The 53,196-nt window shown below is 66.8% G+C and carries 61 protein-coding genes and 1 pseudogene (2 of these 62 only partly in view); 25 read left to right on the top strand and 37 right to left on the bottom strand.

Features of this window, described 5'->3' with window-relative positions; genetic code table 11:
• The 9 genes from ABD240_RS02295 to ABD240_RS02335 form a co-directional block, all read right to left on the bottom strand.
• Positions 1-278, bottom strand: the start of a protein-coding gene (locus tag ABD240_RS02295) for a M23 family metallopeptidase (RefSeq protein WP_344334776.1). It extends 1,381 nt beyond the left edge of the window; the window shows 278 of its 1,659 coding nt (coding positions 1-278); the start codon lies at positions 276-278; its stop codon lies off the left edge, out of view.
• 15 nt (positions 279-293) lie between these two features.
• On the bottom strand, positions 294-965 hold the full coding sequence (locus ABD240_RS02300; protein WP_344334778.1) for a hypothetical protein: 672 nt from the start codon (positions 963-965) through the stop codon (positions 294-296).
• Between the two features lie 74 nt (positions 966-1,039).
• Complete coding sequence (locus ABD240_RS02305) at positions 1,040-2,056, bottom strand: ParB N-terminal domain-containing protein (RefSeq protein ID WP_344334780.1); 1,017 nt, start codon at positions 2,054-2,056, stop codon at positions 1,040-1,042.
• On the bottom strand, positions 2,053-2,937 hold the full coding sequence (locus ABD240_RS02310; RefSeq protein WP_344334782.1) for a hypothetical protein: 885 nt from the start codon (positions 2,935-2,937) through the stop codon (positions 2,053-2,055). Before ABD240_RS02310 ends, ABD240_RS02305 begins: the two co-directional genes overlap by 4 nt.
• Before the next feature lie 54 nt (positions 2,938-2,991).
• Positions 2,992-3,435 carry a hypothetical protein gene (locus tag ABD240_RS02315; RefSeq protein ID WP_344334784.1) on the bottom strand — a complete coding sequence of 148 codons (444 nt, stop codon included), beginning with the start codon at positions 3,433-3,435 and terminating at the stop codon, positions 2,992-2,994.
• Positions 3,432-4,220: a DUF2637 domain-containing protein gene (locus ABD240_RS02320; protein ID WP_344334786.1), complete on the bottom strand. Its 789-nt coding sequence runs from the start codon at positions 4,218-4,220 to the stop codon at positions 3,432-3,434. The genes ABD240_RS02315 and ABD240_RS02320 overlap by 4 nt, the downstream gene beginning before the upstream one ends.
• Positions 4,220-5,143 carry a bifunctional DNA primase/polymerase gene (locus ABD240_RS02325; RefSeq protein WP_344334787.1) on the bottom strand — a complete coding sequence of 308 codons (924 nt, stop codon included), beginning with the start codon at positions 5,141-5,143 and terminating at the stop codon, positions 4,220-4,222. The genes ABD240_RS02320 and ABD240_RS02325 overlap by 1 nt, the downstream gene beginning before the upstream one ends.
• Positions 5,143-6,228, bottom strand: coding sequence for an ArdC-like ssDNA-binding domain-containing protein (locus ABD240_RS02330; protein ID WP_344334789.1), 1,086 nt, complete (start codon positions 6,226-6,228; stop codon positions 5,143-5,145). The genes ABD240_RS02325 and ABD240_RS02330 overlap by 1 nt, the downstream gene beginning before the upstream one ends.
• A gap of 222 nt (positions 6,229-6,450) precedes the next feature.
• The gene (locus ABD240_RS02335) at positions 6,451-7,341 is read right to left on the bottom strand and encodes a helix-turn-helix domain-containing protein (protein ID WP_344334790.1); all 891 of its coding nucleotides are present in this window, start codon (positions 7,339-7,341) and stop codon (positions 6,451-6,453) included.
• A gap of 602 nt (positions 7,342-7,943) precedes the next feature.
• On the opposite strand from ABD240_RS02335, the gene ABD240_RS02340 reads away from it, so the two are divergent.
• Both ABD240_RS02340 and ABD240_RS02345 read left to right on the top strand, forming a co-directional pair.
• Positions 7,944-8,549, top strand: a complete 606-nt coding sequence (locus ABD240_RS02340) for a LysE family translocator (RefSeq protein WP_344334792.1) — start codon at positions 7,944-7,946, stop codon at positions 8,547-8,549.
• A 115-nt stretch (positions 8,550-8,664) separates the two neighbouring features.
• On the top strand, positions 8,665-9,198 hold the full coding sequence (locus ABD240_RS02345) for a GNAT family N-acetyltransferase (RefSeq protein WP_344334794.1): 534 nt from the start codon (positions 8,665-8,667) through the stop codon (positions 9,196-9,198).
• A gap of 192 nt (positions 9,199-9,390) precedes the next feature.
• Here the strand turns inward: ABD240_RS02345 and ABD240_RS02350 are convergent, their stop codons facing one another.
• Positions 9,391-10,200, bottom strand: a complete 810-nt coding sequence (locus ABD240_RS02350) for a DUF3626 domain-containing protein (protein WP_344334797.1) — start codon at positions 10,198-10,200, stop codon at positions 9,391-9,393.
• A gap of 81 nt (positions 10,201-10,281) precedes the next feature.
• Between ABD240_RS02350 and ABD240_RS02355 the strand changes: the two genes are divergently transcribed.
• Together ABD240_RS02355 and def are read left to right on the top strand one after the other, a co-directional pair.
• Positions 10,282-10,890: a helix-turn-helix domain-containing protein gene (locus ABD240_RS02355; RefSeq protein ID WP_344334799.1), complete on the top strand. Its 609-nt coding sequence runs from the start codon at positions 10,282-10,284 to the stop codon at positions 10,888-10,890.
• Positions 10,891-10,950: 60 nt separating this feature from the next.
• Positions 10,951-11,511: a peptide deformylase gene (gene def, locus ABD240_RS02360; RefSeq protein WP_070638034.1), complete on the top strand. Its 561-nt coding sequence runs from the start codon at positions 10,951-10,953 to the stop codon at positions 11,509-11,511.
• 74 nt (positions 11,512-11,585) lie between these two features.
• Here the strand turns inward: def and ABD240_RS02365 are convergent, their stop codons facing one another.
• Positions 11,586-12,788: an MFS transporter gene (locus tag ABD240_RS02365; RefSeq protein ID WP_344334800.1), complete on the bottom strand. Its 1,203-nt coding sequence runs from the start codon at positions 12,786-12,788 to the stop codon at positions 11,586-11,588.
• A gap of 24 nt (positions 12,789-12,812) precedes the next feature.
• Complete coding sequence (locus ABD240_RS02370) at positions 12,813-13,385, bottom strand: helix-turn-helix domain-containing protein (RefSeq protein ID WP_168165730.1); 573 nt, start codon at positions 13,383-13,385, stop codon at positions 12,813-12,815.
• A 76-nt stretch (positions 13,386-13,461) separates the two neighbouring features.
• Between ABD240_RS02370 and ABD240_RS02375 the strand changes: the two genes are divergently transcribed.
• From ABD240_RS02375 to ABD240_RS02390, 4 genes are read left to right on the top strand one after another with little or no spacing between them, the layout of a single operon-like run.
• Positions 13,462-13,827, top strand: coding sequence for a hypothetical protein (locus ABD240_RS02375; protein ID WP_344334803.1), 366 nt, complete (start codon positions 13,462-13,464; stop codon positions 13,825-13,827).
• Positions 13,824-14,570 carry an ABC transporter ATP-binding protein gene (locus ABD240_RS02380; protein WP_070638026.1) on the top strand — a complete coding sequence of 249 codons (747 nt, stop codon included), beginning with the start codon at positions 13,824-13,826 and terminating at the stop codon, positions 14,568-14,570. The genes ABD240_RS02375 and ABD240_RS02380 overlap by 4 nt, the downstream gene beginning before the upstream one ends.
• Complete coding sequence (locus ABD240_RS02385) at positions 14,567-15,364, top strand: ABC transporter permease subunit (RefSeq protein WP_344334805.1); 798 nt, start codon at positions 14,567-14,569, stop codon at positions 15,362-15,364. The genes ABD240_RS02380 and ABD240_RS02385 overlap by 4 nt, the downstream gene beginning before the upstream one ends.
• 52 nt (positions 15,365-15,416) lie before the next feature.
• Complete coding sequence (locus ABD240_RS02390) at positions 15,417-16,055, top strand: sensor domain-containing protein (RefSeq protein ID WP_344334806.1); 639 nt, start codon at positions 15,417-15,419, stop codon at positions 16,053-16,055.
• On the opposite strand, the gene ABD240_RS02395 is transcribed toward ABD240_RS02390, so the two are convergent.
• From ABD240_RS02395 to ABD240_RS02405, 3 genes are read right to left on the bottom strand one after another with little or no spacing between them, the layout of a single operon-like run.
• Entirely contained in the window at positions 15,995-16,456 is a 462-nt protein-coding gene (locus ABD240_RS02395) for a P-loop nucleotide/nucleoside kinase family protein (protein WP_344334807.1), read from the bottom strand. The two genes, ABD240_RS02390 and ABD240_RS02395, sit on opposite strands and share 61 nt — an antisense overlap.
• Before the next feature lie 12 nt (positions 16,457-16,468).
• A complete protein-coding gene (locus ABD240_RS02400) occupies positions 16,469-16,732 on the bottom strand; it encodes a DUF1905 domain-containing protein (protein ID WP_344334808.1) in 264 nt (87 codons plus the stop codon).
• Positions 16,729-17,424, bottom strand: coding sequence for a DUF998 domain-containing protein (locus ABD240_RS02405; protein ID WP_344334809.1), 696 nt, complete (start codon positions 17,422-17,424; stop codon positions 16,729-16,731). Before ABD240_RS02405 ends, ABD240_RS02400 begins: the two co-directional genes overlap by 4 nt.
• A 49-nt stretch (positions 17,425-17,473) precedes the next feature.
• Here ABD240_RS02405 and ABD240_RS02410 point away from each other — a divergent pair, with 49 nt between their 5' ends.
• A complete protein-coding gene (locus ABD240_RS02410; RefSeq protein WP_344334810.1) occupies positions 17,474-18,133 on the top strand; it encodes a TetR/AcrR family transcriptional regulator in 660 nt (219 codons plus the stop codon).
• 437 nt (positions 18,134-18,570) lie between these two features.
• Here the strand turns inward: ABD240_RS02410 and ABD240_RS02415 are convergent, their stop codons facing one another.
• From ABD240_RS02415 to ABD240_RS02430, 5 genes and pseudogenes are all read right to left on the bottom strand, one after another.
• Positions 18,571-19,218, bottom strand: coding sequence for a GNAT family N-acetyltransferase (locus ABD240_RS02415; RefSeq protein WP_344334811.1), 648 nt, complete (start codon positions 19,216-19,218; stop codon positions 18,571-18,573).
• 891 nt (positions 19,219-20,109) lie between these two features.
• Positions 20,110-20,472, bottom strand: coding sequence for a DNA cytosine methyltransferase (locus tag ABD240_RS02420; RefSeq protein WP_344334813.1), 363 nt, complete (start codon positions 20,470-20,472; stop codon positions 20,110-20,112).
• A 121-nt stretch (positions 20,473-20,593) separates the two neighbouring features.
• Positions 20,594-20,749 (bottom strand): annotated as a pseudogene (locus ABD240_RS17080) (PrgI family protein); the annotation flags it as partial.
• A gap of 242 nt (positions 20,750-20,991) precedes the next feature.
• On the bottom strand, positions 20,992-22,326 hold the full coding sequence (locus ABD240_RS02425; protein ID WP_344334815.1) for an FAD-binding oxidoreductase: 1,335 nt from the start codon (positions 22,324-22,326) through the stop codon (positions 20,992-20,994).
• The gene (locus ABD240_RS02430) at positions 22,323-23,486 is read right to left on the bottom strand and encodes an MFS transporter (protein WP_344334817.1); all 1,164 of its coding nucleotides are present in this window, start codon (positions 23,484-23,486) and stop codon (positions 22,323-22,325) included. Before ABD240_RS02430 ends, ABD240_RS02425 begins: the two co-directional genes overlap by 4 nt.
• A gap of 118 nt (positions 23,487-23,604) precedes the next feature.
• Between ABD240_RS02430 and ABD240_RS02435 the strand changes: the two genes are divergently transcribed.
• The 5 genes from ABD240_RS02435 to ABD240_RS02455 all read left to right on the top strand — a co-directional run bounded on the left by ABD240_RS02435 (position 23,605) and on the right by ABD240_RS02455 (position 27,448).
• On the top strand, positions 23,605-24,486 hold the full coding sequence (locus tag ABD240_RS02435) for a LysR family transcriptional regulator (protein ID WP_344334818.1): 882 nt from the start codon (positions 23,605-23,607) through the stop codon (positions 24,484-24,486).
• 548 nt (positions 24,487-25,034) lie between these two features.
• Positions 25,035-25,514 carry a MarR family winged helix-turn-helix transcriptional regulator gene (locus ABD240_RS02440; RefSeq protein WP_344334819.1) on the top strand — a complete coding sequence of 160 codons (480 nt, stop codon included), beginning with the start codon at positions 25,035-25,037 and terminating at the stop codon, positions 25,512-25,514.
• Positions 25,515-25,575: 61 nt separating this feature from the next.
• On the top strand, positions 25,576-26,217 hold the full coding sequence (locus ABD240_RS02445) for a LysE family translocator (protein WP_344334821.1): 642 nt from the start codon (positions 25,576-25,578) through the stop codon (positions 26,215-26,217).
• A 5-nt stretch (positions 26,218-26,222) separates the two neighbouring features.
• Positions 26,223-26,885, top strand: a complete 663-nt coding sequence (locus ABD240_RS02450) for a hypothetical protein (protein WP_344334823.1) — start codon at positions 26,223-26,225, stop codon at positions 26,883-26,885.
• Positions 26,882-27,448, top strand: a complete 567-nt coding sequence (locus ABD240_RS02455) for a hypothetical protein (protein ID WP_344334825.1) — start codon at positions 26,882-26,884, stop codon at positions 27,446-27,448. Before ABD240_RS02450 ends, ABD240_RS02455 begins: the two co-directional genes overlap by 4 nt.
• A gap of 187 nt (positions 27,449-27,635) precedes the next feature.
• On the opposite strand, the gene ABD240_RS02460 is transcribed toward ABD240_RS02455, so the two are convergent.
• The 4 genes from ABD240_RS02460 to ABD240_RS02475 form a co-directional block, all read right to left on the bottom strand.
• Positions 27,636-28,667: an alpha/beta hydrolase gene (locus ABD240_RS02460; RefSeq protein WP_344334827.1), complete on the bottom strand. Its 1,032-nt coding sequence runs from the start codon at positions 28,665-28,667 to the stop codon at positions 27,636-27,638.
• Between the two features lie 290 nt (positions 28,668-28,957).
• Positions 28,958-30,154: an FAD-dependent oxidoreductase gene (locus ABD240_RS02465; RefSeq protein ID WP_344334829.1), complete on the bottom strand. Its 1,197-nt coding sequence runs from the start codon at positions 30,152-30,154 to the stop codon at positions 28,958-28,960.
• A 362-nt stretch (positions 30,155-30,516) separates the two neighbouring features.
• Positions 30,517-31,629 carry a PA2928 family protein gene (locus ABD240_RS02470; protein WP_344334831.1) on the bottom strand — a complete coding sequence of 371 codons (1,113 nt, stop codon included), beginning with the start codon at positions 31,627-31,629 and terminating at the stop codon, positions 30,517-30,519.
• Between the two features lie 478 nt (positions 31,630-32,107).
• Complete coding sequence (locus tag ABD240_RS02475; RefSeq protein WP_070637992.1) at positions 32,108-32,869, bottom strand: AraC family transcriptional regulator; 762 nt, start codon at positions 32,867-32,869, stop codon at positions 32,108-32,110.
• A gap of 84 nt (positions 32,870-32,953) precedes the next feature.
• On the opposite strand from ABD240_RS02475, the gene ABD240_RS02480 reads away from it, so the two are divergent.
• Together ABD240_RS02480 and ABD240_RS02485 are read left to right on the top strand one after the other, a co-directional pair.
• Positions 32,954-33,763 (top strand): sulfite exporter TauE/SafE family protein, encoded by an 810-nt coding sequence (locus ABD240_RS02480; protein ID WP_210387059.1) that lies wholly within the window; start codon positions 32,954-32,956, stop codon positions 33,761-33,763.
• A gap of 912 nt (positions 33,764-34,675) precedes the next feature.
• Positions 34,676-34,834: a hypothetical protein gene (locus ABD240_RS02485; RefSeq protein WP_344334833.1), complete on the top strand. Its 159-nt coding sequence runs from the start codon at positions 34,676-34,678 to the stop codon at positions 34,832-34,834.
• A gap of 70 nt (positions 34,835-34,904) precedes the next feature.
• Here ABD240_RS02485 and ABD240_RS02490 read toward each other — a convergent pair whose 3' ends face one another.
• Both ABD240_RS02490 and ABD240_RS02495 read right to left on the bottom strand, forming a co-directional pair.
• Positions 34,905-35,090 (bottom strand): hypothetical protein, encoded by a 186-nt coding sequence (locus tag ABD240_RS02490; RefSeq protein ID WP_108871779.1) that lies wholly within the window; start codon positions 35,088-35,090, stop codon positions 34,905-34,907.
• A gap of 53 nt (positions 35,091-35,143) precedes the next feature.
• Entirely contained in the window at positions 35,144-36,088 is a 945-nt protein-coding gene (locus ABD240_RS02495) for a hypothetical protein (protein ID WP_344334836.1), read from the bottom strand.
• Positions 36,089-36,394: 306 nt separating this feature from the next.
• On the opposite strand from ABD240_RS02495, the gene ABD240_RS02500 reads away from it, so the two are divergent.
• Positions 36,395-37,645, top strand: coding sequence for an IS256 family transposase (locus ABD240_RS02500; RefSeq protein WP_344334837.1), 1,251 nt, complete (start codon positions 36,395-36,397; stop codon positions 37,643-37,645).
• Between the two features lie 92 nt (positions 37,646-37,737).
• Positions 37,738-38,565 carry an SGNH/GDSL hydrolase family protein gene (locus ABD240_RS02505; RefSeq protein WP_344334839.1) on the top strand — a complete coding sequence of 276 codons (828 nt, stop codon included), beginning with the start codon at positions 37,738-37,740 and terminating at the stop codon, positions 38,563-38,565.
• Between the two features lie 112 nt (positions 38,566-38,677).
• Here the strand turns inward: ABD240_RS02505 and ABD240_RS02510 are convergent, their stop codons facing one another.
• Genes ABD240_RS02510 through ABD240_RS02525 form a run of 4 tightly spaced genes read right to left on the bottom strand, consistent with a single transcriptional unit; the run spans position 38,678 to position 40,473 of the window.
• Positions 38,678-38,962, bottom strand: coding sequence for a hypothetical protein (locus ABD240_RS02510; RefSeq protein WP_024842403.1), 285 nt, complete (start codon positions 38,960-38,962; stop codon positions 38,678-38,680).
• Positions 38,959-39,444, bottom strand: coding sequence for a membrane protein (locus ABD240_RS02515; RefSeq protein WP_024842404.1), 486 nt, complete (start codon positions 39,442-39,444; stop codon positions 38,959-38,961). The genes ABD240_RS02510 and ABD240_RS02515 overlap by 4 nt, the downstream gene beginning before the upstream one ends.
• Entirely contained in the window at positions 39,441-39,758 is a 318-nt protein-coding gene (locus ABD240_RS02520; RefSeq protein ID WP_344334843.1) for a hypothetical protein, read from the bottom strand. The genes ABD240_RS02515 and ABD240_RS02520 overlap by 4 nt, the downstream gene beginning before the upstream one ends.
• A gap of 37 nt (positions 39,759-39,795) precedes the next feature.
• Positions 39,796-40,473, bottom strand: coding sequence for a DJ-1/PfpI family protein (locus ABD240_RS02525; RefSeq protein WP_344334845.1), 678 nt, complete (start codon positions 40,471-40,473; stop codon positions 39,796-39,798).
• A gap of 162 nt (positions 40,474-40,635) precedes the next feature.
• Here ABD240_RS02525 and ABD240_RS02530 point away from each other — a divergent pair, with 162 nt between their 5' ends.
• The gene (locus ABD240_RS02530; protein ID WP_344334847.1) at positions 40,636-41,607 is read left to right on the top strand and encodes a GlxA family transcriptional regulator; all 972 of its coding nucleotides are present in this window, start codon (positions 40,636-40,638) and stop codon (positions 41,605-41,607) included.
• 34 nt (positions 41,608-41,641) lie between these two features.
• On the opposite strand, the gene ABD240_RS02535 is transcribed toward ABD240_RS02530, so the two are convergent.
• Complete coding sequence (locus ABD240_RS02535; protein ID WP_006902578.1) at positions 41,642-41,938, bottom strand: helix-turn-helix transcriptional regulator; 297 nt, start codon at positions 41,936-41,938, stop codon at positions 41,642-41,644.
• A gap of 68 nt (positions 41,939-42,006) precedes the next feature.
• Here ABD240_RS02535 and map point away from each other — a divergent pair, with 68 nt between their 5' ends.
• Complete coding sequence (gene map, locus ABD240_RS02540; protein ID WP_024842408.1) at positions 42,007-42,783, top strand: type I methionyl aminopeptidase; 777 nt, start codon at positions 42,007-42,009, stop codon at positions 42,781-42,783.
• A gap of 36 nt (positions 42,784-42,819) precedes the next feature.
• Here map and erm read toward each other — a convergent pair whose 3' ends face one another.
• The 3 genes from erm to ABD240_RS02555 form a co-directional block, all read right to left on the bottom strand.
• Positions 42,820-43,590 carry a 23S ribosomal RNA methyltransferase Erm gene (gene erm / locus ABD240_RS02545; protein WP_344334851.1) on the bottom strand — a complete coding sequence of 257 codons (771 nt, stop codon included), beginning with the start codon at positions 43,588-43,590 and terminating at the stop codon, positions 42,820-42,822.
• Between the two features lie 282 nt (positions 43,591-43,872).
• Positions 43,873-43,995: a hypothetical protein gene (locus tag ABD240_RS02550; RefSeq protein WP_344334852.1), complete on the bottom strand. Its 123-nt coding sequence runs from the start codon at positions 43,993-43,995 to the stop codon at positions 43,873-43,875.
• Positions 43,992-44,579: a hypothetical protein gene (locus ABD240_RS02555; RefSeq protein ID WP_344334854.1), complete on the bottom strand. Its 588-nt coding sequence runs from the start codon at positions 44,577-44,579 to the stop codon at positions 43,992-43,994. The genes ABD240_RS02550 and ABD240_RS02555 overlap by 4 nt, the downstream gene beginning before the upstream one ends.
• A 192-nt stretch (positions 44,580-44,771) precedes the next feature.
• Here ABD240_RS02555 and ABD240_RS02560 point away from each other — a divergent pair, with 192 nt between their 5' ends.
• Positions 44,772-45,974: a sensor histidine kinase gene (locus ABD240_RS02560; RefSeq protein WP_344334856.1), complete on the top strand. Its 1,203-nt coding sequence runs from the start codon at positions 44,772-44,774 to the stop codon at positions 45,972-45,974.
• Positions 45,967-46,608 carry a response regulator gene (locus ABD240_RS02565; protein WP_344334858.1) on the top strand — a complete coding sequence of 214 codons (642 nt, stop codon included), beginning with the start codon at positions 45,967-45,969 and terminating at the stop codon, positions 46,606-46,608. Before ABD240_RS02560 ends, ABD240_RS02565 begins: the two co-directional genes overlap by 8 nt.
• Positions 46,609-46,635: 27 nt before the next feature.
• On the opposite strand, the gene ABD240_RS02570 is transcribed toward ABD240_RS02565, so the two are convergent.
• Both ABD240_RS02570 and ABD240_RS02575 read right to left on the bottom strand, forming a co-directional pair.
• A complete protein-coding gene (locus ABD240_RS02570) occupies positions 46,636-47,199 on the bottom strand; it encodes a dihydrofolate reductase family protein (protein ID WP_344334859.1) in 564 nt (187 codons plus the stop codon).
• A 132-nt stretch (positions 47,200-47,331) separates the two neighbouring features.
• The gene (locus ABD240_RS02575) at positions 47,332-47,760 is read right to left on the bottom strand and encodes a Rossmann-fold NAD(P)-binding domain-containing protein (protein ID WP_344334861.1); all 429 of its coding nucleotides are present in this window, start codon (positions 47,758-47,760) and stop codon (positions 47,332-47,334) included.
• Positions 47,761-47,923: 163 nt separating this feature from the next.
• Between ABD240_RS02575 and mobF the strand changes: the two genes are divergently transcribed.
• Positions 47,924-51,475, top strand: coding sequence for a MobF family relaxase (mobF, locus tag ABD240_RS02580; RefSeq protein WP_344335595.1), 3,552 nt, complete (start codon positions 47,924-47,926; stop codon positions 51,473-51,475).
• A gap of 8 nt (positions 51,476-51,483) precedes the next feature.
• On the opposite strand, the gene ABD240_RS02585 is transcribed toward mobF, so the two are convergent.
• Positions 51,484-52,488: a DNA-processing protein DprA gene (locus tag ABD240_RS02585; RefSeq protein WP_344334863.1), complete on the bottom strand. Its 1,005-nt coding sequence runs from the start codon at positions 52,486-52,488 to the stop codon at positions 51,484-51,486.
• A 207-nt stretch (positions 52,489-52,695) separates the two neighbouring features.
• On the opposite strand from ABD240_RS02585, the gene ABD240_RS02590 reads away from it, so the two are divergent.
• Together ABD240_RS02590 and ABD240_RS02595 are read left to right on the top strand one after the other, a co-directional pair.
• The gene (locus ABD240_RS02590; RefSeq protein ID WP_344334865.1) at positions 52,696-53,103 is read left to right on the top strand and encodes a hypothetical protein; all 408 of its coding nucleotides are present in this window, start codon (positions 52,696-52,698) and stop codon (positions 53,101-53,103) included.
• On the top strand, positions 53,100-53,196 hold the 5' portion of the coding sequence (locus ABD240_RS02595; protein WP_344334866.1) for a recombinase family protein. It continues 305 nt past the right edge of the window; the window shows 97 of its 402 coding nt (coding positions 1-97); its start codon is at positions 53,100-53,102; the stop codon falls past the right edge of the window. Before ABD240_RS02590 ends, ABD240_RS02595 begins: the two co-directional genes overlap by 4 nt.

A 53,196-nucleotide genomic window follows, 5' to 3' on the forward strand; every position in this document is an offset into this window, starting at 1 on the left:
AACGCGATCACGATCCCATCCCGGCCGACCCCGTCGGTGGCGTTGCCGGTCTCGATGATCGTGGCGGCGTGGGTGAGCTCGGCCTTGCCGAGGACGATCTGTTCCCCGTCGCGGGTGGTCGAGGTCAGGTCGTCCGGCACGTCGCCGACCTGCACGCTGCCGCCGGGGGCGGCGCAGGAGGCGGCGGAGGGGTTGACGAGCAGCCCGACCGAGACGAGGACGACCATCGGGCCGAGCAGGACGAGGGCAGCGAGCCCCGCGATCGCTTTGCGCAGCATCAGAGTCTCCTCATGTCAGCGCAGGGGCTGGTCGAGGACGGACAGGCGCAGCAGATAGCACGGGTCGCCACCCGGCGGGCAGGTCAGGAAGATCGTGAACGCCACCTCATGCGCACTCGACGTCGCCTCGTCATTCCAGATGCCCTGCCGGTGGCGAACACCCTCGATCGTGTATGCCGTCGTGCCGGGCGCCAGCTGCCCCGGCTGCGCCTGCGATTCGGCCTCCGCCCACGCCTCCGGCACGAACACGTTGGTGATCTCCAGGTGCTGGGTGGTGGAGTATGTGCGCAGCTCGACCCAGGTGTCGCGGTTCGGGAGGTAGCCGGCGATATCCGAGGCAAGACCCGCCTGCTCGATCCCCGAGGGATCGGCAACCTTCAGGAGCACGCTCGTGTAATCCAGCGGCATCAGCCCGCTGGTCGTATCCCACCCGAACAGCGCCTCGGCAACGTGCCGGGCGAACGCCTCCGCGTCGTCGGTCTCGGGGATCGGCGCCAGCTCCCGCGGCCCCCGGTCCGTCGTGCCCGGTGCGGTCGGTGACGGGCGCGCGGGCGGCGGGTCGCTGGTGGTGCGGGGGCCGGAGACCAGGCCGTAGACCCCGACGCCGACCAGCAGCAGCACGACGACCGCGGCCGAGATCAGCACGACCAGCCGGCGGCGGGAACGAGAAGCATCTGTCGAGTTCATGCCCACCAGGTGCGCCCCGACGTACATCCGCCCCGGCACCCACGCAGGGATCCGGGGCGGCGAAACGAGAGAGGTCAGAGGGCGCGAAGATGCCGCACGCCACCCTCACCCTCTTCACGGTCTTCGTCGTTGGTCTTGCGGTCGCGTGCGGCGCGGAGGGCGGTGGCGAAGCGGGCGGTGCCGTCGGCGATCGTCAGGAACATCTCGATCTGCTCCTCGGTGAGCTCGCCGGCGAGCACGGCCGGGTCGTAATGCGTCCACCAGTCGGCCAGTTCGCCCCAGATCACGACGAACGAGCGGGCCGTCCACACCGTGAGGCCCGCCGGCGCGGGAACGGCCGTCTTCTTCGTGCGGCGGGGCCGGTTCTTGGCGCGGGTGACCGCTTCCTGCGCGAGCCGGTCCAGCTCCGCATCCCGGCTCCGGGCGGGATCGTCGATGAGGGCGCGGACCTCCTCGAAGATCGGATGCACCGGCGCCCCCGCCTCGATCCGCGCCAACGCATCCAACACGACCGCGCGGGTGTCGTCGGGTAGGTCGTCACGTTCGGCCGCCTGCTGGATCGCCTCGATCTTGTCCAACGTCCGATACGACGCCGCTCCCGGGATCATCGCCGCCGCCTGCTGACGCGCCTCACCCGCCGGAGCCGGTGACGGTGCCGGAAATTTTCCGCCACCGTGCTCCCCACCCTCGCCGTTCTCGGACGGTTGGTAGTCGCTGCTGAACCGGGATGCTTCCTGACGACGGGCGGCGTCCTCGGCCAACAGCTCCTTGAGCTCCCGGTACAGGCTCGCTGCTTCCAGTGGGGTGAGGTCCTTGTGCAGGAGGTTGTCGTCCTGCTCGGCGAGGAGATGCCCGAGCCGGTCGGAGATCCCTTGCCGCACCCACACGTTCACGGTGCGCCAGCCGAGCTGCTGGATCGCGGCGAGCCGGCGCCTACCGCACACCAGCACCCCGTCCGGGGTGATCGTCGGGGGCTGGAGCAGCCCGTCGCGAGCGATGGACGCGGCCAGGGCATCGATGTCGCCCAGGTCGGTGCGGTGCCGGTTCCCGACCCGGATCGACGACACCGCCCGCTCCAGCTCGATACTCATCGCCGACCCCCGTTCCGGGGTGCCGCCAGTGACACGGTGAGCACGAGGTCGTCGTCGTGCAGCAGCACCGGCAGCGTCTCACCGATCAACAACCTGAGCAGGATGCCCCGCCCCGCCGAGGTCGCGGCGACCCCGGGTGCGGGGTTGCCGAGCAGTGCCCGCAGCAGCGCCGTCCACGACGAGCCGGGCAGGTCCAGCAGGGCACGGGAGTGCTTGTCGCGGCGCAGCACCTCGAACGCAGACTGCCGCGATCCCGCACGGGCGAGGGCGTGGCAGACATGCTCTACCGCAGCGCGGGCCGTCTGGGCCGGCCAGCCGAGGACGGTGACGAACGCGATCGCGTCCTCCACCGCACCAGACGCCGACGTGACCACCCCGGCCGGCTCCACCACCTCCCTCACACTCCCGTTCTCGTCGTGTTCGTCGTCGGGGTGGGGGTCGGTGATGTGGAACGCGGGATGGTAGTCATCCAGCGGGTTCTCCCGGTCGGAGAGACGTTCGGCGTCGTGGAAGACCGAGTAGTGCGGGCGGCGCGCCTGATGCGTCGAGCACAGCAGGCCTTGGGCGCGCTCCTCGGCGATGCAGGTGATCCGCACCGCGTGGGTGACCACGCCCCACGGGTCATCGGCCTCGCGCGCGGAACGGGTGCGCATCACATCGAACGCGGCACCCGCCGCCTCCCACGGATCAAGGCCATGCTTACGCGCCAGAGCGGCATACTTGTCGGCCGCGTAGGCCATCAGCTTCGCGGCGGTCGGATCGGTGCGCCACGCGCCCGGCCCTTCCGCGTGCAGCCGGGCCAGCAGGGCGCGCAGGCCCTCGCCGATCGTGTAGTCCTCGCCGCCTCCCGGGGCGGCAGCCGTCGTTGTATGCGGAATCATCTCGGCACCTCCTGCCAGGCAGGTGCACGCCGACTCCCACGAGCAGCCGGGCGGTCAGGGAAAGAACGTCGGATCGTAGACATGACGGCTCACCCCGGTCAGACCCGGCGCCTCGGGCGCGGGCTCGTCGCGGCCGAATGCCGAGACCGGCGGCAGCCGCCTCGCACCCGCGGCGAGCTGCCGACCTACATACTTGGCGCTGACCGCAATGCCGTGCCAGGTCCCACGAGCGAGCTTGGCGTTCAGGTCGAGGCCTCGCCGCGACACGTAGCCGCTGCCACGGGCGATCAGATCGGAGGCGCGCACCCAGTCCACCCCGCGCGTCGGCTTCTCCACGTCCACGCCCTCCGCGCTTTGCTTCTCGCGGTCGACGTCGGCGGCCTGGATCGCCTCGGGCGCCACCCCCGCCGACGGGTCACGCCGCTCCGGCCCTGCTGCCTCGGATGGTGGCGGCTGCTCGGGCGACTGCTGGTCGTGCGGGTGCTGTTCGGTCTTCATGACGGTTCCTCCTCGGAATGTTCAGGTGGGGTGCCGGCCTCCTGCGGGCCGGACGACTCAGACACCTCGGCCTCGGGCTGTCGGGGAAACCAGCGGCCCACGGTCGAGGGGTGCACAGCGAGTTCGCGGGCGATCTGCTTGTTCGACCAGCCCGCCTCCCGCAGCCGCGCCGCCCGCGCCCGCCGACCAGAACCAGCCACCGTCGGAGCCGACTCGCTGGCCTCGGGCGTCACGCGCGCGGTCGGCTCTACTTCGTCCTCGTCCTCGTGCGGCGGTGAGGGATCGTCGGGCTCCGGCGCCGAGCGCGGGGACGGGTTCTCGGGCGCGGTGCCTGCCGCCGGCAGAGCCGGCGGAGGTACCTCCGTCTGAGGCGGTGTGGTCGTGTCGCGGGTGGAGCGGATGAGCACGACGGTCAGATGGGTGGAGGCCAGCAGCACCAGTGGCGGGACGGCGGCGACGGTCGCGGCGAGCAGGCCCGGCACGGACGCCTCGGCGGTGACCAGGGCGTGAGCGGCGTTAGCGGTCACCGACATCAGCGCACCCGCGATCAGCAGCGCCCACGGATACCAGGCCGCCCGGCGCCCATCGAGAGCGACCACGGCGACGGTTGCGACCACGATCAGCCCATCGACCAGCAGCGGCCAGATCCACGCCTGCCCAGCCCCGATCCCCGAGCGCACGGCGAGGTCGGCCAGTGCCGTGAACGACAGCCAGAACGCGCCGGCACCGATGAGCACAGTGCCCGACGCGGCCGTGACCACCACCCACCCGCGCCGCCGATTCATCACAGCCCCCTCACAGGCGCGAGCCGCTGCTTCGGGGCCGCGTCACGCGCTGGGTTGGGGCGGGACACCCTCGCCTCACCAGCTGTGGGCGGGGTGCCGTGGATGCGCTTGTAGCCGGAGGTGACGGTGCGGGTGATCTCCCGCGGCCCGAAGTCGGGCTGCTCGACCGTGAGCATCGCGTCCAGCGCCTCCCGATACGGCACGCCTTCCTCGGCGAGGACGCAGGAGGCCCAGAACAGCTTCCGGTTCCGGTCGGTGCGCTCTCCGCCCAGCCAGTTCGCAAGCTTCTGCGGATCAGTCCGCCCCTGCCCGTGCGCATGGGTTGGGAATCGGCGCGGCGGGCGGGGCGGTTCGAGGAAGCCCCGTAGCCGGCCTGCGTCCAGTGGGTGTGCGGGGTCGGTGCCGAGCTCGGTGATCCGGTAGGGCACGGTCTCGCCGTCGATCACGCGCAGCGAGGGTGGGGCGACGATGTAGCCGCCGTCGCCGCGGAAGTCGATCCCCGCATCTCCGGCCTGCCACGACCGCTGCTCAATCTCTTCGGCGGCTGGGTAGTAGAGGTGCAGGCCGCCCGTGGGCGAGCGCACCAGAAACTCCCAACCGGTCACGAGGCCGTTCCGGTCTGCACGGTTCAGGGCGTCGTAGCCGTTCGTGCCGTGCACGTCCACATCCACCACAACCAGGCCCGAGACGGCGCCGGTGGGTATCCCGATGTTCGCGTGCGGGGCACGGCGCCACCACGCCTCGACCTGGCGCAGGTTCGTCGTCGCATCCCGGAACCCACGGCCGTTGCGGATCAGCGGCACCTTGTCGCGCGGCGCAACCGGGAACACCGGCACCATCGCGGCAGCGAGAGAGCGGGCCGCGTGCGGGAGTGGCTGCCCGGTGGCGTTGAGGAAGATCGCCGACAGGTCGCGGGCCGTCATCACAGCCCCCGCTCTGGTGTCGCGAGCTCAGGATGAGGCTCCTCGGCCTCCCGCGCCGGCGTCTTACGGCTCCGGTCGCGCTCCGGGGTCTGCCGCTCGGATGTCTCCTGTGTACGGCCGGGCGGGACGCCGTTGCTCGCCTGCTCGGTATCGAGCCGGTCGAGCACATCGAGGGCGGTCTTCCGTATCCGCTCGCCGGCCGCCTGGACGATCTCGACGGGGTTCTTCCCGTCGACGTTCGCGGCCCAGCCCGCGACGTATGGGATCGTGTAGTCCGTGGTGTCCATTCCGTGGGCAGCGCCGATCATCAGCGCCACCGACTCGGCCTCGACCTCGCCGATCCCGCGATGCTGGCGGGCGGCCTCCTGGGCTGGGCCGTGCATGAGGACGTGGGCGAGCTCGTGGGCAAGGGTCTTCACCTGGGCGGCGTCGTCCATGTTCGTGCGGACTGCGACCTGCCGGGTCTCGTAGTTCGTGAGACCGTTGGCGCCGTGGATCATGCCCTCGTGCGACACCCACAGCAGCTCGAACCCCTCCGCATGCACCCGCCGGGCCAGGCCGTCACGAAGCCCGGCCGGTGTCTCGCCTTTGAGGATCTGAGGTTCGGGCCGCTCGGGGATCGGCTCGCCGCTGGTCTGGGAGACATCCCAGACGTAGGTCGGGCGCACCCCGGCCATCTTCGAACGCACCGTCTCGCCTGGCTTCGGCTTCTCGCCACGCTTCAGGCGCCGCCACGATGCGGGATCGGAGGGGCTGGCGGAGGCGAATTTGCCGGTGACCGGGGCGAGAATCTGGTACCCGGTCTGGCCTTTCTCGACCTGGCGGCCGAGCTGCTGCCACTGTTTGTACCCGGCGACATAGGTCGGGAACGGCGAGGGTACCCGGCCCTGCTCGAACGCCGTCTGGTGCTGAGTCCATATCAGCAGGACGTTGTTGAACGATCGAGACCGGAACCGCGCCGCGAACCGCAGCGCCTCCGCCCAGTCGTCGCCCGCGACCAGGTGCTCAACCGCGCCCGTGAGCCTCTCTTGCAGTTCCTCGAGCTTCGCCTGCCGCGCTGCTCTCGCCTCCTCGTTCGTCGCCATGACACACACCTCCTCCCGGCGAGGCCCGCGGCGTGAATCGCAGGCCCTTGCGACCATGAGGTACGCCGGGAAGAACATGAGAACGAGACAGGCGCCGGATGGAGACGGTGACCGTCAAGCTCCGCGATGAACCCGACGAGTCACAACCGGACTACCGGATGAGACGGTCGATCGGGCGGCGTAGGCGCCATCCTGCGGATATCAACCTGAAGGATGCGTAGATCAACCGGCTCGTCGTTTCCCGGCACGCGTCGCAATCGTGGCTCGATACTGGCTCGGGGGCGCCCCGATAGCTCGCCGGAACTGGCGGGCTGCGAAGTCAGCATCCCGCCAACCGACCTCCTTCGCGATGGTCCCGAGCGGTGTGTCCGTGTTCCGCAGGAGGAGCGCCATCCGTTCGACGCGGAGCATCGTGAGGTACGCGATCGGAGACTTTCCGAATGCCGCGGTGAACACGCGCCCGAGCTGCGACGGAGACAAGTGCGCTTGTGCCGAGAGCTCCGCCAGCGTCCACCGATGGGCGATATCGGCTCGCATCAGGGCCGCAGCCCGATGAGCCTCGCGACGCAACGCAGTGTAGGGACGGTGGCGAGGGGCGGCAGGGTGAGATGTTCTGCGCGACGAAGCCGTCTGTACACCGGTCGAGCCCAGGTATGGGACGATCACGTCCAAGATGTCAGACAGCCGCGCTTGAGTCCGATGAAATGTCCCAGGTCCGGGGTTCTCGATGCTGAACCTGCTGAGTTCATCGAGCCAAGGCCCGAGGATCTCGGCGTGTTTCTCCCCAAGCCGGAGAAGCTGCGTCGACTCGGAGCAGCGGGACGCGAAGAGCTGTTTTGCATCGAAGCGATCGCACATGTAGTGCGCGTACTTCCAGAACGTCATGTCAACCAGGTAGTCCTGATCGATATACACGGTGGTCGTTCTGACTGTGCCCGCAGGTTCCATCCCACAGAGCATGTGCGGGGCCAGTACGATCACGTCGCCGATGTTGATGTGATGGCGGCCGAAGTCACCGAACACGACCGCCGATCCATCGCGGACAACGATCAACTGCACGCAATCAAATGCCGCTGGCGACGATGCGGCGCGATCAGAGCGGGTGCGCGCCATGACAGGCACGTACTTTTTGACGGCACATGCTCCAAAGGGCGACTCTCTCCGGTCAACGCGTGCCACCGCAGCTGGGGAACCTTACGAACAACCGGCAGAACCCCGGCATTCGCTGCGCCGTGAACGTGACGACGAGAGTGATCTGCGACGAGCCGACTGTCTCTAAACGGGGCAGCTCTGGTGGAGGGTATCGCGTAACCTCGCGCCCCCTGTTCGACACGACATCTCGTGTACGAAATGGGCAGACTATAGGCGCCATACGTCGCCTAGAACGATTGCATGTGCGGGGACGACGCGGTTCCTCGCCGACGCGACGCGCGAAGCTGAAGCGGCAGGAGCAGTACGCGCTCGCCGAGCCGGGTTGCTGCCGGGTTGCCTCCTCCGCACCATGACCATATTATTATCGAGTATGCAACCAATCGCAAGAGAGAGAAGGATGGTGGTGGTCCGCTCCTATCGTCGCTGCCAGCGGCGATCGCCTCCCGCCGACACTGCCCGCTCCGCGCATGGCCCTGCATCCGGGCGCGGGTCCCGCGTTAGCCCAGGGCTAGACACGAAGGAGTAGTCGGTTGGACCTACAGTCAGTCGCGGGGTTCGCTCTGATGTCGTTCGCGTTGATCGTGATCCCGGGACCGAGCGTGCTGTTCGTAATCGGGCGTTCGTTGGCTCTCGGTAAGCGCGGCGGCTTGCTGAGCGTGCTCGGCAACGAACTTGGAGGGATCCCCCTGGTGCTGCTGGTCGCCGCCGGCGTGGGCAATCTCGTCGCTTACTCGGCTCCGGCGTTCCTCGCCGTCAAGCTGTTGGGCGCCGGGTATCTCGTCTACCTGGGAGTTCAGGCGATCCGTCAAAGGAAGATGGGTCTGACGCTGGGTGCTACCGAGGTCGACCGTCATGTCTCGTCCTGGCGCACTCTGCTGCAGGGGATCGTCGTGGGCGTGACCAACCCCAAGACGATCGTGTTCTTCGTCGCCGTCCTTCCGCAGTTCGTGAATCGGGGCACCGGAGGCGTGCCGATCCAGATGATGATCCTGGGCCTCGTGTTCACTGTGATCGCGTTCTGCTGCGACGCGTGCTGGGTGCTGATCGCCTCGGCGGCTCGGCGCTGGCTCGCCACCTCACCGCGACGTATGGCCACCATGCGCGGCGTCGGCGGCGGTGTGCTCATCGGCATGGGGGCCACACTGGCGCTCACGCCCGCCAAGAGCTGAAGGGGTGCAGATGCGATGCGAACTCCACGTCAGTGCGAGCCGAACGAGCGTCGCCCAGCCTGTCAGCGATAGTCACAACACCTCACGTACCCATATTTGACCTAAGGCAGTTTTCATGCTTGACGCATCGTTACTCCCACTCGAAAGTCAGAGCGTACGACTGCGTGCGATTGAGTCCGATGACGCCATTGCCTTCGCTGAAGGCGCCGCCGATCCAGCCGTGCGCAAGTACGGGCACCTTCCGGAATCGGAATACACGCCCACGTCGGTCAAGAAGATGATCGTACGGGAGGCGGTTCCCGGCCTGACTCGCGGCGATCTGGGAGTTCTTGCAATCGCAGACAGCTTTACTGACGCATTTGCAGGCAGTCTCGTTATCTTTAATGTCACCGAACTGTTGGGGGAAGTCGGCTTTTGGATTCACCCTGCCTACCGTGGGTCAGGGTTGAGCATTGCCGCCCTGAATCTCGCCGTCCGATTCGCCCGAGAAAGTGGACTGCAGGAACTTACCGCTCGAACCGTGCCAGAGAACTCGGCGTCACAACGTGCCCTCGTCAGAGCCGGATTCATCTTCCGAAGGCGAGGGGTTGGAGTTGCACCCTCCGGAAATGCCTCCGAATTTCTGAGCTACTTCCGCGCCCTTGGCTAGTAGGTTGTTGTCCGAGCGCTTACGCGTGATCTTGTCGGTACCCTGCTCGCATGCTGGACCAGCTAAAGAGTGAACTTACTGCCTCCATCTGACGATGAAGTCCGCGCTCACACTCACCAAGAGCTGAAAGTTGCGCTCCAGGGAGAGCGAATTCTAATCCTCGTAGTGCGATCCGAACGAGCGTCAGCGCTCTCAACGTTCACTGCCCTTTCGCCCGAAGCGTGCGAGCAGGTGCCACGCGTACTTCACGGTCTGCGGATCCTGCTTGCCGCTGCGTGCGGCCTCAGCAAGGCGATCGGGCGTCAACGTGCGCGCCAGGCTCTGGGTGAGCCGTACTGGCTCCTCGCCTCGGTAGTCTCGGTCCAACCAAGCGGTGTCGACGCGGAATCCGTGATGGAACTCGATAGGGCAGCCGAGCTGCTCTGCGTACTCGCGAACGACTCCGTCGCGATGGCAGAGGTCGAGTACGAGCGCCTCGACATGCGTGGCGAAGAACACGGGCCTGTGGACGTGGGCTTCGATGTAGTCATCGAGATAGTCCTGACCTCCCTGGTCGGCGAGTTGCACGAGCCGTGGCAGTTCGGCCTCCCCGCCCACTTCGGTGGGGTCGTGGACGCTGTCGGGGAAGCAGAAGGTCGACCAGGCTGCCGTTTCTGGCGTGAGGCGGAAATATGCGGACCCGAACCTCGGCGAACCGCCATAGAGGTCTCCCCTCCTGTTCCAGGCACCGTAGACCGGCCGCGTGTGAGCGGGGAGGCTGTCGTATTGCCCCGCGAAGAGCCGGCTCTCCCACCGGAATCGATCACCACCCGGATGCGCGGTCAACCCACCGTTGCTTGTACCGGTCTCGAACTGCGACCGATACCTGCCATCGTGCACCATCGACTCGATGACCAGACCGTCGCGATACGGCCAGTCGGGATGGAACTGCAACGTCACGCGGGCCACTCGTCGGGCGAGACCGCCCGGGGCGCTGCCAGGATCCGCGTCGGGCGTGGTCATGCATCTTCCTTGCTTCGATTGGGTCGACTCGCTAATATTATCGACTATGCAACTAATCGCTAGTCTGCGAACCGTGGGAACATGATGGCAAACCGCGAAACTCGTGACCCCGTAGCCGGCCAGTCTGGCTCATCTGTCCGTCGTATGGCGGCCCAAGCGTCGACGCTCGAACTGATCCTGCACCCGCTGAGGTTGCGGATTCTGCAAGCGATGACAGGACGGACCATGACCACCGCGGAGCTTGCCGGACTCTTCGAAGATGTCGCTGCTGCAACTGTCTATCGGCATGTCAACACCCTCCTGGATGCCGGGGTGTTGACGATCGTGTCCGAACGACGGGTGCGTGGGGCGGTGGAGCGCACGCTCGCGCTCGTCGAAGATGCGGCACAGATGAACGCCGAGGACGCCGCGCAGATGTCCGAGGAGCAGCATCGGCAGGCGTTCACCGTGTTCCTTGCTCATCAGGCGGCCGAGTTCGACCGTTTCATCGCACGCGACGATGAAGCGGCGATGCCGCTGTTCGGTTACGGGCAAACCATCCTGCACCTGACTGAAGACGATCTCGGCGACGTCCAGGAGCAGCTCAGGACCGTTCTCGAACCCTATCTCCGCTCGCGCGGCGGTCTTGACGAACATAGAGTCAGCCTGGCGACGCTCCTTATCCCGGAAAGTACAAGCCAGGACGACTGACGCACCACGGTTGCCGCCATGAGAATGGCGACTACCCGAGATGAAGAGGAGCCACTCGATATGCCTCTGGAACAGCTCATGTCTCTGGGCTCGGCCCGTCCGATCGTCCGGTGGGGCGAAGACGATGTGCTACATCGGCCGGCCAGACGGGTCACAGACTTCGGCCCCGATCTGTGGAACCTGCTCTGCGACATGTTCGCCACGAACACCGCCGCGGACGGCGCCGGTCTGGCTGCACCGCAGATCGGCGTGGACCTTGCCGTGTTCGTCTACGAATGCCACGACGCCTTTGGCCGTGAGCGCCGGGGCCTCGTCTGCAACCCCACGATCGCGCTCGCCGCAGAGCCGGAAGAAGAAATCCTTGGAGAGGGGTGCCTCTCGCTTCCCGGCGCATACCTGCCGGTCTCTCGCCCCGGTTTTGCCGTATGCCACGGCTATAACCAGTTCGGTGAGCCCATCAAGGTCGCCGGAACCGGAACCCTCGCACGGTGCCTGCAGCACGAGACCGACCACATCAATGGCATCGTGATGGAAGACCATCTCACGCCGGCTGAGCGCCGCGACATCCACCGCCAGCATAAGAAGATCGCCAAGCGATACCCCCGCACCTGGCCCGCGTAGGCCATCTCCTCGTACCCGCTGCGAGGCGCTCGGCAAGCATCGGGTCTCGCCGGGCGTCGTCCATGCGGCAGTCCTTACAGCCGGAAGTCCCGCAGACTCCGATTCGAGGCCACGAGAAGCGATGCTGGGAGCGCGAGCGCACCGAACGCCCCGATGACGGCCCCCATGCCGAAAGCCTCCCCGGCGAATCCGACCAGCGGCGCCACGACGAGCTGCGGAGCTTGCTGTACAAACAGCAGCAGACTCTGAAACCGCGACAACATAGTGGCCGGTGCCAGGAGCAGGTATGTCGGGAACGCGTGAGCAGTGAACAGGACGACGCCCGCGCCGACGAGGACCGTGGACGACACCGCGACCTCCAACCTCGGTGCGATCGCGAGCAGACCGAGGCCCAAGGCGATGATGATCGGGCCGACGAACATGGGCTTCCAGGCGTTGGTCAGCGTTCCCTTCCAACCGAACCACGCCGTGCAGACGAGCCCGCCTGCGATCCACCCGGCCTCGATCAGACCCGCCTCGCCCGCCGACCATCCTCGCTCCCGCGCGGCGAGAGGGATGCCGAGGGCGACGACGGGGATGACCGCACCCGCAATGATCGCCACTGACGCGAGAAGCGCCGGAACGTCCTTTCTCGATCGCACGGCGCTCATCGCATCGAGAATGCCGCGGACGCCGAGTCGAACATCTGACGGCTGAACCCGACGGGGGACGCGGATCAACAGAAGGACGCACAGCATCACCGCTGCACCCGCAGCCCCGATCCAGGCCACTCCGGCAAGCGTCAGCATGCCGATCAGGAATCCGCCGAGCGGCGGGCCTATGGTGCGCGCCAGCTGACCTGCCATTCCCACGCGAGCCATCGCCGTGCCCAGCTCACGGTCAGCGACGAACAGCCGCGCGAACACGGCAGAGGCTGGGCGGAAGAAAGCGGACGCGGTTCCCATCGATGCCGCGATGACGAACAGCAACGCAGGAGACGTTCCGCTGCTCCACGCCACGGCCGCCAGGATCGCGGAAATGGCGACCAGCCCCAGGCTGCTGACGATCATCGTTCTGCGCGGTCCGACTCGATCGGCGAGCAATCCGCCCAGCAGCCCGAGCACCACGGCCGGAGCCACAGTCAGCGTGAGCACCGCGGATGCAGTGTCAGGGCCATAGGCCGACGCCGTCCACGTCATCGCGAACGCGAGAACCGCCAACCCGAGTTCTAGCCCGAAGGATGCGGCGAGCCAGGCTTGCAGGCTTTTCGGATAGCCGTTCGTCATGTCGATGCCCATGGAGGGCTCGGTACTCGTGACTCGTCAGTGTGTTGCAGCATCGGGCGCTTCCATGCGGCTCGCCGGCCCATCGTCCGGTATCAGCACCATTCCCAGAGTCGTTCGTGCCTCTCGCCCGGTTCGCGGTCGAAGGTGAGGTCTCAGAAGCTCACGGAGGCATTCCCGAATGTGCCGAAGGTCCTCATCGGTGACGTACAGCAAGGTCTGGCTGTAACCGAAGTCCGGTGTAACGGACCCCTTCGTGGATTCGATAAGGCGGTCGAACTCGGAGGCTAAACGCGCAAGGAACACCACGAACGCCCGCTGGCTCTCGTGAGTGGGCGAAGGATGGATCGTGTTGATGTCAGGAGGACGCGCGCCGTCCTCCGAGAGAGCGAGTTCGCGTTGGGGTGAACCGTGGCGAGAGCGCTTTGGTATGACCGTGAGCACGCCGCTGGCGATGAGCGTATTCACATGTCGGTACACCGTCGTGGCGGCGACTCCTTCGACGAGAGCCGCCAGCTCTGAGACTGTGACTCTTCGAGAGGCCACTGCCTGCAAGATGCGCAGTCGTACCGGATGGAACAGCGCTTCGAATGAGTTCAACTCACCACTCATCCAACTCCTATCAGTCGCAAACTTGCGAATAGTTGCAATATAGAGAACACTAGAGGGCGAGAACGAGGGAGGCAACATGGCCACGATCGACGTCCAGGCGCAGTACGTCACCATCCGGATGAGCGGATGGGAGGCGATGGCGACACGCCGTCCTGCGCTGACCGTCCAGAGGTCGGCGCTTTTCGCGGTCACGGCCTCCGACGAATGGGTGACCAGGGGTCTGGGGTTGCGTCACGGAGGGGTGGTCGTGTCCGGGACGCTCAAGGTCGGCATCTGGGTGGGCCTCGATGGGACCCGTCGTCTGCTTGCGATGCGCCGAGGCATGCCGACGCTGAGACTGTCGTGCGCTCCCGGCGGCGCTGAGGGGTTCTCCGAGGTGTTGGTGAGCGCGCCCGACGCGCACGAGGTGGCGGCTCTCCTGGCCGTAGGAGCCAGGGCGTGAACGGCGTTGCCGTCGAGGCGGATCGGCTCACGAAGCGCTTCGGCTCGGTGTCTGCCGTGGAGGGGATCTCGCTCACTGTGACCCATGGCCGGGTCACGGGCCTGTTGGGGCCGAACGGTGCCGGGAAGAGCACGACGCTTCGCATGTTGCTGGGACTCATCCGTCCGGACGAGGGCACGGCGGTCATCGGCGGCAGCCGGTACGTGGACTTACCGGACCCGACCGCCCGGGTGGGTGCTGTCATCGACGGTGGCGGCCTGCAGCCCTCACTGACGGCCCGGCAGCACCTCCGAGTCCACGCGGCCCTCGGCGGGCATGACGACGAGCGCGTGGAGACCGTCTCGGCACTCCTGGGGACCGACGCGTTCGCTCGGCGGCGCGTCAGAACGTTCTCCCTCGGTATGCGGCAGCGCCTGTCGGTGGCCACCGCGCTGCTCGGGGACCCAAGCATCCTGATTCTCGATGAACCGGCCAACGGGCTCGACCCCGCGGGAATCGCGTGGCTGCGCGGGTTCTTGCGGGATTTCGCGGATCGGGGAGGGGCCGTGCTGCTGGCCAGTCACGTCCTGTCCGAGGTCGAGCAGATCGTCGACGACGTCATCCTGATCGACCGGGGACGAACCATCAGGCGCGGCTCACTCGGCGATCTGACCGACGGCGGGCAGCGCTCTCTCGAAGACGTCTTCCTGACGCTGACATCGACCGGGAGCCGAACCGGAGGCGAAGGAGAGGTGCGCCGATGAAACGCGTGATCACCGGCGAGTTGCGCCGGCTGTTCGGAACCAGGATCCCCGCATGGGCGGCCGTGATTGCGCTGGCGGCCGGTGCCTTCTTCCCCGCGGTGATCTCGATCGTGGGGCCGGAGAACGCCACTCCTCCCATGCCCGGCCTGGACACGCCAGAAGGGGTGCAGATCGTGCTCGGGATCACCGGGCTGACGCTGTTCCTGCCCGCTCTGCTGGGCGTCTTCGCCGTCGCTGGCGAGTATCAGCACCGGACCATCGTCACCACCTTCATCACCGCCCCCCGACGCGGAACAGTTCTCGTCGCGAAACTGCTCGTCTACGCATTCGCCGGTCTCGGCTACGGCATCCTCCTGGCGGCGTCGACGGGAGCCGTGCTGCTGCTCCATGCCGGCATCAGCGGGACGCCGCTCGGACTCGCACCGGCCGATCTCGCCCGCGATCTCGCCGGTGTCGCCCTCGCCGCCGTCGCTTACACGGCCATCGGCGTCGCGGTCGGAGCCATCACCCGCAACCTCCTGCTCGCTGCCGGGATCGTGCTGGGCTGGTTCTACCTCATCGAGCCGATGATCATGCTCATCCCCGGAATCAACACCGCCTACCCGCTGCTGCCCGGCGGGGCGACAGCGAGCCTGGTCGGTTTCACCTTCCTCACCGACGCCATGAGCGCCCAGCTGCACTTGTCTGGGCCGAGCATCCTCAGCCCGTGGGTCGGCGCGCTCGTGCTCTTCGTGTATGCGGCCGTCGCCGCAGCTATCGCCTTCGTCCTCCCGCTACGGCGAGACATCGCCTGAGCACGGCCGAAAGCCCGACACCTCTCATCTCGAACGAACGGAGAATCATCGAATGAACAGACAGATCGGGGGCTTCGGCCGCCGAAGCGCCTACGCCCTGCTGAACCTGTTCACCGGGCTGGTCAGCCTCGTGTTCCTGCCGGTGCTGCTGCTCTGCGCGCTGCTGTGCCTGCTCGGCATCGGCCTCGTGCTCCTCCCCGCCGCGCTACGCGCACTGCACGCCTGGGCCACATGGCATCAGAGTGCCGCCGCACGGCTGCTGGGACGAGCGGCCCCCGAGCAGCACTCGCCCCACGAAGGCAGTGGCTGGGGTGTACTTCGTCGTCAGGTCCAAGATCCCAGGACCCGGCGGGAACTGGGCTGGCTTGTCATGCAGGCAGTCTTCGGCATCCTCCTGGGCCTGCTGGCCCTCGGCGGTGTCGGCATCGTCCTCGTCACGATCCTCGCCGGCGCGCTGTGGTGGACGCCCATGCTCGCCGACCATGTCCAGTTCCTGGGCGAACCGGTGACCAGTTGGAGCACCGCGGCGGGACTCGGTGGCATCCAGCTCGTGCTCGGCATCATCCTCTGGCTGCTCGCGACCGTCCTCGCTACCGCCCACGGACGGCTGACGCTGAGCGCGCTGCCGGTTCACGAGATGACGGTCAGCGGGCCCTCGTCCGGGGTCGGCGGTTCGAAGTTGTCGAAGTAGGCGGCCACGAGATCGGAGTCGAGCTGATATGCGTCTGCCTCGTCGGTCCGGCGGGCGCCCACTCTCTCCAGCGCGACCTCGCGCGGTGTGGCGAGGTAGATCGTCTCTGGCTCCACGCCGAGCGGCCTGACCAGGCTGCGCCACTTCTCGCGTTCCCGCCGCGACCAGAACGAGAAGTCCAGGACGACATCCGTGCCCGTGGCGACGAGCGCGGTCAAGCGGGCGCGGAGCTCGGCCTCGATCTGCCGATGGAGATCTGTCGGCAATGGCATCGACCGGATGCCGCGATGCCATGCCTCCTGGTCGAAGGACAGCCGCGCCATGCCGCCCTCTTCGAGCTGGCGGGCGACGGTCGACTTCCCCGAACCGGCCGGGCCGCACATGAAGATGACCCTGCTCATGAGCGCGCCCTCCTATCGTTTCGGGTCGACGGTCAGTTCCACTTCGACCTCGTCGCCAGCTCCGCGTCCTGTTCGCTTGCGTGTTTCGGCGTTGAACGAGACGAGGTAGCGCCCTCGCATCACTCCCACTGTGGTGCTGTACGTGTAATCGCCGTCGATCGTCACGCGAACGGGGACACGCTTGCCGCGCTCGAAGGCGAGCACGATGTCCTCCGGGACGACGATGCCGACGTTGTTGCCGCCCGTGGCTTCGAGAACGGTTCGAAAGACAGTCATGACGCCCCCTGAGCTTCATCTCGCTCGGCGATCACAGGATGCGGGACCAGCGCATACAGGCGTGCGGACGCCAGGGCGAGCCAGAGCCAACCGGCGAGCACGCACACCCACAACAGCAGGACCCCGATGGGTGCCCGCGCCAGGGCCGCCCCGCCGATGAAGCCTCCGAGGACGACGATCGCGCACCAGAAGCCGAGTCGCGACTGACGCATCTCGCCGCGTGCCGAAGCCCATCTCGCATAGGCGAACGCGGCCGCTGCGAGACAGACGAAACCGATACCACCGAACAGCAGATGGAGGATACCGGCGGTCGTGCCCTGGTCGCCCGTCTGCCCCGGCGGGAACCCTGCCGACGGGTCCGGGAGGAACACCGCGCTGAGAACGAGGCACAGCCCGTAGGCACCGGTCAGGACACCGATCGCGAGTCCGCGGCCGGAACGGAGCGCGCGAAGGGTGCCGTAGGCAGCGGCGAGGACCATGAGCCCCGTGAGGACCAGGTTGACGCGCTGCATCCATCCGTGCTCTCCGAGCGCCAGCAGACTCAGCGCGTGCCGGGTGAAGTCGAAGCCGGGCCTAGTGAGCCCGAGGACGAGGCCCACCACGACGTAGAACGGGCCGGCGACGACGCCCCAACCGAGAAGGCTCCGAGTGACTGCGGCACTGCGATCGAAGACGGACGGATCTCGTGACATGTCATCATGGTAGATGACACAGAACTAGACTGTCCAGTACCATTCTGACATGAGCGGAGCGAGAGAAGAACACGGCCCGGGGCGCACCGCCGAGAAGCGCCAGGCGATCCTGAGCACCGCTACGGAGCTATTCTTGCGAAACGGGTTCCGCGGCACGAGCATGGACGAGCTGGCCTCGCAGGCGGGCGTGTCGAAGCAGACCGTCTACAAGCAGTTCACCGACAAGGAACGCCTGTTCCGGGAGATCATCGAAGGGGTTACCGCCAATGCCCAGGCGGTGATCTCCGCGCTGACGGCCGCGTTCGGCGACACACCCGCGACGACGCGCGACGAACTCGAGGCACGGCTGTGCACCGTGGCGCGCGTGTATCTCGATGCAGTCCTGAGCACGCAAGTGTTGTCGCTGCGTCGACTCATCATCGCCGAGACCGAGCAGTTCCCCGATCTCGCCCGGCGATACTACGAGCAAGCGCCGGCCGGGGGCATCGACGTTATCAGGGACAGCCTCGAACCGTACGCCGACGCGGGACTTCTCGCTGTGCGTGACCTTCGGGTCGCGGCTGCGCACTTCGCCTACCTCGTGCTTGCCCCCGCCCAGGACCGGGCACTGTTCATCCCCAGCGAATTGCCGTCCGACAACGAGCGGGAACTCTTCGTGGTCACCGCCGTCCAAGCGTTCCTCGATGCGTATAGTGCGACGGGAAAGTAGCCAGGCCCAGTCCACCCACTTCGGGCGCTTGAGCTTGAGAGGTTGTCGTTTGCCGCCAAGCGAGTCCGAACACGATCGCCGACTACTCCGACATGTCTGAGATCGGGGCGGCATGGGCGAGAAGCGTGTGATCGCAGCTCAGTGAGACCACTGCGTCATAACGAGCATCGATCCACTCAGCCCGGATACCGACGACGTCGGTCAGAAGCTCGACCGCCCCCGTGCAGAACCCGCACTCCGAGCCCTCACACACGAGCGGACATCCAATCACCGCGGATGTGAGCTAGCAGTCAGGGATCGACCTTGGTTGAATGACGTCAATACCCGAACTGGCGTGCAGTCCGTACCACCCTCGCCACCGAGGCTCCAGGTCGGAGCACCGGTCTGGTGGATTTCCTGCCCGGAGGTGCTGTAGCAGAGTCGCGGTCGATACTGGCTCACCCCCTGACAGTGAACTCGATCCACGTGTCCGGTCGGAGCTCGGGGCGACCTGGCACTGGACGATGCTCTTTCATAGCGGCGGGGTCGATCGAGTTGCACACGCGCTGCCAGAACGCTGCCGCAGGCTCATTGGTGTCCTGGAAAGCGACGGACCAGCGTCCAGGAAACTCCTCCACAATGCACTTGACGGTGAGCGTTCCAATGCCTCGTCGCCGGGCCCCGTGGACGAGGAAGAAGCTGTTGATGACGTGGGGCGAGTTGTCCAGTGCTCGTAGCACGGCGAAGCCCACAGGTGAACCGCCGAGATGGATCAGTCGGGCGACCCAACCTGTCTCGCCGCCGAGGGCGGCGTCAAGCCTTTCTTGGCGGAACCGCCCGTCGTGGTCGGGTAGCGCGTGGTTGTACTGGGAGAGATCGTGACTGAACATAACCCACAGGCGTTCGAGCACATCCCGGTCCGCATCGCTCGCTACCGTGACATGGAGGCGTGTTTGCACATCTGAGTTCATAACTGAGAGTTTCCACGATGCTCCTGGACGGGGCACTGCGGTCTCTGCTATAAGGTTTCGGCGAGCAGCAGCCGTCTTGTAGGAGCGTCGAAGCGACGTCCCAAACGATGCTCTCGAATCGCTTGGGATGGTCATGAAGAGCGGTTATATAGGTCGTCGCGGCAAAATCCTGAGCGTCAAGCCGGTCCTGCAACTGACCGACGTGCTGCCAGAACACCTGATCATCCGCGAGGGCTCCTCTGCTGCTCGGGCACTCCACGCGGGCGGTTAATAGCGACCTTTACGGTCTCGGCAAGAGATGGCGCCTCGTCGTAAGGGGGACGAGTTCTGCCAGCGCCTGTGCAGTCTGACGGGGAAGGACGCCGTTGCCGAGAGCGGTGAGCTGCTGAGCATGGCTCAGCCCCATACTCGGATCGGTCACCCACCCCTGGTCGAGTCCCATGAGCCATTCCACGAACGCGGGCGCGGCGCGCGGACCGGCATCTTGGTTCAGGATGGCGGGAGCTGGGGCGGATCGGCCGGCCGGTGATTCGTTCCCATCGGGCGATAGCTTCGGCGTAGCGTCCCCAGCGTCGAAGAACTCCTCGATCAGCGCGAACAGTGTCTCCGGGGACGGCTGCCGTCCGCGCCGGGTCACGAGATCGATCACCCGATGACTGAGCGCCATCGTGCCGCGCCGTGCCTTCACCTGGTCCAGAGTCTCGCCGCCCCGTGCTGGGTCGGAGGCGAGTGGGGATCGGAACAGCGCGCCCGGCGAGGATGAAGATGCGGAACCGGGGATGCGGCGCGCCAACGGCGGAAGCGGGTAGGCCGATCCAGCTCGAGTCGTACCGGAGGTCAGCCAGGTCTCCGAGTACGGCGCCAAGTGCCCGTATAGGTCGGGCTGGCTGGTCTCCCAGACTCCACGGGTCGGGTTCCAAACCGCACCTTCGGGGGTTGCGCGCTTGGGGTTGCATCGCTCATCGTCGTCTCCTTCCAGGGGCGTGCGGATCGCGGAGGCAGAGAGCAGCCCGCGGACGTTCTCGATTACCAGGTAGTCGGTTGCAACACCTCGGCCGCTGTCGCCATGTGCGCCCAGAGGCCGGATCGGGTGCCGGGTGCGAGGCCTGCCATCTTCCCGACCGAAAAGACGTCCTGACAGGGGAACCCACCGCACAAGATGTCCACGGGCTCGACGGTGTGCCAGTCGATGGTGGTGATGTCTCCGAGGTTCCGCGCATCGGGCCAGTGGTGGGCAAAGATGCGGGCGACGGGCTCGTTGATCTCGGAGAACCACACGGTGCGCGCGTCGAAGACTTCCTCGACGGCGAGGTCGAGTCCGCCGTAGCCGGAGAACAGCGACCCGACCCGCAACGGACGGTTGACGTTCTCGTCGTTCGGCTCGCGCATGAGGACTTCGGCAGATCGGTGAACCCCGGCCGTCGTCCTGCGACTCCTTGACCGGGCTGGTCACCTGCCAGGTGCTCGGGTCGCCTCCTGCTTCCGACTTCGCCCGAACCGCCCCGGCTCCTGCCGCGTCGTCGTTTTCGGCTCGTCTCAGAGCCACCAGCAGGCGGGTCTCGCAGGAGGCTTGGATCGTGGCCTGCTCCATCGCGGCGACGGCGGTGTCGAGCTCTTCCGGGGTCGGGGCGGTCAGCGCGATCAGCCCGGTGTAGCGCAGTACGCCGACGGCCACATACACCCAGTCGTAACCGCGCCTACCGGCTGTTGGACTCTCGTTGTCTGCACGAAGGGCATCCCGTCCGGGCACGTGCCCTGGCCCTTGCCCCTGCAGCGCGGAGCGTCAGACATACCTCCATGACCTGTACAAGGCGACTGCCAGGCCTTGCCATGGGCAACCGCAGGCCGCCGATGCCGTTTCATGTGGCACCAGCTCCGATTCGACGCATCTTAGAGAAGGGCGTACTTTCAGCGCGCATTGACAGATATGGCACGCCCGAGTCGGATGAGGTTAGCTGGGTCGTAGCGGCGCTTGACGTTGACAAGGCGCTGGTAGGTCTCGGGTTCGTAGCAGGCACTAGTGCTCAGCTCGGCGGTATTGTCTCCGAACAGGAAGTTCAGTGCTCGACTGGTCGCCCCGTGCGCGAGGCCCTGGATCAGGGCGGACTGTTTGGACGCGAGGTCCCCGGGTACCTGCCGGGCGACCGGCGTGGTTACCCGGACGACGTAAGTCGCGTCGCGGTGGCCGATCGCGTTTTCATGCTCTGGCTGACGCGCGGCAGCACCGCCGAGGTGATGAAGCTGGAGGAACACGCAGTTCTCGGTCTCGGCATCGATGCGTTCCTTGACGGTGGCGGCCGCTGTGGGGTCCAGTGCCGCGGTAGTCACGGCATCACCTTGATAGCCGTGCGGGGTTGCCGGCTCGGCGAATACCTGGCTGCACTCGGCGTAGGGCATCGGGTAGATGGTGTCCTCGACCGGTCCCCAGGTGCGTAGTGCGTCAATCGCGGAGATGCATGTCCGGGGGTCGGTGCAGGTGACGAAGAGGCGCAGGGTCCGCTTGCCTCGGATGCGTTCCGGCAGAGTCGGAAGGTCGGGGAAGGTCATGAGCGACAGTGAGGATGTGAGTTGGTCGGGCACGACGGTGGTCCACTCCCGGTAACGGCTGACGATCTCAGGGAATCGCTCAGGGTCGAAGCTCAGTGCGCCGGCAAGAACCTGGTCGACGGGAAAGAGTCGGAACTGCAACGCGGTGACGACGCCGAAGCTGCCACCACCACCGCGCATCGTCCAATACAGGTCTGCGTGGTTGTCGGCGCTCACGTGCCGGGGTCGGCTGTCGGCGGTGATTACGTCGAGTCCGGTGATGTGATCGGCTGCGTATCCGTACTGTCGGGTGAGCGGTCCGATGCCGCCGCCGAGGCTGTATCCGGCGACGCCGACCGTTGGTGCGCTGCCACTAAGTGGGGCCAGGCCGTAGCGTGCGGCCTCGTGCACGACCGCGTCCCAGGTTGTTCCACCGCCTACTCGAGCTAGCCGTGCGTGCGGGTCGATGTCCACACGCTGGAGTCGTCGGGTACTGATCAGGACACCGCCGGTGAAGGACGTGGCACCGTGCCCGGTGTTGCGTGCAGCGATGGGCAGCTCGTTCTCGGCGGCGTAGGCGACCGCACGCTGCACGTCGGCGGCGTCTTCGGCTTCGATGAGCAGGTCAGGTTCGGCACGGACTGCGGTCTGATAGCAGGACGGCCACTGTGGGTCGCCGGGCCGATAGATGTACCCGTGGATGTCGTCAAGTTTCATTGGATCTCTCCTATGCGTGCGCGGGTCGTGGTGATGAGGGCGGTAAGAAGGAGCGCCGCGACGGCCGCGGTGAAGCCGATACCGGCGGTGCGCAGGCCGGTGGCGTCGGCGGCGTAGCCTGCAGCGACGACCGGTACCGAGATGCCGAGGTAGACGACGAGGAAGAAGCTGGACATGGTTCCGCTGCGCTCGTCGCTGGGTGAACGCGCGCTGCTGATCGCCACAGCTGCCCGGAACGCCAGCCCTTGGCCGATACCGATGACGATGGTGCTGAACACGATCAGCGCGGCTGAGCCGATGAACAACGCAGTGGCGAATCCGAAGACCGCGACGAGCACGATCGCGCATCCGGCCACGAGCGCCGACGCCGCACGTAGGCGTCGGGTCGCGACCTGGCTCAGAGCGGACCCAGCAAACATCGCAAACACAACGCCCCCGGACAGCAATGGGTTGGTCACATTCAGCAGCCGGGTGAGGAATGCGGGCTCGACGGCGGCCACCAGTCCGAGCATCGCGAAGCACGCGAACATCCCCACCGCCACCGCGGGGAATACAGGCCGTACCTCACGGGGCAACGTCGGCCAGTCGATGTGGAACCGAGAACGTGCCCGCGTGGGCATCGGCCTCGGCGACGTCAGTTCCGGCGCCAGCCACAAGCCGGCGCCCACGACGATGACCAGCGCGAGGTGCACCATGAACGGGGCCACGAGCGGAAAGAGCCCGAGTGCGGCGAGTAGCCCGCTCAACAGCGGTCCGCATGCCAGTCCCAGGGTGTTGGACGCGGTGGCGACCAACGTCGCGCGACCGTGCCGGTCGGGCGGTGCGAGTTCCGCTAACGCCACGGTTGCTGTGCCGGTGACCATCCCAGCCGACAGGCCCGAGAGTAAACGGCCGATGAGCAGCCCGGTCAATCCTGTGCCGCTGAGGAAAGCCAAGGCCGAGAACGCAGCGGCTCCCAGGCCGGCCATGAGCACAGGGCGGGGACCGATCAGGTCCGATACGCGACCGAGGAACACCAGCGCGAGCAGGACGCCGCCGGCGTATATCGCGAACAGCACGGTGATCGTGAGGTCGTCAAAGCCGAGACGACGTTGCAGCGCTGGATACAGAGGTGTCGGCAGCGTCGTGCCGACCATCGTGACCGTCAGCGCGGCAGCCACCGCCCAGAAGCCTGAGGGCCCCTCAGCTCGCCGTTCTCCCATGAACCCCACACTCTCGGCCCGCGCATCAATCTGTCCAACGGATTGGTTCAATCGATATCATCGGTACCATCGATTCATGGAGCTTCGGCAACTGGAGCACTTCGTCGCCGTGGCCGACGAACGGCACTTCACGCGCGCCGCGGCGAAGGTGCACCTGGCGCAGTCGAGTCTGTCCAGTTCGATCGCCGCGCTGGAACGCGAACTCGGTACCGAACTGCTGGTTCGTTCCAGCCGTAAGGTCGAGCTCACCGAGGCAGGCCGCGCACTCCTGCCCGCGGCCCGCCGATCTCTCGAGGCTGCCCGTGACGGGCAGGATGCGGTAACCGCTGTACGCGGTGTGCTTCGGGGTCGGCTCCGCGTCGGGACTATTCAGGCGCTCGGCGGCATCCCGTTGACGCGATGGCTCGCGGATTTCAACAAACACCATCCTGAAGTCCGCCTGCGCGTCCATCACGACGCGGTATCGAGTCTTATCCACAGCGTGGTTTCCGGAGACCTCGACATCGCAGTAGTCGATCGTCCCTTCGAGAGAGCCCACCTGCACGAGCGGCCCCTGGTCGCGCAGTCTCTCGTGCTCGCCGTCAACCATCGCGACCCGCTCGCCCGCCTCCGACGAGTTCGCCTGAGTGACCTTGCTGACCGTCAGTTCGCTGAGTATCGCTCCGACTCTGCGCTTCGCGCACGGATCGACGTCGCCTGCGAGGAAGCGGGCCTCTATCGGCGGAGCATCTTCGAAGCCGACACCATCGGGGACCTGCTGAGCGCCGTCGAACACGGCATCGGGGTCGCCCTGGTTCCCCCCGAAACGATGGTTGGCCACCCCCACCTGCGGACGGTGAACACTGAGCCCGAGATCGGTCGCGAACTCGTGATGGTGTACGCCGCCAACCGGCCACCCAGCCCTCCAACGGACCGGTTTCTCAGCATAATCGAGCACTCATTGCCGGAGCGACGGTAGACGACGTTCTGAGTCCTGATCAGAATCCCACCGGGGAACGAACCCCTTTGGCCACACTGCGAAGACGAGAGCCAGGTGAGACACGCAGCCCTCATTCAGAATCGCTGGTCCTGGAAACGAGCGGCCCGGTGACCCGCCCGAGGTTGTGTCAACGAGTACTGTCTCTGGCGTCGAAAAGCTCGTATGCCGCCGACATCGTAGATCGGGCAGCGCGGTGGACGAGGACGAAGGTACGGAACAGGATGCGCGCGATGACGGAACTGATCAGCGAACTACCTTACGTCGTTCCGATGGTTGTTCACCGCCGCGAGCACATTGCTAATCGCATTCGACGTCAGCACCCGCCTGGTCACAATGAACCTCCGGCGAGCAGACTCATGACCCGACAGTCGTTCAGCGCTGGTGTCCGTCTATGTGAATCGCCGGGACGTCCGCCCGCTTCGCCAACGACTCGGTGCGCCAAGCGAACGAGACTGCTTCTTCACGCCTGCACCCACCACCCGCATGATACAATCGTCGAAAGATTCGTTGGTCAAAGGAGGGCGAGGGTGGGCTCGTCGCGGCGGGAAGAGGCCGAGGAGGCGTTCGGTGCCGCTGTCCAGCGGTATCAGCGGGTGACGCAGAGCTTCGACGACGCGGTGGGTCGCGCGTTGGACCTTGGGGCGACGGAGCTGCGGTGTCTGGACTGGCTGACGGACGGCGCAATGTCCTCGGGCGAGTTGGCGAAGGCTATTGGGCTGCGGCCTGCGGCGACGACCACGCTGGTCGATCGCCTGTCCCGTCGCGGGTTCGTGCGTCGTGGGCCGGCGCCGGCGGACCGTCGGAAGGTCTTGGTCGAGTTGACTCCGGAGGGGCAGGAAATCCTCTGGAGGGTGTACGGACCCCTCGTGCAGGATGGGCACCGGCTTCTGGAGGAGTTCGACGCCGAGCAGATCCTCGCCTTCGAACGGCTCCTGTCCGCGATGGCGAACAGTGCGGAAGAACACACTCGGCGAGTGGCAGCGGACCCCGGGACGTTTGGCCCGTGAGATGACAGCCCCGCCGCATCGAAGCAGTCGCGCGGGGCGAGGAGAGGTAGAGGAGAAGTAGATGCCGGATATGCACGCGCTTGTAGCGTTCGCGGTAATGTCGTTCGTCCTGATCGTGGTGCCGGGACCGAGCGTACTGTTCGTCATCGGCCGTTCCCTGGCGCTGGGCCGCCGGGGTGGGCTGATGAGTGTGCTTGGGAACGAGCTCGGCGGTCTGCCGCTTGTTCTCCTGGTGTCGGTGGGGCTCGGTGCCGTCGTCGCGCAGTCCGCGATGGTGTTCCTGGTGGTCAAACTGTTGGGGGCGGGGTATCTCGTGTATCTGGGTCTGCAGGCGATCCGGCATCGGCGCGTGGACACCGAGGAGATGGCCGCCGCCGGGCGGAGCACGGTGTCCTCCTGGCGCGTGCTGCGGGAGGGATTCATCGTCGGCGTGACGAATCCGAAGACGATCGTGTTCTTCGTGGCGGTGCTGCCGCAGTTCGTCAGCCCGGAGAACGGTTCCATCGCGGTGCAGATGGCGATCCTGGGGCTCGTGTTCACGGCGATCGCGTTCGCCTGTGATGCGTGCTGGGCGCTGGTGGCCTCCGCTGCACGTCGGTGGTTCGCGACCTCGCCGCGCCGGCTGTCGACGATGCGCGCGACCGGCGGCGGGATGCTCGTCGGCATGGGCGCAACCCTCGCCCTCGTCCCCGCAAAGAGCTGACGGACATGCGCGGAAAGGCTAGAGCGGCGGCGGATCACCAGGATGAGCATCTGCTGGAACGGGCGAGGCGGCTCGACCAGGAGGCACGCGCGATGTGCGAGCGCCTCGGCCTGTGGCATCGGCTGGAGAGCCTCGGCGCTCCGGTCGTGGTCGGCGCCGCCGGACTGGGCGTGATCGATCGGCGAGACCTAGACATCACCACCTCGTGCGTGGCGCTGAACGAGGAGACCATCGGACGCATCACCTCTCTGGGAGCGGAGCTCGCCACGCACGAAGACGTGCGGCAGGTCACGATCCGGGACGACACCGGCCGATGGAACACCGACCCGCGATACCCGGACGGCTACTACCTGGGGCTGGAGATCATGTCGCCGCGAGAGAAGCTGTGGACCGCGGATCTGTGGTTCGTCGACGAGCCCGAACGCCAACCCGACCTCGAGCACCTCCGCCGCTTCGCACCACTCGTGACCGACGAATCCCGCACCGCCATCCTCGCCCTCAAGCGTTCGGGCCGCACATGCGGCACAGGCAATGAACCCGTCCCCGGATATCTGATCTATGAAGCCGTCATCCAGGACGCCGTCCGCTCCGAGACGGAGCTTCAAGAGTGGTTGAACCACCGGAGAACCGAATGCTCGACCCACGACGAAGGACCCCACGCATCATGAACGACAGACTCTCCGCGCTCGGGCGAGTCAACGCGCTGCTCGTCGCGCCGGACGCGACGAGGCCGGAGCTCGCGCTCGGATACGGTGCCGCCCTGATCGGAGCTGCGGCCGCGACAGCAGGCGGACTCATCTCCGGATACGGGGCCGCGCACGTGCTCGTCCTCGCCGTCCTCGGATTCGACATCGCCGGCGGTGTCGTCGTCAACGCCACACGGGCAGCGGCACGACGCTTCCATCACGGCCCGCACTGGCGACGGCGCTCCGTGCTGTTCGTCGCAGCGCACGTGCACCCGTTCGTCGTCGCCGTATTCTTCCCCGCACAGACCTGGTGGGCAAGCACGGTCCTCTACCTGGGCCTGGTCGTATCTGCGCTGCTGATCACCTCGACGCCGCTCGTGCTCCGTCGGCCGGTGGCTTTCGCCTGCGCCGCCGCGCTGATCACGTGGACCATCGTCACCGAGTCGACGGAGGACGCGCTGGCCTGGATCGCGCCGCTGCTCGTCATCAAACTGCTGCTCGCGCACCTGCTCACCGACAGCATCCCGACACCAGAAGCCACATGAGCATGGGCGTGTCGATGATGTCTGATATTTCATCCGGATTAGCGGCGGCTAGCGGAGCATTCCGAGCGACAGCCTCATTGACAGACCGAAACCTCGGCCTGGCGCGGCTTGATGCCCTCGCTCGGTATCTCAGTGACCCCGCGAAGGACACCCCTTAGGCGCTTCTGAGCTTGCAGTGGCCTATTGGTCACCCCAAAGCTCGCCGCAGAAAGTCATCAACGCCGTCAGTCAGGGCTGAGCAGCGTAGTGAATCGAACCGGTCCAAGGTGTGGTGCCCCCCGGGTAGCTCGACGTAGACGACTGAATCGGCCGAGGCTTCGCGCAACTGCTCGGCCATCCTCCGCGCCATTGCCGGGGCGACCATGGGATCGCGGTCGCCGTGAACGATCATGGTCGGCGGTATGCCGTCTGGCGAGGTTCTTCCGGTTGTCTCGCCGAGGTAGTCTTCGGGCGCGGAGGGCAGTCCGCGCGTTGGCGCAGGACCGTAGTACCCGTACAACCCGATGACGGCCGACACTCTCGTATCGGCGTCTTCGAAGCCTGGCTGGAACCGCGGGTCGCCCGCAGTAAGAGCGCAGATCGTCGCGATATGAGCACCGGCCGACCCTCCGACGAGTACGACGCTCTCGGGATCAGCCCCGTAGTCCCTGGCGTGCTCCCGTGTCCAGGCGAGCACGCGTTTCGCGTCGACGACCTGGTCGGGGAACGTTGCGGGTTCGAGGCGATAGTCGGCACTGATGCCGATCCAGCCCGCTGCGGCCAGTTGTTCCATTAACAGGCGCGCCTCTTTGCTCCGGCGTCCGCTAAAGAAGCCCCCGCCATGGAAGTGGATGACGAAACCCTTGGCGGCTTTCAGATCACGTGCGCGATAGAGATCGAGGAGGTGTGTTGCCCGGTCGGGGCCATAGCGGATGGCGCTAATCCGTTCCACGCTGTGCCGAGGCAGATGTGCCGGGGCAAGTGTGGCGCGCAGCCAATGCCGCCAACCCGGTGATCGTGACAGATCGACGTTGCCATAAGCGGCAGCCAGTGAGTCAGAAATGGCGGCTCGTCCACGGCTCGCCAAGACGATCACCGCAACCTGCCCGACCGCGGCGAGGAACGAAAGCGCCAGCGCCACGCCCCCGACGATCGAGAAGGGCGCGCCCTCCGTAATCGCCAACGTTGTTGACGTGGCATTCAGGAGGAGGAAGATGTGCGGCAGTTCACTGCCCGCCATGGCGAGGACCGACGTCGGTGTCGCTCGCGGTCCGTTGGTCGGTCGGGGCCATAGCGATAGATACGTGATTGCGGCGGTGACGACGCTGCCTATGAGGTATCCGATGGGGGCCTGAGGCAATATATTCCTCCGATCAGCAATGCGACCAATAGGAGCGCGCCAAGGTCTGACAGGCCCCAGATCGCGTCCTCCGCACCCCTGCCCAGGAGTGGGTGCGTCGAATGGAGCCAGGTTTCGCGAAATGCTGGCGGTCGGTTATCGCGATCCTGTGACAGTCCACTGTAGCGACGTCAGCTTCGTGTGACGTCAACAGGGAGGGTGACGCGGTGGTCGGTGATCCAGGCCTGCGTGTCTCGTGTGGCGATGCGGTGGAAGACGATGCGCAGGATAGCGTCTTGGACGATGCGTCGCACGGGGCCGGCTGTCTTGGAACTGCTTGAGCGTGCTCCTTCGGCGACGATGCGTTCGACCCGGCTGCGTCGCTGCTGCTCGAAGGCGGCGAAAGCACGGTCGGGCGTGGCTGCCGCGTGGAGACAGGAAGCGAGGACGACGGCATCTTCCAATGCCATCGAGGCGCCTTGGCCCGAGCTCGGAGCGGGCGCGTGGATCGCGTCGCCGACGAGCCCGAGGCGTCCTCGGTGCCAGGTGGGCACGTGCGGCAGGTCGAAGGTGTTGTCCCCGGCGAGTTCGAGTCGCCCGGTGCTGATCAGGTCGTGGAAAGGGCCGGGATCCGCGGCGGCGAGGTCGGCGAGCAACGCCTGCCACGCGGCCGGGGGAGTGGTGGCTCGCTCCTGCGGTGAGAGGGGCTGTCGTGGGACGTTGGCGAACCACACGACATCACCGGCCGGGGTCGGCAGAGCGCCGAAGAACGCGCGCCTACCGAAGACCAGTCGCCACGCGCCTGGCTCCAGGCTTGCCACGAGCGCGGTGCTCTCCGTGATCCCGCCGAAGTTGGCCAGCCCCATGTAACGCCGCGTCGGTGCCTGCGGGTCGATCGCGAAACGTACCACCGAGTTGATCCCATCGGCCCCGATCACCACGTCCCCGGCGACCGTCTCACCTGATTCCAATGTCACGCGGGCTCCGCGATCGTCCGTGGATGCGCCGGTCACGCGTGACTGTGAACGCACCTCGATGCCTCGCTGCCGTGCCAGGTCCGTCAGGGCTGCGGCCAGTCGCGTTCGCTTGAACGACAACGCCACCGTGCCGTCCTCGCGTGCGGCTCCCAGGGGAATGACACCGAGGGCGCGTCCCGATGCGCTCACCATGACGTTCCGAACGGTGGGGACCCCGAGCCCACGAACCTGCTCCAGCGCCCCGATCTCATCGAGCGCGGCGACACCGTTGGCCGCGATAGTGAACCACGACCCGACCTCGCCCCTGTCGGCCGGGTTCGCATCCAGCAGAAGGGGTTCGATCCCCACAGCCTGCAACGCCATCGCCGTCGCCGGACCCGCGATACCTCCGCCCACGATCACCGCACGCATCCCACACTCCACTCGTTCGATGGTTGGATACCTCGATAATCGAAATGGTGTCATGAAGTCTAGATCTGAGTCAACCCGCACCTTGAGCCGGGCATGGCGCTTGTCCGATTCCCGCTGTCGGTCCTGCGCTCAGCGCTGGATTGCGTCCGATGCGGCGATCACGAGGTCGGCTCCGAGACCCGATGGTGAACGGGGGTGGCCGGGCGGCTGATGGACCGATACCCTCGTCGCCTCAATGACGTGCGCACACGAGAGTCGCTGTCATCCCTTGACGCCGTCTCCGCCGCTGCCTCGCGCTCGGACAGGCCGTTCGAGGGGCGATCGAGGTCGCGTCACTCGTTCCCGAGTTGAAGCAGCTCGGGTCACGACCCGAGCCATCCCCGTTCCCCGATCACGGACGCGCGGATGGAGTCGGCGGTGGCGATGACGAGGAGGCCCTGCTGATCCGCATTGGGGATCGTCATCACGACGTATCCGGCCGCGTCGACCGTGACGGTGTCGATTCCCGCCCCGGAAGGGACATCGAGCCGTGCCTGGGCCGTTCGGGTCTCGAGGTCGGCGACCTGGTAGGTGTACCGGCCGCCCTGATGCGCCTCCGACACCGCGAACCCCTGGTCGGAGCCGGCTGCGTATCCGGTGCTCGGGTCGAGCACGATGTCCGCGGTCCAGGCGTCGTCTGGCGCCCAGGAAGCGTGCAGCATGTTGGTGTCGGGCACGATGCCCGTCAGTGGGTCGGGCTCCGGCTCCGATCCCGGCAGCCGAGCCTTGTAGTTCGTGGCGTCTTCCATCGTCTGCGAGTACAGGAACCGATCGGGCTCGCTGGCGGTGAGCTCGCCCTCCCAGCGGAGCGAGACCTCCGCCGGCGCAGGCTTCGCGGTGACGGAGCCGACGGGGATGGCGAGGACGGCGTCGTCCCGGTCTCGCAGCACGACCTGCCGGGATGGCTCGTCATAGGCGTACGAGGTGCGTGAGGCGACGTAGTCGTCCTCCAGCCCCGGTACCTGCTCGTCGCGGGACACGACGCCGCCCGTCACGACATCGAGGATCACCAGCCCGTCGTCCGTGCGGACGTAGGCGTAGCCGCCGCCCACGGCGAGGGCCTCGGCCCCGATCGACGGGAAGTCGTTGGAGAGCATCGTGTCCCACAGGCGCTCCCCGGTGTCGAGGTCGAACGCGGTGGCCTGCACGCTGTAGCCGATCGAGCCGATGCGGAACAGGTCGACGTGCGGGAAGGTGTCGGTCTCGTACGCGAGCACCGCGACATGCCTGCCTCCGACGATCTCTCCGGTGGCGATCGCGTTCGACGGCCGCGTCTCGGCCGGGCTGGTCGTCGTCTCGACGAGGGTGACGACGCCGGCGATCGCGAGCAGTGGCACCATCACCCAGACCGCGGGCATCAGCCACCGACGGCGCTTCCTGTCGCCGTGCGGATGCTCGCCGTCGGCAGGTGAGCGGTTTTGCTTCGTCCGATCCATCCCCCTCCTTCCCTGTGACTGGGATTCTCCCATTGGCGCGGGAAGCCCCGCCGCCCAGACGTCCGGATGGGTTCCCTTGCCGTGCAGGGGGCGCGGCAAGCGATCCTCGACCTCACGCTATAAGCCCCACGAAGGAGCCTAGCCGCGCACGAGGACCGCAATATCGGTTGGCGCAGTCCCGTGAGCACGGTGCCGGCCCGTTCCTGTCGCCTGTCCTCTGCCGTGGCGACGCCCCCATGTTCTTGCCACGAGCTGTTCTCGTGGAAGCAAGGAAGGCTGTGCTACTCGGGCTTGAACGCGCGCGGACATGTCGCAGCCTCCTGCGCTCCTCCCGGGCGCTTCTCCGGCTCTTGGGCGCGCCGCGGCCGTATCGCATGTGCGGCGCGGCCGAGACGGGGATCCGTGACGGTGATGGGCGTCCGCGACCATGGCGTGCCGCGGCCATCCGATGGCGGGCGCAAAGCCGGTCGGTGCCGCGTCAAGGCGCGCGCAGGCTTGAGGGGGATGAATGGAAGGCGCGAGTGAAGGCGTAGGAGAAGGCTGCCGGAGTGGCGTAACCGAGTCGCGCAGCGACGTCGGTGACGCTCTGGTGGCGCAGCAGTGGGATCGCCGCGAGGAGCCGGGCACGTGAACGCCATGCGGCCGGGCTCATTTCGGCCTCTTCCCGGAAGCGGCGCGTGAAGGTGCGTTCGCTCATCCCGGCTTCGCGTGCCCATACGCGGTTGTCGACCGCCAGGTCGGGGTCGGCAAGGTAGTGGCGGCAGAGCCCGGCCAGGGCTGCCGTGTGAGGGATCGGGACGTGCAGCGGTACCTCGTTGAGTCGGGACGTCTCGTGCAGGATCAGCTTCAGTAACGCCTCGTCGCGACCGTCGAGTCCGCCGCGGGGGTCGATGTCCGACGCGGCCAGCAGCAGTTCTCGCAGGAGCGGGGTGACCTCGACGACCCGGCACTCGGCGGGCCACCACGGCACCGCGGTGGCGTCGATGTAGAGGCTGTTGGTCTCCACGTCGACCATCCGCACCTGATGTCGCGTGTCGGGAGGGATGAGCACGGCCCGCTCGCCCGGAACGGTCCAGGCGCCATGATCGGTCTCGACGAGCATCGTCCCCGTCGCGGCGTAGAGGAACTGAGCCCTCCGGTGTTCATGCCACCCCAACAAATAATCGGGTGGATACACGGTGGCGATCGGCAACACCGCAACCGGCAGTGCATCGACCTCGGCCAGCGTCACGTTCCGCACCCGACCAGACTACCGGCTGAAACTCGATATTTCTCGTCCGGCAATCGAATGCGGGCATGGCGGAAAGCCGGTGGAATGGGTTCAGTGACCGTTCTCGTCCTTGTTCTCATCGGTGTTCTCACTGGCCTGACCACAGTCCTGTTCGGCTTCGGAGGCGGGTTCGTCACTGTCCCTGTCATCGTCTGGGCCGACGCCGCGCTCGGCTCTGCGGCGGGCACGGTCGCTGTGGCGACGTCCGCGATCGTCATGGTCGTCAACGCCGCGGTCGCCACCACGGCCACGCCCCGCGTGGTCCTCGCCCGGCTCCGAGGCCGTGGAGCGCTCCTCGGCCTCCTCGCCGCAGGTGGCCTGGTCGGCGCCCTCACTGCGATGGCGGTCCCGGCAGAGGTGCCGTCATGGGGCTTCCTGATCTACGTCGCGGTCACGATCATCGACGTGCTCGTCCGCCCCGGATTCCTCCGACCCGTAGGCCTTACGCACGACGATACGTCGCAGCGCCGGATCCCGACCGCGTGCGGCGCCCCGATCGGCGCGGTCGCGTCGTTCCTCGGCGTCGGCGGCAGCGTCATGACCGTCCCGCTCCTACGCCGCGGCGGCCTGCCCATGGGGCACGCCGCCGCGCTCGCGAACCCGCTCACCCTCGCCATCAGCATCCCCGCCGCTGCCGTGTTCCTCCTCGCACGCCACACGACGAACACGGACGGCGCGGTGTTCGGTGTGGGCATCGTCGACCTCGGCGCCGCCGCGCTCCTCCTCGCCGGCGCGATCCCGATCATCGTGCTCCTGCGCCGCCGCCCTCCTCGTATCCCCGACCGGGCTCATGCGTGGGCTTACGTCGCCCTCCTCGTCGTCGTGCTCCTGGCAATGGCCGCTTCGCTGCTGCGCGAAGGCTGAAACATCGTCTCAGGGGCGCAGGTGAGCACAGAGAGCAACCGGACACCAGCAGGGGAGGCCGCATCGAGTTCTCGCCAATGAATGGCCCGCTGACCGTCGTCGAGAAGATCCGCGTCCCGGGTGGCACCCGCCGACGCGCATGCAAACCTCGTGCCCCTCGTGGCCGCTCGATCCGTAATCGGAACCGATCGCGCCACGTGACCCAGTCAGTCACGCCCTGAAGTGACGTCCCTCTGCAGGTGGATGGCAGGTCCTGTCCGCGACGATCACCGTCGCGACAGGCCGTCCCCGACGCGAAGGCGCCACTCGTGCCCGCGCACACGAAGGGCAGCACCCGAACCGCGTGAGTGAGGAACTCCGATGGCGGCAAGAGTCGGTGCTCGGCGGTCGATGCTGAGCGGGCGACGAGATCCTTGTGGAGCTAGAACCAGATAAGGTGTCAGGCGTCGATGCCGCCTCGGCCTACCCATTCGCTCTGCTTGGCGTGCGCGTGGCCGAGCGCTGCGTCGAAGCGGGTGTCGTATCCGGCGAACCTCGTGAGCACGGCGGTGAGTCGCGCGATCAGCGGGGCGAGGGCGGTGGTCAGCGTGTCGAGCTCGCTGAGGATTCGCGCGTGCGAACAACTTTCGAGGGCGGCAACGCATCTTGCCGCACCCAGGCGTGCTGCTCGACCTCGCGCAGCACCGTGATGGCCTTGTCGTGCCCGACCCCTGTGCGGTCGGTGACCGCGGCGGAATCGGCGAATCCGAACAGCTTCCGCGACGGCGTACGGAACCACGTCGTAAGAGGCCACACGTCTTTCAAGCGAGGCTCGCCGCGTCAACTTGAGTTGACAACCGGGTTCAAGTGTCGTCAACAGCGCACCTGATCGGCGTGAGCGCATCCCGGATGGGAGGGGCCAGGGGCTGGCCCGTGAAGGTGCTGTCACTGGATCGCGCTGAGCGCTCCGCGAACGTGCACGAGTTTCGTCGCTACCAGGGCCACCTAGCGCGTATCGATGACGATCTGCATGCCTCCCATGTGCTGTCCGTCAGTGTGCCGCACAGTGAGGTCGCCGTCGATGCGGCGTGAGTCGAAGACGGTGATGGGGATCGCGCTGCTGGCCGAGAGATGGATGCACAGATCGATCAGCGGGCTTTAGTCAGCGGGTCTCCTCGAACGGGTCCACGACCGTATGCACGCCGTGCGCGGGGCAGGAGAACGCGATGCGCAGGCCCGTGCCCTCGCCCGCGTCGAACGGCTCTGGCGCGCAATCGGCTCCGCACTCTGCGCAGGTGCGGTAGCCCTCGGCCCTTGGGGCAAGACTTTCGAATGGGTCTGAGTTCATGCGGTTGCATCTCCTAGCCCCGCTGGTCTCGCGAGGATGAACTGGCAGGGCACTCAGTATCGTCCCTCTACCGAGAATCGACGAATGAACTCGGCGGCGGTCAACCCATGATCGTTCAGAAGGCTGGCGACACGAGCGGGATCACGGAAGGCATCATTCGAAGCCAGCCCTGTAGCGAAGGACGCCAGCGCCTTCTTCAGGCGAGCAAGCCGCTCCGTGGTAATAACCCGGCAGCCCGACGGTATCGCAGCGTGTGAATCGAACCTCTCCTCCGGGTGGATAAGCACAGGAACCGATTGGCTACTCGGATACTGTTCACGGAACCAATCCATCGCTTGGGAAAGTTGCCCGGCCCACTTCTTGTAGACCGGGTGCCCGGCGTCCGCGTCACTCTTCGCCTCAATGACACAGAAACTCCCGTCGCTGAGCGCCCACAAGTTGTCGGGTCCGGGCTTGGGAAGTTGCTCGGGTCTCTGCCCTACGTGTCCGATATGTTCCGCAAGATCTCGCACCGCCTGCTCAAACTGGTCCGTCCTAGGCCCCCAATCTAGGTCTTGCGCTAGGGCGTTGAAACCGAGGAGCAGATCGTTACCGGACTCGTACCTCGCTTGCAGCCAAGATGAAGCCTGCTCAGCCTGCGGGCGGCTGGCCGCTTTCAATCTCTCGTACTGCACACCTGCAAGAGGTCGAAGTAGTCGCATGTTCGCGCGATTAGCCGTCTTTCGAATCTGTTGTGCTTGCGATGGATCGAAGAAGTTGATGTAAGTCGCGAGTCGCTGTTGTTGGAGTGCTTGTGTAGCGTCGTCATCCGTGATGCCATTGACAACTGACTGCTGTTCTCGTGCCGCGGACACATAGTCGCCACGCATGGCTTCACTAAATGCGAGTCGCTCAGCTTTAGCGGTTTCAACGACCATCGAAGCGTCGTAACGGACCTGCGCCAGAGCGCCCTTGCTGTAAGCAATCCAGTCCCTATCGCGTTCGAGGCACTGATTCATGATGTCATGTAGATCGTCAAGGGGGCTCGCGCTGAACGTTTCGGTTACGTCGGCGTTCCGCTGCGTGCGCCGGGCGTGTTCGATGTACTCGTCGATGGGGAACTCGTCGCCTCGGCCTCGCTTTCGAGCGCGGTTCAGATCCTTCGTGACCTCACCACTGGCGAGATCACCCGCTCAGAGGCCGAGTTAAGTCCCCGATAGTGGTGTAGCGCGGTGGCCCCGTCGTGATCGTCTCGGACGTGGGCGCGGCCACCGTGTGATCCTTCGAGTGAACCTCTCACAGCACTCTCGAACGGAGTCATCACGATGACCGCACCTCACATTGTCGACCCTTCCGGCCTGCTCGGTGAAGCCCTGGCCGAGGCGTCTCCGGATCTGATGCGCAGCCTCCTTCAGGACGTGATCAACACCCTGCTCTCCGCAGACGCGGACTCTGTTGCCGGCGCGGAGTACGGCCGGCCCAGCGCTGCTCGTTCTGCGCAGCGCAACGGCTACCGCCACCGCGACCTCGACACCCGCGTCGGCACGATCGACGTCGCGGTCCCCAAGCTCCGCACGGGCACCTACTTCCCCGAGTGGCTGCTCGAGCGGCGCAAGCGCGCCGAATCCGCCCTGATCACGGTCGTCGCGGACTGCTACCTCGCCGGTGTCTCCACCCGCCGGATGGATAAGCTCGTGAAGACTCTCGGCATCAACAGTCTTTCGAAGTCGCAGGTCAGCAGGATGGCAGAGTCGTTGGACGAGCACGTCGAACAGTTCCGCCACCGCCCCCTGAACGAGGCCGGGCCGTTCACGTTCGTCTCCGCCGACGCACTGACGATGAAAGTCCGCGAAGGTGGGCGCGTGATCAACGCCGTCGTCCTGCTCGCGACCGGCGTCAACGGCGACGGGCACCGCGAGGTGCTCGGTATGCGGGTCGCGACCAGTGAGACCGGAGCTGCGTGGAACGGGTTCTTCGCCGACCTCGTCGCCCGCGGCCTCGCCGGGGTCCGCCTGGTGACCTCCGATGCGCATGCGGGGCTGGTCGAAGCGATCGCTGCGCACCTGCCCGGCGCGGCCTGGCAGCGATGCCGCACCCACTACGCCGCGAACCTCATGGCCGTGACGCCCAAGAGCATGTGGCCGGCCGTGAAGGCGATGCTGCACAGCGTCTATGACCAGCCCGACGCAGCAGCCGTGAACGCCCAGTTCGACCGGCTGCTGGACTACGTCGGCGAGAAGCTCCCGGCCGTGGCCGAGCACCTCGATGCCGCCCGCGCGGACCTCCTCGCGTTCACCGCGTTTCCCAAGGACGTGTGGGTCCAGATCTGGTCGAACAATCCCACCGAACGGCTGAACAAGGAGATCCGCCGCCGCACCGACTCCGTCGGCATCTTCCCCACCCGCGAGGCGATCGTCCGACTCGTCGGCGCGGTCCTGGCCGAACAGACCGACGAGTGGGCCGAAGGGCGCCGCTATCTCGGACTGGACGTCCTCGCCCGCTGCCGCCTCAACATCGTCCCCGACACCAGCACCGAGGAGGTCACCACCAGCTCCCTGCCCGCCCTGACCGCCTGACCCCCAAGCGAAGGATCGCTACACCACTTCCAGGGACTTGACCAGAGGCCGAGCCGGAAGAGCTGACCTTTGAGCTCGGCGTGTCCGGTGGCGTGGAACGTCTGGTCGAGATATGGCTGCCGTATTCGGAGTCAGTCGAACTGATCTCCACTGACGCAGACGAGCCGCTCGCTCCGGCGCACCGGCCAGCTCCAACATGGGTTCATTACGGGTCCTCGATCAGCCAGGGATCTAACGCAGCCAGCGCGGCCACCATCTGGACGGCGGTCGCCGCGCGTCTCGGAGGCGTAGAACTCACGAACCTGGGCTTCGGTGGCAGTGCCCTACTGGACCCGTTCGTCGCACGAACGATACGGGATCTGCCCGCCGACTTGATCTCCGTGAAAGTGGGGATCAACATCGTCAACGCGGATCTCATGCGCCGTCGCGCTTTCGCCCCGGCACTCCATGGCTTCCTCGACGTGATCCGGGGCGGTCACCCCGACACGCCTTTGCTGCTGGTCACCCCGCTGTGGAGCCCGATCTTCGAACACACACCCGGGCCCGGAGTGTTCGACCCTGACGCGCTCTCCCGGGGAGAGACGAGATTCGTCGCTGCCGGCGACCCAGCGGAGGTCCGAAGTGGAAAGCTTGATCTCGCCACGATCCGCGCTGACATCGACCGGGTAGTTCACGACCGTTCCGCGTCCGACCCGAACCTTTTCCAACTCGACGGAATGGCCCTCTACGGGGCGAGCGATGCACAGTCACATCCACTCCCAGACGACCTCCACCCTGATGCGGCCACCCACCGGCTTCTCGGGGAGAGGTTCGCCGAGGAGGTTTTCGGCGTTGAGGGGGGGCGATCCCCACCACAAGGTGACAGTGACTGCGTTGATCTAGTCGTTGCGTTGAGCGAGCCAGATCCCCAGCCTTCGTAGAGGATTCGACGAGCTGACTGATGCGTCGCGGCCGTCTGATGCCTCTCGTACGGCGCGCGCCCGTCGTGACCATGCCGTCGACCGGCTGATCCCGCCCCCGGCGCAGGCCGAGCTACACGTCCTCGTCGAGGATGTGCCGATCGAGTTGCTGGGGGGAGGCGGAGCGGGCGGCGAGGAGTCCGCCGATGCCGGGGATGAGGGAGAGCACCCAGACGATGTGTCGGTCACCGCGGACGAGGATCGCGGTGATGACGGTGGCCATGTACGCCAGGCCGTGCAGCGGCCCCAGAATCTGCGAGATCGCGGGTGCATGCACGGTGAGCATGTTGGCGAGCATGAGGATGAGGGTGACCAGTTCGGCCGTCCCCGCGATCTGGAGCATGCGGCGTGGACTCATAGCCCGACTCCCGTGGTCGATCCCGGCCGGTAGATCATGAGGACGACGACGATGGCCCACACCACGTTGAAGATCCCGGTGACCATGCTCAGGCTCCCCGGGATCCGGTCGAGCGAGGGCTGGGCCGGATCGGCTGCGTCGGGGTCGAGAGCGCGGACGAGGCGTGACTGTCTGGGCAGGATGAAGGCGATGAGCAGGACCGCGGCGATCGCGGTGAGGATCATCGACGCGATCAGCCACGCGTCGCCGAGGACGCCGATGCTCGCCGCTGTGGCCAGCCCGAACACGGGCACCAGGACGGCGATCACGCTGTAGACGCGGGTGACGCGGTGCAGGATGCGTGCCACCGCGGCCTTTCGGGGATCGTCCGGGGATGCCAGTGCGAGCCGGGCGAACCGGGGGAACATGCTCGCGGCGATCGCGACGGGCCCGATGGTAAGGATCGCGGCGAGGACGTGAACAGACAGCAGGAAGGCGCTCATCGCGTGACCCTCGCTCCGGTGACATGGGTTTGCGGCAACCGTCCGGCTCGGGATACCCCGGTGAGGCTGTCGCCGGTGATGGTGACGTCGTAGTCGAGGTTGAGCCGGAGGGGCTTGGTGATCTGCTGTCTCCACGTGGCGTGCTGGCCATCCGGAGTGTCTTCGGTCACAAGGTCGGTCAGGGGGACTGCTTCGCCCGCGCCGTGCGCCGTCCCGGTGACCGAACCGTCATGTTCTTCGAAGTGGTAGTCGGCTTCGATGGTCCCGATGGGAGTTTTCATCCTCAGTCGCCAGTCACCGCAGATGGGGTTCATTCGCTTTGGTGTTCCTTTCGTTCTCAGGTCCGGATGCTCACGGCGTGGGGGCTTCGGGCACCGTGGCAGGGGCCTTGCCGGCGGCGCGCCAGACGGTGCCGCGTCGCTCGTACTCGAAGAGTTCCTCGACAGCGTGGGCGATCCGGGGTCCGAAGTGCCGTTCTAGGAGGTAGAGCGCCAGGTCGAGCCCGGAGGTGACGCCGCCGGCGGTGACGAGGTCGCCGTCGTCGACGACGCGGGCGTTGACCGCTGTCGCGCCGGTCGCCTCCAGCAGTGGCATTCCGAGGGTGTGGGTGACGACGTTGCGGCCCTCGCAGAGTCCGCCCATCGCTAGCGCGAGCGAGCCGCCGCACACTGCCGTGACCAGGACGTCGGGGTCGCGCATCGCGTTGGCGATGAGCGGGATCGCCCCGGTCGCCGCGAACCGTGCCAAAAGGACCGGGATCGTCTCGGCGCCCTCGTCGGGGTCGCCGTCAACCGGCCCGGATGCACCGGGCACGAGCACGATCCCCGGCCGGTGGGGATCGAGCGCCGCCGTCGCGCGGAGCCTGAGGCCTTGCGAGCCGGAGACGACTTCGCGCGCCCCTTCGGCGCTGACCAGAGTGATGTCGAGTGCGTTGTCGAGGAAGTACTCGCTGCCTGCGACGAACACCTCGAACGGCGCGATCACATCGAGCGGATCAAACCCGTCGAACAGCACGATCTGCACGGACATCGACACGGGAACTCCCTTGCGTTGGCGTAAACGGCGGCGACGCTATCGAGTCTCCGGCTTGTTCCGATCGGGCACAATCGGCCCGATGGCCAATGATCGCCGGAATCTGGCCACGAGTTCTGAACGTCAATCTCGCGCTTGAATATCTGTAGGATGCACGGTATGTACACCGTCGTCTCGCTCGCTCTTCCTGATGTGATCGCGTTCGATCTGGCCACCGCAGTGGAGACGTTTGGTCGTGTGACGCTCCCGGACGGGCGCCTGGCGTATCGGGTGATCGTCGCCGGGACGGCGCCCACGGTCGACGCGGGCCCCCTCCAGATCGCCACGAGCGTGGGTCTCGAAGCGCTGGAGCGGGCGGACACGATCATGGTTCCAGGGCGCAACGACGCGGCCGCGCCGCTCCCGGACGGCGTCGCGGACGCGCTCCGTGCGGCAGCGGCGGCGGGGACGCGCATCGCTTCGATCTGCGTGGGGGCGTTCGTGCTCGCAGACGCAGGGCTCCTCGATGGACAGCGCGCGACGACCCACTGGCTCGCCACCGATCTGCTCGCACGACGGTTCCCGCGGGTGATCGTGGAGCCGGATGTGCTCTACACCGACAATGGGCAGGTGCTCACTTCGGCGGGTGCGGCCGCAGGGCTGGACCTGTGCCTGCACATGATCCGTCGGGACTTCGGTGCAGCGGTCGCCGCCCACGCGTCACGGTTGGCGGTCGCGCCGCTGCACCGCACAGGAGGGCAGGCGCAGTTCATCGTCCGGAATCCGCCCACCTACCGCACCGCCACGCTGGAGGACGTGCTCGTGTGGATCGAGGAGAACGCCCACCGTCCGCTCACGCTCGCCGACATCGCAACAGCAGCCCACACGAGCATCCGTACTCTGACCCGACGTTTTCACCAGGAGACCGGGCAGGCTCCCATGGAATGGGTCACCGGTGTGCGCATCCGGCACGCGCAGGAGCTGCTGGAGACCACCGACCACAGCATCGAGCGCATCGCCCGACAGGTCGGCTTCAGCAGCCCCAGCGCCTTCCGCGACCAGTTCCGCCGCGCCACCCGAGTCTCTCCCAGCGAGTACCGCGCAACATTCTCCGGCCGTCCGCCATACGACAACGACGAGGCGACCCGGTGAACACCACGGGTGAGCAGGTCCGCGCGCGGTGTCGTTAGCGCGAAGCCAACACCGCCGCTGACGTCAGCGCCTCCGGAGGTGATCCGTGGGGTGTGCTGATCTGGGCCCAGAGGTCGTCGAGGGACAGGCCGAGCACGATGGCGACCGCGGCAACGGTGGGAAACGCTGGTGTGGCGACCCTGCCGGTCTCGATCTTGCGCAACGTCTCGGGGGAGATCCCCGCCTCGATCGCGACGTCAAGGATCGAACGTGGACCGCGCGCGACACGGAGTAGTTCTCCGAGCCGCTGCCCGCGTTTGACGTCCTCGCGAGTGAGCGGCAATCTGACCATGCCACCAATACTAATCACGGTATAGTCGTACCGGTATAAGTATCGGAGACCTGGCGGGAAGGTGCCGGATGATCGAGATCCTCACTCCGAGCGAGCTGGACCGGGCGCGGGTCACCGGCCGCATCGTCGGCGACGTTCTCCAGCGCCTCAAGGCCCGCTGCCGGGTCGGGACGAACCTGCTCCAGGTTGACCAGTGGGCGCGGGAGATGATCGATGCTGCCGGTGCGACCTCATGCTACGTCGACTATGCGCCCTCGTTCGGGCGCGGTCCCTTTGGGCACTACATCTGCACCGCCGTCAACGACGCCGTGCTGCACGGCATGCCACGCGACTACCGCCTCGCGGATGGGGACCTGCTCACCCTCGACCTCGCGGTCATCAAGGACGGGGTCGCGGCGGACGCCGCGATCAGCTTCATCGTCGGCGACACCCACAACCCGCAGGACGTCGCGATGATCGACGCCACCGAACGGGCGCTGGTGGCCGCGATTCATGTTGCCGCGCCGGGGTTGCGGCTGGGGGACCTCTCGCACGCGATCGAGCAGGTGCTGTCGGGCGCCGGCTACCTGATCAATACCGAGTTCGGTGGTCACGGCATCGGCTCGACGATGCACCAGGATCCGCACGTGTCCAACAAGGGACGACCCGGCCGCGGATACCGGCTGCGGCCCGGGCTGCTGCTGGCCTTGGAGCCGTGGGTGATGGCCGATACCGACCGGCTCATCACCGACCCGGACGACGGGTGGACGCTGCGCAGCGCAACCGGATGCCGCACCGCCCACACCGAGCACACCATCGCCATCACCGACGACGGCGCGGAAATCCTCACGCTTCCGACTCGGTAGCGTGTCGCGTTCCCTCAATTTGCGGTGTCGTCGCTGTCAGGATGAGGTGCGGTGGAGTTGCGTCCAGAGGGCGGTCCATTGGTGGGCGTTGATGTCGCGGGGAAGGTTCCTCGGGGCCAGTCCAGCGGTGCGCAGGATCCTGGCCGCGTGCGCGCGCGGGACTCCGGCGGCGTTCTGAATGATCCGGTCCAGGTTCCCGCCGCGTCCGGTGAAGATGCGACGGACGAAGCGCTCGTATGGGATCTTCTCGTCGATGGGGATGAGAGGCTTTCGGCGCCGGGTGATCTGAAGCAAGCCGCCGTCGACGCTCGGACGGGGCGTGAAACCCTGGGAGGCCACGCGTGCGTGGAGGTGGAAGCTGAACCAGGGGGCGGATTGCGCGGTCATCAGGGTGCTGCCGCCGACGGCTGCGCGTTTGCGGGCGACCTCCCATTGCGTGAGCAGGATCGCGTCCGACCATGTGCGGGTGTTCAGCAGGCGTCGCAGGAGCGGGGTGGTGAGGTGGAAGGGGATGTTGCCGACGATCACCGGGCCGTGAAGCGGGTGGGTGAGGGCATCGGCGTGTTCCACTGCGACATCGGGCAGCTCCCGGGCGAGGCGGCGTGCGCGGTGCTCGTCGAGCTCGATGGCGGTGAGTCGACGTCCCAGCTGCGCCAGGGGTTTGGTCAGTGCGCCGTCGCCGGCGCCGATCTCCAGGATCGCACCGTCGGTGCGGCGGACAAGATCGACGACGAGGGCGATGGTGGGGGTGTGGGTGAGGAAGTTCTGGCCGAGTTCGTGTCGGCCACCGTGGATTGAACGAGGCATGAGTGCGCTCCATCGCGAGATTTGGGAGCGCCTCGAAGGCGTGAAGGCACCGGTGACCTGCGTGTCCGAGGGCCTGACTTGTGGTCACGGGGTTGCTGCCGGCCCGAGGCGCTGTGGGCTCTCGGGTGGACGGCGCGCGTCGCGAGGGTGCGGAGGGGCGCGCCGTCAGGCGCGGCGGTCGCGCACAGACAGCGCGTGGGCCACGGTGACCGCGCTGAGGAAACATGCCATGGTATCGATCCTATCAAGTCGTTGAGAGTGGTCCGCCGCGCGGCGAGCTGCTCAGTCGTCTTTGCGGATGTAGTAGATGACGATTCCGATGATGACGACGAGGAGGATGATCGCGAAGGGGCCGGCATCGAAGGACCAGGGGCCGATCCCGACGTTGTTGCTTGCTGTGGTCATGCGTTCTCCTTGGTTCGAGTCTCGGGTTCTTCAGGGACGTATCGTGATCTGAAGATCGTGGTGTAGACGGGGCCGGTGAGCAGCCAAGCGATGTTGATGAGGGTGAGTCGCGCCACCCAGGACCACAGCTCGTCAGTCCAGAACTCCTCCATCGACGAGGGCCACGACCAGCCGGAGAACGCCTTCATGATCAGCAAGGCGGGTACGGCGATGGCCCAGGCCGTCAGCACACGCAACCAGTCCTGCCACTCGTGCCGGACCTTGGCGGGCCCTGTCCGTGGAGGACGTGATGGTCTGGTGCCGTCGGCGAATCGATGAGCGAACCACGCATCGGCTCGGCTGATGATGTAGTGCCCGAATCCGACGCTGAAGCCCAGGTAGACCGCGGCAAGCCCGTGGACGGAGGTGGGTGTGGCGCCGCGGGAGAGATCGAGGCCCACCAGGATGATCAGCACCAGATCGGCGAGTGGCACGCTGAGCAGCAGGGCCGTGCTGGTCCGTTTCAGCTTGAGCGCGTAGCGAGCGAGCAGCCCGAGCACGAGCAGAACCCAGAACGCGATCTCGGCGCCGATGATGGCGCCCACGATCCAGCTCCCAGAGAAGTCCATGCCTCCACTGTGCGGGGCCAGCGCCGGGGCCGTCATCGACCAGATTGCCGCACTTCCCGAATCCGGCGTCACTCGTTCGGGCTACGCCGAACGGTGCTTGCCCGAGAGCCGCCATCGGGTTGAGATAGAAGGAAACGCACGGACGAGCCCGGTTCGCGAGGTGATGATATGACGGGGACAGGCCCGATCCCGTCGCCGCGCCATGCGTGGATCACCGTCGGGTACGTCGTGATCGCGATCGGCTTCTGTTTCGTGCCCAGCATCGGGATTGAATGGTTCGCGGCATCCCGCTCACAGGTCCTGGTCGGCGGCATCGCCACCGCGATCGCCCTCGGCGCCGTGCACCTGTTCCGGAACCGGTGGCCCACCGTGGTCGTCGTGGCAGGACTGGCAGTGATGACCGTCGAGGCCCTCGCGACCGGGACGACATCGGTCGGCGCGATCCTGATCGAGTGTGACGCTCTCTACAGCCTGGTCATCGCCCGATCGACGGCGCAGACCCGGCGGCTCCTCCCAATGATCGCCGCGGCCTGCCTGTCCATCGCCGTCGCAGGACTGCTGCTGGCGAACATCCTCGCCGCTGCGCTGCTGCAGGTCACCATCCTGCTGCTGGCGGTCGGAGTCACCCTGTGGTGGGGCATCACCGTGCGGGCGCCGATGACCCGTGCCGAGGAGGAGCGTGAACGCGCCGCTCTCATCGCCGAGGCCGCCGCGGCCAGACAACGAGAGGCGCTGGTCGCCGAGCGACTGCAGCTCAGTCGCGAACTGCACGACACCATCTCCGGGCACCTGTCCGCCATCACGATCCAGGCAGCTGGTGCCCTGGCTGCCACGGCACCGCTCACAGCCGAGGAACTGACCAAGCGTCTCGGGCGCATCCGGGCCCTCAGCCTGGATGCGATGGGCGACATGCGCACCCTCGTCGACGTGCTCCGGACCGACACGTCCTCACCCGTCGCGCTTCCCCAGAACTGGTCATCGGTGGACTCGCTCATCGCGGGCGCACGAGAGTCCGGCACTTCCGTCACCCTGACCGGCGACGATCCTGCGACGATCACCCTGGACCCGCTGGTCTCGGTCACCGCCTTTAACGCGCTCCGCGAGGCGCTCGTCAATGCCGAGAAGCACGCCCCGGGCAGGGATGTGACCATTGATATCCGACGCGAGGCCGAGGCTATGAGTATGACGATCACGAACGGACAGCACCCGCCTGCGCACGTCGGAGCGGTATCGTCCGGGTACGGTCTGATCGGCCTGGCCGAACGAGTCCGCCTCTGTGGCGGTGACCTCGACATCGACCGCTCCGACGACACCTGGGCCCTACGTGTCCGTCTTCCGCTGACAGCCGGACGGGAGACACAGCATGCTTAGCCTCGTCATCGTCGATGACCACGCCGCCGTGCGGGCAGGCGTCACCGCCATCCTCACGGCCGATCCGGACATCGAGATCCTCGGCGAAGCCGCGACCGGCCACGACGCGATCCAGCTCATCGACAGCCGGGAACCCGACGTGGTCGTCCTCGACCTCCAGCTCCCTGACCGCGACGGCATCGATATCTGCCGCGAGATCACCGCAAGGACCGCCACCCGCGTGCTGATCCTCACCGCGTACGAGATCAGCGACAACATCACCGCGGCTCTAGATGCCGGAGCGGCGGGGTTCCTCGCCAAGACGGCCGAGCCGCAGCAGATGATCGACGCCGTGCACGCCGTCGCAGCAGGACAGGCATATCTCACCCCGTCGGTGACCCGGTACGTCATCGCACAGGCGACAGGCAGAAACACGCCAGGACGCAGAACCGGTGCTGGCGCGCCGGACCTGACCGACCGCGAGCAGGAAGTCCTGCAACTGGTCGCCGAAGGCCTCACCAACAAGCAGATCGCTCAACGACTCGTGATCTCCCCAGCCACCGCGAAAACGCACCTGGCGCGCATCATGCAGAAACTCGGAGTATCCACCCGCACCCAGGCAGCCATGCTCGCTCGAACCGCCGACAATCGGTAGGCGCCAGCGTGTGCTGGGGCACCCTTTCTATGCGGGAGCGATCTCGTAGGTGATGCGCACGAGGCCCTCGCCGGTGACGTGTGACCCTCTTACACGAAGCGACGTCTCGGGCACGTCTTTGCCGAACAGTGATATTCCCGTGCCGAGGATGACGGGGACCACCGCGACGGTGAGCTCGTCGAGAAGACCTTCACTGAGGAAAGAGCGGATCGTGGCGCCACCGTCAATGTAGACATTTTTGGCTTGGTCCCCAGAGAGACGTTCTGTGAGTTCGCCGAGCGATCGGGCGATCTTGACCCGCGCATCCTCAGTTTGCAGCGATGCGCTGAGGACAAGAACGTCGACCTCGTCGAACGGCCATACACCGAAAGTGAGGAGCTTCTCGAAGGTGCCGCGTCCCATGACGATCGTGTCGACCTCGGGGAAGAACGTTTCCCACACCAGAGCGGGGTTCTCAGCCGAGGTCGGGACATGGTCGACATCGTCCGACAATTCCTCTAGCCACGAGACGTCTCCGTCTTCACGGGCGATGTAGCCGTCGAGGCTCATAGCCAGAAACGCGCGGCCCTTCCAACGGCGATCACGCTTCATCTCTGTACCTTCCAACGAGAACTCTGGGGTCACCAGCCTAGACGCGACCCCGGACGGCCATCCCGAGCTACCCGATCTACAGTCACCGAGTCTTCGCTCGAGACAGCCGCCCGCTGCCCTCGGGGGCAACTGTCATGTTTGGGTTGTGAAGGCTTGGGCATGCTCCAACGCCCATTGGTGGAGTGTCCGGGCCGGTCTGCCGGTGATGGCTTCGGAGGTCGGTGCCGGGCCGGTGTCGCAGGTGTCTTCGCCGTGATCTTCTGACTCGTCGTCGGGACCGAGGAGCCAGTCGGCAAGGTCAAGGTCCATGCCGTCGGCAAGCCACTGTTCGCGGGCCTGGGAGCGGGTGAGTTCGACGAATCGGACATCTCGACCGATTGCTGTTCCGATCACCTGGGCTTGATCCGCGCGGGTCAGTGTTTCGGGACCGTTGACCTCGTAGGCGTGTCCCTCGTGCCCGTCGTGCAGCAGCGCCACCGCGGCCACGTCGGCGATGTCGGCTTCGTGGACGGCGTTGCTCTCTTGATCCGCGAATGGACCCGGCGCAGGCGCTCCGATCACGCCGCCTCCTCGCGATCGCTGCTTCTCCAGCCCTTCGTGAGCCGGCCACGCCTCTTGCAGATCGAGGGCGCTGCGCGTTCAGCCGCGTCGCATCTGGTGCGACAGGCATCGTTCCGCTCACCTCCCGAGTGAGCGGAAGGAGGCGGCCTGGGTGACGGTCTCGATGCGCGTGATGAGCGCGGGCGACGGGTACAAGTACCTGCTGCGTACCGTCGCGGCCGGCGACGGTGACCGCTCGCTCTCCACCCCGCTGACGCGCTACTACAACGCCGATGGCACGCCTCCCGGGTTTTGGATGGGGTCTGGCCTGCAGTTTCTCGGCGCTGGTGAGCTGGTCGAGGGCGGCCGGGTTTCCGATGCGCAGCTCCAGCTCCTGGTCGGGATGGGCCGCGATCCCATCACCGGGGAGCCTCTGGGTGAGGCGTATCGGCAGTACGCGAGCGTGCAAGACCGCGTCGGCCAGCGCGTTGCCGATCTCGACCCGGAGCTGGGGCCGGTGTCGCGTGCGGAGCAGGTCGCGGCGATCGAGAACGAGGAGGCCGAGCGCGGCACCCGCCGCGCGGTTGCGGGGTATGACTTGACATTTTCGGTGCCGAAGTCGGTGTCGGCGTGGTGGGGTGTGGCGGATGCGGGCACGCAATCGTTGATCGCGGATGCGCATCATCAGGCGGTCGCGGAGGTGATCGGGTTCCTCGAACGCGAGGTTGCGACCACCCGCATTGGTGCTGCCGGCCCGGACGGCGCGGTCGCGCATGTCGATGTCGCCGGCGTCCTGGCGACCGCGTTCGACCACTATGACAGCCGGGCAGGCGATCCGCAGTTGCACACGCACGTCGTGGTGAGCAACAAGGTGCTGACGGTGCAGGATCAGAAGTGGCGGACCCTGGCGGGTCGGCCCGTGCACGCTTCGATCGTCGCCCTGTCCGAGTTGTACAACGCGACGTTGGCGGATCGGATCACTGGGACGTTCGGAGTCGAGTGGGAGGCGCGGGAGCGGGGCCGGGATCGGAACCCGGCGTGGGAACTCGCCCCGGTGCCCGACGAACTGGTCTCTGAGTTCTCGTCCCGGTCTCGGCAGATCGAGGAGGAGAAGACCCGCCTCATCGACGCCTACCGGGAGCGGCATGGTCGTGAGCCGTCAGCGACGACGGTGGTGAAGTTGCGGGCGCAGGCAACGCTCGCAACTAGGCCGGAGAAGCAGGTGCATTCCCTCGCGGAGCTCACCGCGGACTGGCGGCACCGCGCGGGCGAGTTATTAGGTGAGGATGCGACCGGGTGGGCGCGCACCCTCACCGCTGGCGTCGAGAAGACGGCTGTGTTGCGTGCCGATGATGTGCCGCTGGACACGATCACTGACCTCGGCCAGGCGGTCGTCGCGGTGGTGGGTGAGAAACGGTCGACGTGGCGGCGCTGGAACCTGCACTCCGAAGCCAGCAGGCAACTCATGGGCATCCGGTTCGCCACCGCCACCGACCGGGAGACGGTCACCGGCATGGTCACCGACGCGGCCGAGCAAGCGTCGCTGCGGTTGACGCCCCCGGAACTGGCGTCGAGCCCGCTGCTGTTCCGCCGCACTGACGGATCGAGCCGCTTCCGCCACCCCTCCGCCGTCCTCTACTCGACGGAGGAACTGCTGGCCGCCGAAGACCGCCTCCTCGACCGCTCCCACACCACAACTGGGCCGACGGTCGATCTCGCCACCGTCGAGAAGATCACGAGCAGGCCCGACGCGGACGGGCGACGGCTCGGCCCCGATCAGGCCGAAGCCCTCCAGCGCATCGCCGTCTCCGGCCGCATCGTGGACGTGCTCGTCGGCCCGGCCGGGGCCGGGAAGACGACGGCGATGAGCGTACTGAAACGGGCATGGGAGCAGCAGCACGGCACCGGCTCCGTGGTCGGGCTCGCGCCGTCGGAGATCGCGGCGCAGGTGCTCGGCGAGGAACTGGGCATCGAGACGGGGAACACGGCCCGGTGGTGGCAGATGCACCTCTTCCAGGACCGCACGTTCGCACAGAACCAGCTCGTGATCCTCGATGAGGCCTCCCTGGCCGGCACCGGCTCGCTCGACCGCATCACCGGCCTCGCCGAACAGGCCGGCGCGAAGGTCCTGCTGGTCGGTGACTGGTCGCAGCTCCAAGCCGTGGATGCCGGCGGGGCGTTCGGGATGCTCGTGCACGACCGCGACGAAGCCCCCGAACTCACCGACGTGCACCGCTTCACTCACCCGTGGGAGAAGACCACCTCGCTTGATCTGCGGCACGGCCGCACCGGTGCGATCGACACGTTGATCGAGCACGGTCGAGTGTACGGCGGGGAGCAGGACGCGATGGCTGATGCCGCCTACGCCGCCTGGCGCGAAGACACCCGGGCGGGGCGGGCGTCGATCCTCGTCGCCGAGGCCCGCGAGACGGTCACCCAGCTGAACGAGCGTGCCCGCGCCGACCTGATCCTCGACGGCACCATCACCCCCGGCCGGGAAGTCACCATGCACGACGGCACCCAGGCAGCCAAGGGTGACCGGGTCATCACGCGCGAGAACAACCGGCGGCTGCGGTCGAAGAACGGGAAGAGCTGGGTGCGCAACGGCGATCGCTGGACCGTCACGAATGTAAGCGAAGACGGGTCGATCACCGTGCGCCCGGAGGGGCGCCGCTTCGGCGGCGCACTGGTCCTCCCGGCGTCGTATGTGGCCGAGCAGGTCGAGCTCGGGTACGCGATCACCGGGCACCGCGCCCAAGGGATCACTGTCGACACCGCGCACACGGTCGTGACGGCGACGACGACGCGGGAGAACTTCTACGTTGCGATGACCCGCGGCCGGCACGGGAACTACGCCTACGTCGCCACCGACACCACAGACGACGCGCATGTCGCCCCGCACCCCTCCGACAAGGCCGACGCCACCGCCCGATCCGTCCTGTACGGGGTGCTCCAGCACGTCGCGGCGGAACTGTCGGCGCACGAGACCATCACCGCCGAACACGAACGCTGGGGGTCCATCGCTCAGTTGGCGGCGGAGTACGAGACCATCGCCCAAGCCGGCCAGCACGACCGCTGGGCCACCCTCCTCGAAGTCTCCGGCCTCACCGAGGGGCAGGTCGATCTCGTGCTCGGCTCCGACGCCTACGGTGCCCTATCCGCCGAGCTGCGCCGCGCCGAGGCCAACCATCACGACCTCGACGTCCTGTTCCCGCGGCTGGTGGCGGCGAGGGACTTCGCCGATGCCGACGACATCGCCTCGGTCCTGCATCACCGCCTCGCCCGCGCCACCGCCCGCCCCGCCGGGTCCGGGTGTACCCGCCGATCGCCACGGCTGATCGCCGGGCTCATCCCGTTTGCCTCCGGCGTGACCGACCCCGAGATGCACCACGCCCTCACCGAACGCGAAGAGCTGATCGAGCACCGCGCATTCGCGGTCCTCGACCGCGACCTGGACAAGGGAGAGCCGTGGACGGCCGCGCTCGGGAGCAAGCCCGCGGATGCACGTGCGGCGCAGTGGTGGCGGCAGGCCGGGCGGGTCGTCGCCGCGTACCGCGACCGGTACCAGATCACCGACGACACCCCGCTGGGCCCCGATGTGGCATCGGATGCGCAGAAGCTCGACGCCGCCCGCGCCGACGCTGCCCTTCGCCGGGCGCAGCAGCTCAGCCGCCACACCCCGAACACCGAGCAGCCGGACCTCACCATGGAAGTCCGGCAGGGTCGCACGCTCTGAGTCGCGGATCAGAAGGAGCGGCCGGGCCGGTTCTGATCGACGGCGTCGAGATCGTGCGCGGCGCTCAGGCCCGTGGTTCGTGCCGGGGCCTGGCGTCGTCGGTCGCTGGTGAGGGTGGCGAGGTCGTGGTGGCCGGTGACGAGGGCAGCGGTGCCGTCGCTCAGCAGCAGATGCGTGCCGGTGCTCGCCGTGGACGTGACCGGGCCGGGCACCGCCCCAACCCCACGACCGAGGGCATGCGCTTCGCGGGCGACGTGCAGGGTGCCGGAGCGTGCCCCGGCTTCCACGATCACCGTCGTCGAGGACAGTGCCGCCAGGAGCCGGCCGCGGGCGAGAAACCGGTGCCGGGTCGGCGCCGACCCGGGCGGCATCTCGCTCATCAGCAATCCCACATCGCCAACCTGTTCGAGCATTTCGCGATGCCCCGCCGGGTAGAGACGGTTCGGACCGCCGGCCATCACCGCGATCGTCTGCCCGCCGCTACTCAGGGCGCTGCGGTGGGCGGCGCCGTCGATGCCGTAGGCGCCGCCGGAGACCACGATCTGCTCCGCGTGCGACGCATCGTGGGCGAGCTCGCTGGCGACGTGGTCGCCGTATCTGGTCGAGGCCCGTGAACCGGTGATCGTCACCCGGGTTTCCTGCCGGACCGCGAGGAACGAGGTCGCCCCCTTCGCCCACAGCACGTATGGGGCACGATCGCCCAGCGCGTCCACCGAGACCGGCCAGTGCGCATCGCCAGGGATCAGCGGCTCGTATGCGCCGTCGAGCGCCCGCCGGAGCACTGCATCGAAGTCGGCTCCCGAGGAGACCAGTTGGGTGCGGTGGTGAAGGATCGCTGCTTCCTCGGGCCTCACGCCTGGCATTGGGCCGTCAGTATCGAGCAACCGCAGCGTCTCGATCCCGCCCTCACGCCGCAGCAGGCGCCCCACGTTCGCGTCCGCGGGCTCGACGATCATCGAGAGCATCACGCGGGCCGTTCGCTCATCGGAGGCGTAGTTAGCCAGAGCAACCATGACCGGGTCCTTCCACTCACCAGGCACTACCAAGGCAGGTGCACCCGGCATCGCGACGAGACCTTCCCCTTCGCCAGGCCCTGGCGTAACCTAGGAGGTGAAGCGCAGGCATTCCATCTGTAGGGTCCTTCGGGATCGCCCCTTCCGGGGCCACCACCAACACGCCGCTTCTCGATCATTCGAACCGTGTTGAATGGAGGCCCACCGATGTTCCTCAGCGACCGCGTCCGACGCCGCTGGCGCCAGAGCGAGAACACCGCCCAGAACCTGGAACCGGCCCGCCGGCTCTTCCCGACGAACCGCGTCCGCGATGCCGTCTACACCCGCCGCGGACTCAAATGGGGCATTCCCGCGATGCTGCTTGCTGCCCCCTACATCGCAGCCGTCAAGCTCCTGACCGACCACATCGAGCAGGGTGGCCCCGGCTGGCTCCACCTGGTCGTCCTGCTGTGCGCATGGAACGCGCTCAAGATGCTCTGGCTCGGCCCGATGAGCCTCATCACCCTCGCCCGCGTCCGCTACCGAGAGCACGTCCAGCGTCGCGCTGCTCGCCGTGAAGCCGAGTCGCGTACTACGCCGGATGATGTTCTGGTCACGGTCGGAGGTGCGTCATGAAGACCGTCACTTACCTGTACAGCGCGGCAGAGAACCCGACCTGGCTGGATCAGCAAGAAGCCGACTGCCGCCGCTACGCCGACGAGCACGGCA

Origin of the sequence: Brevibacterium salitolerans (genome assembly GCF_039531405.1) — a bacterium.
Lineage (GTDB): Bacteria > Actinomycetota > Actinomycetes > Actinomycetales > Brevibacteriaceae > Brevibacterium > Brevibacterium salitolerans.

Excerpts from the sequence above, each read along its gene's own strand:
- ABD240_RS02325 (WP_344334787.1), bottom strand. The coding sequence starts at position 5,143 with ATGACGGCCCGCGACCTGTCGGCGATCTTCCTCAACGCCACCGGGCAG.
- ABD240_RS02455 (WP_344334825.1), top strand. The coding sequence starts at position 26,882 with ATGAACGACAGACTCTCCGCGCTCGGGCGAGTCAACGCGCTGCTCGTC.
- ABD240_RS02565 (WP_344334858.1), top strand. The coding sequence starts at position 45,967 with ATGCTTAGCCTCGTCATCGTCGATGACCACGCCGCCGTGCGGGCAGGC.
- ABD240_RS02395 (WP_344334807.1), bottom strand. The coding sequence starts at position 16,456 with ATGAGCAGGGTCATCTTCATGTGCGGCCCGGCCGGTTCGGGGAAGTCG.
- ABD240_RS02500 (WP_344334837.1), top strand. The coding sequence starts at position 36,395 with ATGACCGCACCTCACATTGTCGACCCTTCCGGCCTGCTCGGTGAAGCC.
- ABD240_RS02435 (WP_344334818.1), top strand. The coding sequence starts at position 23,605 with ATGGAGCTTCGGCAACTGGAGCACTTCGTCGCCGTGGCCGACGAACGG.
- ABD240_RS02445 (WP_344334821.1), top strand. The coding sequence starts at position 25,576 with ATGCCGGATATGCACGCGCTTGTAGCGTTCGCGGTAATGTCGTTCGTC.
- ABD240_RS02415 (WP_344334811.1), bottom strand. The coding sequence starts at position 19,218 with ATGACCATCCCAAGCGATTCGAGAGCATCGTTTGGGACGTCGCTTCGA.
- ABD240_RS02560 (WP_344334856.1), top strand. The coding sequence starts at position 44,772 with ATGACGGGGACAGGCCCGATCCCGTCGCCGCGCCATGCGTGGATCACC.
- ABD240_RS02420 (WP_344334813.1), bottom strand. The coding sequence starts at position 20,472 with ATGCGCGAGCCGAACGACGAGAACGTCAACCGTCCGTTGCGGGTCGGG.
- ABD240_RS02365 (WP_344334800.1), bottom strand. The coding sequence starts at position 12,788 with ATGGGCATCGACATGACGAACGGCTATCCGAAAAGCCTGCAAGCCTGG.
- ABD240_RS02305 (WP_344334780.1), bottom strand. The coding sequence starts at position 2,056 with ATGAGTATCGAGCTGGAGCGGGCGGTGTCGTCGATCCGGGTCGGGAAC.
- ABD240_RS02320 (WP_344334786.1), bottom strand. The coding sequence starts at position 4,220 with ATGAATCGGCGGCGCGGGTGGGTGGTGGTCACGGCCGCGTCGGGCACT.
- ABD240_RS02530 (WP_344334847.1), top strand. The coding sequence starts at position 40,636 with ATGTACACCGTCGTCTCGCTCGCTCTTCCTGATGTGATCGCGTTCGAT.
- ABD240_RS02300 (WP_344334778.1), bottom strand. The coding sequence starts at position 965 with ATGAACTCGACAGATGCTTCTCGTTCCCGCCGCCGGCTGGTCGTGCTG.
- ABD240_RS02460 (WP_344334827.1), bottom strand. The coding sequence starts at position 28,667 with ATGGCGGGCAGTGAACTGCCGCACATCTTCCTCCTCCTGAATGCCACG.
- ABD240_RS02310 (WP_344334782.1), bottom strand. The coding sequence starts at position 2,937 with ATGATTCCGCATACAACGACGGCTGCCGCCCCGGGAGGCGGCGAGGAC.
- ABD240_RS02425 (WP_344334815.1), bottom strand. The coding sequence starts at position 22,326 with ATGAAACTTGACGACATCCACGGGTACATCTATCGGCCCGGCGACCCA.
- ABD240_RS02370 (WP_168165730.1), bottom strand. The coding sequence starts at position 13,385 with ATGAGTGGTGAGTTGAACTCATTCGAAGCGCTGTTCCATCCGGTACGA.
- ABD240_RS02375 (WP_344334803.1), top strand. The coding sequence starts at position 13,462 with ATGGCCACGATCGACGTCCAGGCGCAGTACGTCACCATCCGGATGAGC.
- ABD240_RS02525 (WP_344334845.1), bottom strand. The coding sequence starts at position 40,473 with ATGTCCGTGCAGATCGTGCTGTTCGACGGGTTTGATCCGCTCGATGTG.
- ABD240_RS02585 (WP_344334863.1), bottom strand. The coding sequence starts at position 52,488 with ATGGTTGCTCTGGCTAACTACGCCTCCGATGAGCGAACGGCCCGCGTG.
- ABD240_RS02470 (WP_344334831.1), bottom strand. The coding sequence starts at position 31,629 with ATGGATCGGACGAAGCAAAACCGCTCACCTGCCGACGGCGAGCATCCG.
- ABD240_RS02510 (WP_024842403.1), bottom strand. The coding sequence starts at position 38,962 with ATGAGTCCACGCCGCATGCTCCAGATCGCGGGGACGGCCGAACTGGTC.
- ABD240_RS02590 (WP_344334865.1), top strand. The coding sequence starts at position 52,696 with ATGTTCCTCAGCGACCGCGTCCGACGCCGCTGGCGCCAGAGCGAGAAC.
- ABD240_RS02495 (WP_344334836.1), bottom strand. The coding sequence starts at position 36,088 with ATGAATCAGTGCCTCGAACGCGATAGGGACTGGATTGCTTACAGCAAG.
- ABD240_RS02400 (WP_344334808.1), bottom strand. The coding sequence starts at position 16,732 with ATGACTGTCTTTCGAACCGTTCTCGAAGCCACGGGCGGCAACAACGTC.
- ABD240_RS02520 (WP_344334843.1), bottom strand. The coding sequence starts at position 39,758 with ATGAACCCCATCTGCGGTGACTGGCGACTGAGGATGAAAACTCCCATC.
- ABD240_RS02355 (WP_344334799.1), top strand. The coding sequence starts at position 10,282 with ATGATGGCAAACCGCGAAACTCGTGACCCCGTAGCCGGCCAGTCTGGC.
- def (WP_070638034.1), top strand. The coding sequence starts at position 10,951 with ATGCCTCTGGAACAGCTCATGTCTCTGGGCTCGGCCCGTCCGATCGTC.
- ABD240_RS02350 (WP_344334797.1), bottom strand. The coding sequence starts at position 10,200 with ATGACCACGCCCGACGCGGATCCTGGCAGCGCCCCGGGCGGTCTCGCC.
- mobF (WP_344335595.1), top strand. The coding sequence starts at position 47,924 with ATGCGCGTGATGAGCGCGGGCGACGGGTACAAGTACCTGCTGCGTACC.
- ABD240_RS02405 (WP_344334809.1), bottom strand. The coding sequence starts at position 17,424 with ATGTCACGAGATCCGTCCGTCTTCGATCGCAGTGCCGCAGTCACTCGG.
- ABD240_RS02570 (WP_344334859.1), bottom strand. The coding sequence starts at position 47,199 with ATGAAGCGTGATCGCCGTTGGAAGGGCCGCGCGTTTCTGGCTATGAGC.
- ABD240_RS02335 (WP_344334790.1), bottom strand. The coding sequence starts at position 7,341 with ATGGCGCGCACCCGCTCTGATCGCGCCGCATCGTCGCCAGCGGCATTT.
- ABD240_RS02330 (WP_344334789.1), bottom strand. The coding sequence starts at position 6,228 with ATGGCGACGAACGAGGAGGCGAGAGCAGCGCGGCAGGCGAAGCTCGAG.
- ABD240_RS02385 (WP_344334805.1), top strand. The coding sequence starts at position 14,567 with ATGAAACGCGTGATCACCGGCGAGTTGCGCCGGCTGTTCGGAACCAGG.
- ABD240_RS02490 (WP_108871779.1), bottom strand. The coding sequence starts at position 35,090 with ATGAACTCAGACCCATTCGAAAGTCTTGCCCCAAGGGCCGAGGGCTAC.
- erm (WP_344334851.1), bottom strand. The coding sequence starts at position 43,590 with ATGCCTCGTTCAATCCACGGTGGCCGACACGAACTCGGCCAGAACTTC.
- ABD240_RS02535 (WP_006902578.1), bottom strand. The coding sequence starts at position 41,938 with ATGGTCAGATTGCCGCTCACTCGCGAGGACGTCAAACGCGGGCAGCGG.
- ABD240_RS02410 (WP_344334810.1), top strand. The coding sequence starts at position 17,474 with ATGAGCGGAGCGAGAGAAGAACACGGCCCGGGGCGCACCGCCGAGAAG.
- ABD240_RS02390 (WP_344334806.1), top strand. The coding sequence starts at position 15,417 with ATGAACAGACAGATCGGGGGCTTCGGCCGCCGAAGCGCCTACGCCCTG.
- ABD240_RS02450 (WP_344334823.1), top strand. The coding sequence starts at position 26,223 with ATGCGCGGAAAGGCTAGAGCGGCGGCGGATCACCAGGATGAGCATCTG.
- map (WP_024842408.1), top strand. The coding sequence starts at position 42,007 with ATGATCGAGATCCTCACTCCGAGCGAGCTGGACCGGGCGCGGGTCACC.
- ABD240_RS02515 (WP_024842404.1), bottom strand. The coding sequence starts at position 39,444 with ATGAGCGCCTTCCTGCTGTCTGTTCACGTCCTCGCCGCGATCCTTACC.
- ABD240_RS02315 (WP_344334784.1), bottom strand. The coding sequence starts at position 3,435 with ATGAAGACCGAACAGCACCCGCACGACCAGCAGTCGCCCGAGCAGCCG.
- ABD240_RS02465 (WP_344334829.1), bottom strand. The coding sequence starts at position 30,154 with ATGCGTGCGGTGATCGTGGGCGGAGGTATCGCGGGTCCGGCGACGGCG.
- ABD240_RS02340 (WP_344334792.1), top strand. The coding sequence starts at position 7,944 with ATGTCGTTCGCGTTGATCGTGATCCCGGGACCGAGCGTGCTGTTCGTA.
- ABD240_RS02550 (WP_344334852.1), bottom strand. The coding sequence starts at position 43,995 with ATGACCACAGCAAGCAACAACGTCGGGATCGGCCCCTGGTCCTTCGAT.
- ABD240_RS02345 (WP_344334794.1), top strand. The coding sequence starts at position 8,665 with ATGCTTGACGCATCGTTACTCCCACTCGAAAGTCAGAGCGTACGACTG.